General features: G+C 32.8%; 59 protein-coding genes, 1 pseudogene and 1 riboswitch (2 of these 61 cut by a window edge). Of the genes and pseudogenes, 37 read left to right on the forward strand and 23 right to left on the reverse strand.

Going from position 1 to position 57671, the window contains the following annotated elements:
• Nucleotides 1–950, forward strand: partial view of a sensor histidine kinase gene (locus tag ACQ654_RS16985; RefSeq protein WP_430411545.1) — the 3' portion only. Its footprint begins 94 nt before the window's first position; 950 of the gene's 1044 nt are visible here — the last part of the coding sequence; the start codon falls outside the window, past its left edge; it ends in the stop codon at nt 948–950.
• Here the strand turns inward: ACQ654_RS16985 and ACQ654_RS16990 are convergent.
• Nucleotides 924–1985, reverse strand: coding sequence for a glycosyltransferase (locus ACQ654_RS16990; RefSeq protein ID WP_430411546.1), 1062 nt, complete (start codon nt 1983–1985; stop codon nt 924–926). The genes ACQ654_RS16985 and ACQ654_RS16990 overlap by 27 nt on opposite strands.
• Nucleotides 1986–2056: 71 nt before the next feature.
• Here ACQ654_RS16990 and trmB point away from each other — a divergent pair, with 71 nt between their 5' ends.
• The 3 genes from trmB to ACQ654_RS17005 are packed head-to-tail and all read left to right on the forward strand — an operon-like array spanning nt 2057 to nt 3705.
• On the forward strand, nt 2057–2731 hold the full coding sequence (trmB, locus tag ACQ654_RS16995) for a tRNA (guanosine(46)-N7)-methyltransferase TrmB (protein WP_430411547.1): 675 nt from the start codon (nt 2057–2059) through the stop codon (nt 2729–2731).
• A complete protein-coding gene (locus tag ACQ654_RS17000) occupies nt 2731–3360 on the forward strand; it encodes a lysine transporter LysE (protein WP_430411548.1) in 630 nt (209 codons plus the stop codon). Before trmB ends, ACQ654_RS17000 begins: the two co-directional genes overlap by 1 nt.
• 12 nt (nt 3361–3372) lie before the next feature.
• Nucleotides 3373–3705 carry an MGMT family protein gene (locus ACQ654_RS17005; RefSeq protein WP_430411549.1) on the forward strand — a complete coding sequence of 111 codons (333 nt, stop codon included), beginning with the start codon at nt 3373–3375 and terminating at the stop codon, nt 3703–3705.
• Between the two features lie 80 nt (nt 3706–3785).
• Here the strand turns inward: ACQ654_RS17005 and ACQ654_RS17010 are convergent, their stop codons facing one another.
• From ACQ654_RS17010 to ACQ654_RS17020, 3 genes are all read right to left on the reverse strand, one after another.
• Complete coding sequence (locus ACQ654_RS17010; RefSeq protein ID WP_430411550.1) at nt 3786–4064, reverse strand: hypothetical protein; 279 nt, start codon at nt 4062–4064, stop codon at nt 3786–3788.
• 187 nt (nt 4065–4251) lie between these two features.
• Nucleotides 4252–4521: a hypothetical protein gene (locus ACQ654_RS17015; protein WP_430411551.1), complete on the reverse strand. Its 270-nt coding sequence runs from the start codon at nt 4519–4521 to the stop codon at nt 4252–4254.
• A 92-nt stretch (nt 4522–4613) separates the two neighbouring features.
• Nucleotides 4614–6365, reverse strand: a complete 1752-nt coding sequence (locus ACQ654_RS17020; protein WP_430411552.1) for a tetratricopeptide repeat protein — start codon at nt 6363–6365, stop codon at nt 4614–4616.
• 344 nt (nt 6366–6709) lie between these two features.
• On the opposite strand from ACQ654_RS17020, the gene ACQ654_RS17025 reads away from it, so the two are divergent.
• From ACQ654_RS17025 to ACQ654_RS17040, 4 genes are all read left to right on the forward strand, one after another.
• On the forward strand, nt 6710–7837 hold the full coding sequence (locus ACQ654_RS17025; RefSeq protein ID WP_430411553.1) for a P-loop NTPase: 1128 nt from the start codon (nt 6710–6712) through the stop codon (nt 7835–7837).
• 19 nt (nt 7838–7856) lie between these two features.
• Nucleotides 7857–8099 (forward strand): NifU family protein, encoded by a 243-nt coding sequence (locus tag ACQ654_RS17030; RefSeq protein ID WP_430411554.1) that lies wholly within the window; start codon nt 7857–7859, stop codon nt 8097–8099.
• Between the two features lie 67 nt (nt 8100–8166).
• A complete protein-coding gene (locus ACQ654_RS17035; protein WP_430411555.1) occupies nt 8167–9222 on the forward strand; it encodes an NAD(P)/FAD-dependent oxidoreductase in 1056 nt (351 codons plus the stop codon).
• Nucleotides 9223–9505: 283 nt separating this feature from the next.
• Complete coding sequence (locus ACQ654_RS17040; protein WP_430411556.1) at nt 9506–9841, forward strand: ferredoxin; 336 nt, start codon at nt 9506–9508, stop codon at nt 9839–9841.
• Nucleotides 9842–9861: 20 nt separating this feature from the next.
• Here the strand turns inward: ACQ654_RS17040 and ACQ654_RS17045 are convergent, their stop codons facing one another.
• Together ACQ654_RS17045 and ACQ654_RS17050 are read right to left on the reverse strand one after the other, a co-directional pair.
• Complete coding sequence (locus ACQ654_RS17045; protein WP_430411557.1) at nt 9862–10608, reverse strand: hypothetical protein; 747 nt, start codon at nt 10606–10608, stop codon at nt 9862–9864.
• Between the two features lie 56 nt (nt 10609–10664).
• A complete protein-coding gene (locus ACQ654_RS17050; RefSeq protein WP_430411558.1) occupies nt 10665–10889 on the reverse strand; it encodes a helix-turn-helix domain-containing protein in 225 nt (74 codons plus the stop codon).
• 60 nt (nt 10890–10949) lie between these two features.
• Here ACQ654_RS17050 and ACQ654_RS17055 point away from each other — a divergent pair, with 60 nt between their 5' ends.
• Nucleotides 10950–11138 (forward strand): SymE family type I addiction module toxin, encoded by a 189-nt coding sequence (locus ACQ654_RS17055; RefSeq protein ID WP_430411559.1) that lies wholly within the window; start codon nt 10950–10952, stop codon nt 11136–11138.
• A gap of 644 nt (nt 11139–11782) precedes the next feature.
• Here ACQ654_RS17055 and ACQ654_RS17060 read toward each other — a convergent pair.
• Complete coding sequence (locus tag ACQ654_RS17060; protein WP_430411560.1) at nt 11783–12190, reverse strand: hypothetical protein; 408 nt, start codon at nt 12188–12190, stop codon at nt 11783–11785.
• A gap of 205 nt (nt 12191–12395) precedes the next feature.
• A complete protein-coding gene (locus ACQ654_RS17065; protein ID WP_430411561.1) occupies nt 12396–13298 on the reverse strand; it encodes a metallophosphoesterase in 903 nt (300 codons plus the stop codon).
• A 201-nt stretch (nt 13299–13499) separates the two neighbouring features.
• Here ACQ654_RS17065 and ACQ654_RS17070 point away from each other — a divergent pair, with 201 nt between their 5' ends.
• Nucleotides 13500–15875: a GAF domain-containing protein gene (locus ACQ654_RS17070; protein WP_430411562.1), complete on the forward strand. Its 2376-nt coding sequence runs from the start codon at nt 13500–13502 to the stop codon at nt 15873–15875.
• 76 nt (nt 15876–15951) lie between these two features.
• Here ACQ654_RS17070 and ACQ654_RS17075 read toward each other — a convergent pair whose 3' ends face one another.
• Nucleotides 15952–17166, reverse strand: coding sequence for a Pycsar system effector family protein (locus ACQ654_RS17075; protein ID WP_430411563.1), 1215 nt, complete (start codon nt 17164–17166; stop codon nt 15952–15954).
• Between the two features lie 159 nt (nt 17167–17325).
• Between ACQ654_RS17075 and ACQ654_RS17080 the strand changes: the two genes are divergently transcribed.
• The 7 genes from ACQ654_RS17080 to ACQ654_RS17110 all read left to right on the forward strand — a co-directional run bounded on the left by ACQ654_RS17080 (nt 17326) and on the right by ACQ654_RS17110 (nt 25740).
• Nucleotides 17326–17583, forward strand: coding sequence for a glutaredoxin family protein (locus tag ACQ654_RS17080; RefSeq protein WP_430411564.1), 258 nt, complete (start codon nt 17326–17328; stop codon nt 17581–17583).
• Entirely contained in the window at nt 17580–17834 is a 255-nt protein-coding gene (locus tag ACQ654_RS17085) for a peptide methionine sulfoxide reductase (RefSeq protein WP_430411565.1), read from the forward strand. The genes ACQ654_RS17080 and ACQ654_RS17085 overlap by 4 nt, the downstream gene beginning before the upstream one ends.
• Before the next feature lie 48 nt (nt 17835–17882).
• Nucleotides 17883–21572: a metallophosphoesterase gene (locus ACQ654_RS17090; RefSeq protein ID WP_430411566.1), complete on the forward strand. Its 3690-nt coding sequence runs from the start codon at nt 17883–17885 to the stop codon at nt 21570–21572.
• A gap of 12 nt (nt 21573–21584) precedes the next feature.
• Nucleotides 21585–22301, forward strand: coding sequence for a DUF6090 family protein (locus ACQ654_RS17095; protein ID WP_430411567.1), 717 nt, complete (start codon nt 21585–21587; stop codon nt 22299–22301).
• Nucleotides 22302–22464: 163 nt separating this feature from the next.
• Nucleotides 22465–23865: an alpha/beta hydrolase family protein gene (locus ACQ654_RS17100; RefSeq protein WP_430411568.1), complete on the forward strand. Its 1401-nt coding sequence runs from the start codon at nt 22465–22467 to the stop codon at nt 23863–23865.
• A gap of 88 nt (nt 23866–23953) precedes the next feature.
• Complete coding sequence (locus ACQ654_RS17105) at nt 23954–25015, forward strand: sensor histidine kinase (RefSeq protein WP_430411569.1); 1062 nt, start codon at nt 23954–23956, stop codon at nt 25013–25015.
• Nucleotides 25016–25017: 2 nt separating this feature from the next.
• Nucleotides 25018–25740: a LytR/AlgR family response regulator transcription factor gene (locus ACQ654_RS17110; RefSeq protein ID WP_430411570.1), complete on the forward strand. Its 723-nt coding sequence runs from the start codon at nt 25018–25020 to the stop codon at nt 25738–25740.
• Here ACQ654_RS17110 and rluF read toward each other — a convergent pair.
• The 3 genes from rluF to ACQ654_RS17125 all read right to left on the reverse strand — a co-directional run bounded on the left by rluF (nt 25737) and on the right by ACQ654_RS17125 (nt 28112).
• Nucleotides 25737–26471: a 23S rRNA pseudouridine(2604) synthase RluF gene (gene rluF / locus ACQ654_RS17115; protein ID WP_430411571.1), complete on the reverse strand. Its 735-nt coding sequence runs from the start codon at nt 26469–26471 to the stop codon at nt 25737–25739. The two genes, ACQ654_RS17110 and rluF, sit on opposite strands and share 4 nt — an antisense overlap.
• A gap of 67 nt (nt 26472–26538) precedes the next feature.
• Nucleotides 26539–27171: a GH25 family lysozyme gene (locus ACQ654_RS17120; RefSeq protein ID WP_430411572.1), complete on the reverse strand. Its 633-nt coding sequence runs from the start codon at nt 27169–27171 to the stop codon at nt 26539–26541.
• Between the two features lie 83 nt (nt 27172–27254).
• On the reverse strand, nt 27255–28112 hold the full coding sequence (locus ACQ654_RS17125; protein ID WP_430411573.1) for a hypothetical protein: 858 nt from the start codon (nt 28110–28112) through the stop codon (nt 27255–27257).
• A 168-nt stretch (nt 28113–28280) separates the two neighbouring features.
• Here ACQ654_RS17125 and ACQ654_RS17130 point away from each other — a divergent pair, with 168 nt between their 5' ends.
• The 6 genes from ACQ654_RS17130 (at nt 28281) to ACQ654_RS17155 (ending at nt 34846) form a co-directional block, all read left to right on the forward strand.
• The gene (locus ACQ654_RS17130; RefSeq protein WP_430411574.1) at nt 28281–29489 is read left to right on the forward strand and encodes an NAD(P)/FAD-dependent oxidoreductase; all 1209 of its coding nucleotides are present in this window, start codon (nt 28281–28283) and stop codon (nt 29487–29489) included.
• A gap of 276 nt (nt 29490–29765) precedes the next feature.
• Complete coding sequence (locus tag ACQ654_RS17135; protein WP_430411575.1) at nt 29766–30848, forward strand: diphosphomevalonate/mevalonate 3,5-bisphosphate decarboxylase family protein; 1083 nt, start codon at nt 29766–29768, stop codon at nt 30846–30848.
• Nucleotides 30849–30884: 36 nt separating this feature from the next.
• Nucleotides 30885–31814 carry a mevalonate kinase family protein gene (locus tag ACQ654_RS17140; RefSeq protein WP_430411576.1) on the forward strand — a complete coding sequence of 310 codons (930 nt, stop codon included), beginning with the start codon at nt 30885–30887 and terminating at the stop codon, nt 31812–31814.
• A gap of 13 nt (nt 31815–31827) precedes the next feature.
• A complete protein-coding gene (locus ACQ654_RS17145) occupies nt 31828–32742 on the forward strand; it encodes a geranylgeranylglycerol-phosphate geranylgeranyltransferase (protein ID WP_430411577.1) in 915 nt (304 codons plus the stop codon).
• A gap of 91 nt (nt 32743–32833) precedes the next feature.
• Nucleotides 32834–33790, forward strand: a complete 957-nt coding sequence (locus ACQ654_RS17150) for a carbon-nitrogen hydrolase family protein (protein ID WP_430411578.1) — start codon at nt 32834–32836, stop codon at nt 33788–33790.
• A 120-nt stretch (nt 33791–33910) separates the two neighbouring features.
• A complete protein-coding gene (locus ACQ654_RS17155; protein WP_430411579.1) occupies nt 33911–34846 on the forward strand; it encodes a pseudouridine synthase in 936 nt (311 codons plus the stop codon).
• 38 nt (nt 34847–34884) lie between these two features.
• On the opposite strand, the gene ACQ654_RS17160 is transcribed toward ACQ654_RS17155, so the two are convergent.
• The gene (locus ACQ654_RS17160) at nt 34885–35649 is read right to left on the reverse strand and encodes a hypothetical protein (protein WP_430411580.1); all 765 of its coding nucleotides are present in this window, start codon (nt 35647–35649) and stop codon (nt 34885–34887) included.
• 387 nt (nt 35650–36036) lie between these two features.
• Here ACQ654_RS17160 and ACQ654_RS17165 point away from each other — a divergent pair, with 387 nt between their 5' ends.
• The 4 genes from ACQ654_RS17165 to ACQ654_RS17180 are packed head-to-tail and all read left to right on the forward strand — an operon-like array spanning nt 36037 to nt 38909.
• A complete protein-coding gene (locus ACQ654_RS17165) occupies nt 36037–36216 on the forward strand; it encodes a hypothetical protein (RefSeq protein ID WP_430411581.1) in 180 nt (59 codons plus the stop codon).
• A gap of 37 nt (nt 36217–36253) precedes the next feature.
• Complete coding sequence (locus ACQ654_RS17170) at nt 36254–36508, forward strand: hypothetical protein (RefSeq protein WP_430411582.1); 255 nt, start codon at nt 36254–36256, stop codon at nt 36506–36508.
• 37 nt (nt 36509–36545) lie between these two features.
• Nucleotides 36546–38237 carry an ATP-binding protein gene (locus ACQ654_RS17175; RefSeq protein ID WP_430411583.1) on the forward strand — a complete coding sequence of 564 codons (1692 nt, stop codon included), beginning with the start codon at nt 36546–36548 and terminating at the stop codon, nt 38235–38237.
• A 6-nt stretch (nt 38238–38243) separates the two neighbouring features.
• Nucleotides 38244–38909 (forward strand): response regulator, encoded by a 666-nt coding sequence (locus tag ACQ654_RS17180; RefSeq protein ID WP_430411584.1) that lies wholly within the window; start codon nt 38244–38246, stop codon nt 38907–38909.
• A gap of 72 nt (nt 38910–38981) precedes the next feature.
• Here the strand turns inward: ACQ654_RS17180 and ACQ654_RS17185 are convergent, their stop codons facing one another.
• The 7 genes from ACQ654_RS17185 to ACQ654_RS17215 all read right to left on the reverse strand — a co-directional run bounded on the left by ACQ654_RS17185 (nt 38982) and on the right by ACQ654_RS17215 (nt 47409).
• Nucleotides 38982–39704, reverse strand: coding sequence for a hypothetical protein (locus ACQ654_RS17185; RefSeq protein ID WP_430411585.1), 723 nt, complete (start codon nt 39702–39704; stop codon nt 38982–38984).
• An 89-nt stretch (nt 39705–39793) separates the two neighbouring features.
• Nucleotides 39794–41197: a mannosyltransferase gene (locus ACQ654_RS17190; RefSeq protein ID WP_430411586.1), complete on the reverse strand. Its 1404-nt coding sequence runs from the start codon at nt 41195–41197 to the stop codon at nt 39794–39796.
• A complete protein-coding gene (locus tag ACQ654_RS17195; RefSeq protein WP_430411587.1) occupies nt 41194–42699 on the reverse strand; it encodes a cellulose synthase family protein in 1506 nt (501 codons plus the stop codon). The genes ACQ654_RS17190 and ACQ654_RS17195 overlap by 4 nt, the downstream gene beginning before the upstream one ends.
• Entirely contained in the window at nt 42700–43437 is a 738-nt protein-coding gene (locus tag ACQ654_RS17200) for a glycosyltransferase family 2 protein (protein WP_430411588.1), read from the reverse strand.
• Between the two features lie 100 nt (nt 43438–43537).
• Nucleotides 43538–44014, reverse strand: coding sequence for a toxin-antitoxin system YwqK family antitoxin (locus tag ACQ654_RS17205; protein ID WP_430411589.1), 477 nt, complete (start codon nt 44012–44014; stop codon nt 43538–43540).
• Nucleotides 44015–44181: 167 nt separating this feature from the next.
• Nucleotides 44182–46038: a 4Fe-4S binding protein gene (locus ACQ654_RS17210; RefSeq protein ID WP_430411590.1), complete on the reverse strand. Its 1857-nt coding sequence runs from the start codon at nt 46036–46038 to the stop codon at nt 44182–44184.
• A 24-nt stretch (nt 46039–46062) separates the two neighbouring features.
• Nucleotides 46063–47409, reverse strand: coding sequence for an NAD(P)/FAD-dependent oxidoreductase (locus tag ACQ654_RS17215; protein ID WP_430411591.1), 1347 nt, complete (start codon nt 47407–47409; stop codon nt 46063–46065).
• Nucleotides 47410–47688: 279 nt separating this feature from the next.
• On the opposite strand from ACQ654_RS17215, the gene ACQ654_RS17220 reads away from it, so the two are divergent.
• The 5 genes from ACQ654_RS17220 to ACQ654_RS17240 all read left to right on the forward strand — a co-directional run bounded on the left by ACQ654_RS17220 (nt 47689) and on the right by ACQ654_RS17240 (nt 52636).
• Nucleotides 47689–48405, forward strand: coding sequence for a DUF547 domain-containing protein (locus ACQ654_RS17220; RefSeq protein ID WP_430411592.1), 717 nt, complete (start codon nt 47689–47691; stop codon nt 48403–48405).
• Nucleotides 48406–48552: 147 nt separating this feature from the next.
• Complete coding sequence (locus ACQ654_RS17225) at nt 48553–49476, forward strand: hypothetical protein (protein WP_430411593.1); 924 nt, start codon at nt 48553–48555, stop codon at nt 49474–49476.
• Nucleotides 49477–49511: 35 nt separating this feature from the next.
• The gene (locus ACQ654_RS17230) at nt 49512–50516 is read left to right on the forward strand and encodes a glycoside hydrolase family 113 (protein WP_430411594.1); all 1005 of its coding nucleotides are present in this window, start codon (nt 49512–49514) and stop codon (nt 50514–50516) included.
• 12 nt (nt 50517–50528) lie between these two features.
• Nucleotides 50529–51284: a hypothetical protein gene (locus ACQ654_RS17235; RefSeq protein ID WP_430411595.1), complete on the forward strand. Its 756-nt coding sequence runs from the start codon at nt 50529–50531 to the stop codon at nt 51282–51284.
• 89 nt (nt 51285–51373) lie between these two features.
• On the forward strand, nt 51374–52636 hold the full coding sequence (locus ACQ654_RS17240) for an outer membrane protein assembly factor (protein ID WP_430411596.1): 1263 nt from the start codon (nt 51374–51376) through the stop codon (nt 52634–52636).
• 13 nt (nt 52637–52649) lie between these two features.
• Here ACQ654_RS17240 and ACQ654_RS17245 read toward each other — a convergent pair whose 3' ends face one another.
• Nucleotides 52650–53648 (reverse strand): NAD-dependent epimerase/dehydratase family protein, encoded by a 999-nt coding sequence (locus ACQ654_RS17245; protein WP_430411597.1) that lies wholly within the window; start codon nt 53646–53648, stop codon nt 52650–52652.
• 315 nt (nt 53649–53963) lie between these two features.
• Between ACQ654_RS17245 and ACQ654_RS17250 the strand changes: the two genes are divergently transcribed.
• Nucleotides 53964–54407, forward strand: a complete 444-nt coding sequence (locus tag ACQ654_RS17250; RefSeq protein ID WP_430411598.1) for a RidA family protein — start codon at nt 53964–53966, stop codon at nt 54405–54407.
• 81 nt (nt 54408–54488) lie between these two features.
• Here ACQ654_RS17250 and ACQ654_RS17255 read toward each other — a convergent pair whose 3' ends face one another.
• Entirely contained in the window at nt 54489–54701 is a 213-nt protein-coding gene (locus tag ACQ654_RS17255; protein ID WP_430411599.1) for a class I lanthipeptide, read from the reverse strand.
• Nucleotides 54702–54953: 252 nt separating this feature from the next.
• Here ACQ654_RS17255 and ACQ654_RS17260 point away from each other — a divergent pair, with 252 nt between their 5' ends.
• The 3 genes from ACQ654_RS17260 to ACQ654_RS17270 are packed head-to-tail and all read left to right on the forward strand — an operon-like array spanning nt 54954 to nt 56931.
• Complete coding sequence (locus ACQ654_RS17260; RefSeq protein WP_430411600.1) at nt 54954–55805, forward strand: TraB/GumN family protein; 852 nt, start codon at nt 54954–54956, stop codon at nt 55803–55805.
• A 12-nt stretch (nt 55806–55817) separates the two neighbouring features.
• Nucleotides 55818–56321, forward strand: a complete 504-nt coding sequence (locus tag ACQ654_RS17265; RefSeq protein ID WP_430411601.1) for an RNA polymerase sigma factor — start codon at nt 55818–55820, stop codon at nt 56319–56321.
• The gene (locus ACQ654_RS17270; protein ID WP_430411602.1) at nt 56311–56931 is read left to right on the forward strand and encodes a hypothetical protein; all 621 of its coding nucleotides are present in this window, start codon (nt 56311–56313) and stop codon (nt 56929–56931) included. The genes ACQ654_RS17265 and ACQ654_RS17270 overlap by 11 nt, the downstream gene beginning before the upstream one ends.
• Nucleotides 56932–57010: 79 nt before the next feature.
• Here ACQ654_RS17270 and ACQ654_RS17275 read toward each other — a convergent pair.
• Nucleotides 57011–57226: pseudogene (locus ACQ654_RS17275) on the reverse strand (subclass B1 metallo-beta-lactamase); the annotation flags it as partial.
• A 220-nt stretch (nt 57227–57446) separates the two neighbouring features.
• Nucleotides 57447–57540: riboswitch (TPP riboswitch) on the forward strand.
• Between the two features lie 73 nt (nt 57541–57613).
• Here ACQ654_RS17275 and tenA point away from each other — a divergent pair.
• A protein-coding gene (gene tenA / locus ACQ654_RS17280) for a thiaminase II (RefSeq protein ID WP_430411603.1) crosses the window boundary here: on the forward strand, nt 57614–57671 show its beginning. The gene runs 602 nt beyond the window's last position; the window shows 58 of its 660 coding nt (coding positions 1–58); it begins with the start codon at nt 57614–57616; its stop codon lies off the right edge, out of view.

Genomic DNA, 57671 nt, shown 5'->3' on the forward strand with positions numbered 1-57671 from the left:
ACTTTTTCGGTATCACAAATTTTGTGATACCTATGCTGTTCATGGCAATCTGTTTTATATTTTGCTTCTTCATCATACAATTTAGAGTAGAACGATTTATCTACAGACGTGTAAAACGAATTTATGATGATGTAACACTGTTAGATGTAAGCGACTTTCAAAATCATCCAATAACTACGGATATGGCAACGCTGACTAAAGAAATTGAAAAGTTTGCTACCAATAAGAAATTGGAAATTGAAACCTTAAAAATCAGAGAAAATTACAGAAAAGAGTTTATCGGAAACGTTTCTCACGAATTAAAAACTCCACTATTTACCGTGCAAGGTTATATTTTAACCTTGTTAGATGGCGCAATGAATGATAAAAATATTCGTAAAAAATACCTAAACAGAGCAGGAAAAGGTGTTGAACGATTAATCTATATTGTGAAAGATTTAGATATGATTACAAAGCTTGAAGCTGGAGATTTAAACCTTCTAATAGAAGACTTTGATATTATTGAATTGGTACAAAGTGTATTTGATTTGTTAGAAATGAAAGCCGCTAAGAAGAAAATTACGTTGGCTTTTGATATGAATTATAGCAATCCAATAGTAGTTTCAGCAGATAAAGAACGGATTCAGCAAGTATTAACAAACCTCATTGTAAACTCCATTAAGTACGGACGTGAAAATGGTACGACAGAAATAAGTGTTGAAAATTTGATCAGAAACAAAGTCATTATACGTGTTACAGATAATGGTGAAGGAATTGAACAAGAAAACATTCCACGATTATTTGAACGTTTTTACCGGGTAGAAAAAAGCCGTGGACGTCAAGAAGGTGGCTCAGGTTTAGGACTTTCCATTGTAAAACATATTATTGAAGCACACAACGAAAAAATATATGTAGAAAGCGAATCTGATGTTGGTTCAGAGTTCTCATTTACCTTGGAAAAGACGGAATAAATCTTCGTAATCTTCTGTGTAATTAAAACTGCTCAAGCCTTTAAAATCTTCAACACGTGCTAATTGATCAATAGAAAAATTATCTTGTGTCGCTGTCGGAACCAACTGTTGTTTTTCCAAGCGTTTGGCAAGATATTCTTGTTCAAACTGTCCTGGTGTTGGAATAAAAAAGGCTTTCTTTTCTAGCTTTGCCAAGTCCATTACGGTTGTATAACCTGATCGGCTTAACACCATTGCACTTTCGTTAAATGCTTTTTCGAGTTGTTCGCTTTGCATAAAATTATACACTTCACAATTCAAAAACTGAAAATGCTCTTGTTTGGCTTCAATCTTCCCGCGAATAAAAATAACTTTTCCAGTAAAGTGTTTCACTTCTTCAAACAGCTTTTCTTCCAACATGGTTCGTTGTGGTTCTGGACCGGATAAAATGACCATCAAATCATAAACGATTGGCAATTCTTGCGAATGCAAACGACTTAACGGACCAATATATTTTAATGATAAAGAATCGTTCTTAAGATGTCCTAATTTCCCTGAAAGATTAGGTTTTTTGGCAACATCAGGAACCCAACATTGCGTAAACTTCTTTATAATAATTTGATGAATTTTACTGCTAAACCATGTTGTTTTTCCACTCAACACATTTAGTTGATGTGTAATAAAAACCGAAGGCACTTTTTTACTATACACACCCAAACGATTGTCTGAGATAATTCCGCAAAAATCACGTTCTTTTACAAGTTTCTTTATAATTTTTTTCTCTTTAGAAATGGCTTTCAGCATTTTGGGAGAATCTTTCAGCATTTTCAATTTGAAGTTTTTCCCTTTCTTAGCATATTCTATTTGATAATCAGGAAGTGTGATGCTTTCTAAATTTGGAAATTCTTTCTGTAATAACTGCAATGCTATACCATCAGAAGCTAGTACAGGTATAAAATTACAATCAAGTAAGGCACGTATAATAGGAATGCAACGTGTAGCATGACCCAAACCCCAATTTAGTGGTGCTACAAGAATAGTTTTGGAATTCTTCATAAAATCAAAGATAAGAATATTAGAAGGTCTGCAAGATTTCCTTAGTTTTGTCAAAATATTAAGAAATTATTGTGGGAAGTAAAAACAAACTCAAACGCTTTCGAGAAAACGATACATTTTCGAATGTAATTCAGCCTACGCGTGAAGAAATTGTAGCCAATGAATTTCCATTTAAAGGAAAATGGAATACGGATTTTTTTAAAAATGACGCGCCAATTGTATTAGAATTAGGTTGTGGAAAAGGAGAATATAGTGTTGCATTAGCAAAAAAGTTTCCAGAAAAAAACTTTATTGGAATTGATATTAAAGGTGCACGATTTTGGCGTGGAGCAAAAACGGCTGTTGAAGATAAAATGAACAATGTAGCTTTTATTAGAACACAAATTGAGCTAGTTGAAGGTTTATTTGCCGAAAATGAAGTTTCCGAAATTTGGATCACATTTCCCGATCCGCAAATAAAATATAAGCGAACGAAGCATAGAATGACAAATGAAGTTTTCTTAGCACGCTACAAAAAAATATTAAATGCAGCAGGAACTGTACACTTAAAAACGGACAGTGAATTTATGCACGGATATACACTTGGACTCTTGCATGGTGCAGGACACGAGGTTTTATATGCAAACCATGATGTGTATAAAAATGAAGGAAGTCCGGCGGAAGTAACTGAAATTCAAACATTTTATGAGTCACAATATTTGGAAGTAAATAAACCTATTACTTATATTCACTTCAAAATTAAGTAATGACCGATTTCATTATTCTCTTTTTTATCACTTTTTCGGCCGCACTTTTGGGTGTTGTGCCGCCTGGGTTGATTAATATTACTGCGGCAAAAATAAGCACGCAAAAAGGGAAAATAAATGGTGTCATCTTTTCTGTTGGCGCTTCGCTAATTGTACTTATTCAAGCATTTATAGCTGTGTTAATTTCAAAATATCTCTATAAGAATAGAGAAGTTATTGATACATTATTAAAAGTTGCTTTAGTCATTTTTATCCTATTAGGTATCTACTTTTTTATCATCGCAAAGAAGAAAAAAGAAAAAAGAATCCGAATGGTCAAAGTAAGTAAGAAAAGCAGTTTTTTTAAAGGAATTTTTCTGGCAACGCTAAATGTCTTACCCATACCATACTTTGCAGGATTAAATGCTTTGTGGAATGTGTCTGGGTTAATGGAATTTACCGTTTCGTACATCATTATATTTGTTTTAGCGGCAGGTTTGGGAACATTTGCTATGTTGTATATGTATGTTTTTTACTTTGACAAATCGCAATCAAGTTCAGGGAAATTCTCAAAACATTCTGATTATATCTTAAGTGTATTAATGCTCGTTTTGGTAATTATTACACTCATTCGTATCTTTTTCAAATAATAAAAGCATTCAATGAAACCTGAAAATCAAAACTTTTTTGAACGTGTGTATGAAGTTGCACGTTTAATTCCGTACGGACGTGTTACCAGTTATGGAGCTATTGCCAATTATTTAGGCGCGGCTAGAAGCGCACGAATGGTTGGTTGGGCAATGAATAGTTCGGGCAAGCATGAAGATGTACATGCACATCGTGTAGTAAACAAAAAAGGCTTGTTGACAGGAAAACATCATTTTCAAGGAACAAACCTAATGCAACAATTATTAGAAAGTGAAGGTGTTGAGGTTATTGACAATCAAATTCAAAATCTTGAAAAACACTTTTGGGATCCTGCGAAAGAATTGTAAAAAAAGAAATCCCTCAAAAACTTAGTCAAAAGCTTCCAAGGGACTCTCAAATTTAAAGAATAACAATTACTATCTTTATATTATATATCTGCAATTTCGCATTCTGTTAATACTTGACTGCATACTTGCGTTTCCGGAGGTCCACTAGATTTGAATGTTCCTCCACCATCTCCACCTTGATAGGTGTTTGATGTGGAATTACAATCTATATCATTATCAAATGAAATTGTCTGCGTACAAGTGTCTCCTGCGCTATTACAACCTTGACTTGCGCCCAAACATCCACTTGAACCACCGTTAAGCAATTGCAAGTTTCTAAGTGATACAATACGGACTTTGTTTAAGTTTAACTTTTTCATACTATTTCTGTTTTAGTTAAGGGAAATATTTTTTAACAATCCTACAGGTTTTGCGAAGCTAGTATAACAAACACAAATTTATAGGTATGTGATTTTCTTGAAAATTCATCAAAAGAAATCTCCCAATATTCAATGTGTGAATCCTTGGGAGATTCTCCAATTTAAAGAATAATAATAATTATTATTATTACATGTCTGCAAGTTCACATTCTGTGAGAACAGCACTACAAGTTTGTGTTGGTGGAAGTGTACCTGATCTGAATGATCCTCCACCATCTCCACCTTGATACGTATTGGAAGTTGAGCCACATGCATTCACATCATATGAAGTTGGATCTGGTATTGTATCCGTTTGTATACAACTAATATCTGTCTCAGCTCCACCTTTGAGTATTTGTAAGTTTCTTAATGATACAACACGTACTTTGTTTAGGTCTAATTTTCTCTTCTTTTTCATACTATTTCTGTTTTAGTTAAGGGAATTATTCTGGAACAAACATATACTCTTTACAGGGCTTGCGCAAGGAAAGTAAGTCTATATTCATGAATTTACGCCGCATTTTGGGCTTGTTCGGTCAATTTTTTAATAAAGTAAGACGGATAGATTCCGTTGATCTTTTTAAATGATTTTGAGAAGGCTTCTGAGGACTTATAACCTACATCTTTTGCAATAGATTTTATGGTATACGAACGAAATCTACTGTCTTCTTTTAAACGTTCTGTGGCATAATCAATTCGTAATTCTGAAAGATATTCTGGAAATTTTTTCTGCCTATAATCGTTAATAATAATAGATGCATACGAAGCATTAGTCCCCATTTTTTTAGCAAGCCATGCAATGGTGCAATTTTGATCTAAAAATACTTGTTGCTGTTCTAACTTTTCTAGTTTTTGCAATAATTCTTGTGCTTTTTCTTCTGGAATTAATTTTTTACGATCAATCTTTTTAGGTTTCGATACAGGTTTTAGTTTTTTAACACTTGTAGATTTGTTCAGTAACGCTTCAAATCGTTTCTGATTTTGATATGATTTATATCTAAAATATCCGAAAAGAAACAAAATAAGTAAAATCAATATGATGATAATTATTTTTGTACTACTCAGCATTTCTTTCTGATCATTGGACTCCTGAGTTAAATCTTTAATCTGTGATTCAAGCAAATCAATATCATACAACTCATAAATAGTACTGATAACATCTAACTTTCGATCGTCATTTTTTTCGTTCAACGCTACAAATTTTTCATAATTCTCTTTTGCTTTTTCGTAATTTCCTAAAGCGTCATACGATTTTGCCAAAATAGGATAAGAATTTTGTAGTTCAATAGAATTACTTTTTCCGAGTGTTATGACTGAATCTACCTTTTTTAATTCAAAAATGGCTTTATCATAGGCTTTCATGCCATAATGTACTTGTCCTTTGATATAATGTAAATGAGGAATTAAGTCATTTAAATTTAAACTGTCAGCCGCTTTTGCTGTGGTTTCTAAATATTGAAACGCCTTGTCATACTCTTTTAGTTTTGTGTAAATATTTGCATAGCCTGATAGTAAATACGTATGCTGATTTGGAAAGTCTTTTTCGGTAAGATCATACACTTTATCATAAATATGCATTGCCGTATCATACTTTTTAAAAGCAATATAGTTTGTTCCTAAAGCAAGCAGTGAATTAATTCTTCCTGCTAACGCTCTCTCTGGTTTCTCTTTCTCCAATGAATCGCAAAGCTTTAAACTTAAATTTAAAACCTTTAGTGCATCTTTCTTATCGCCTGTATCTAACTTAATTAGCCCAATATTATTTAATATAAAAGCCTCTCTGTCATAATCTTGCAGTTCTCGTGCAATTTTTAACTCTTTAATAGCATATTTCAAAGAGTTTTCATAATCGCCCATAAAGAAATATGCTCGTGCAATACTTCTATAAAAAAAACATAAAATTTGCCCTTTATAACCTCTAGCCTGTGCTAAATTTAACCCTTTGGTTGCGTACGCTAGCGAAGTTTCATATGCTCCGTTAGAAAGGGCAATGAGACTGTAGTAATGATATGTTCTAATAATATCTAAATGTGAGTTTGTATCCTGTGCTTTTTCTAAAAGAGCATTGGTATACACAATAGCATCATCATAAGTTTCTGTGTCAAAAAGATGCGCTTTAATGATGCGGTTTAATTGCAAACTAGTTTTAACATGTAAAGAGTCGGGCGTGCTTGAGAAATCTTCTAAAGCAACTTGTGCAAAAGAAACTGTTGAAACCAACAAAAGTAAAAGTGTTAGGGGAAATCGTAAAAGTTTTTTCATATGCATACTAAAATAACGATTGGAAATATACTATATTTTAACAGTATGAAAAATCAAATACAGGCAAAAATAATAGCAATATTAATTTTTCATCAAAACATATGCCTTTCTATTTGTTTTAATTCAAAATTTTAACATTTTTTTAATTTAAAACATATTCACCAACCTCAAAATATAATGAAACCTATAGTTTTCGATAAATTGCCATATCATCTTCAAAATTGATCATAACAAGATTATATTGTACAATCAATCATTTCAATACAACAGCTTCTAATTCTAAACATTTCGCAGTATCTTTGTAATTTAGAATCAATTTATATTATTGATAAAAATAACATTCCGTGAAAATAGAAAAAAAAGATATACAAATTGCATTAAGTACTATCACTGTTCCTGGTGAAGGCGCTAATATGGTTGCCAGTGGAGCCGTACGAAATATTATGACATTTGCAGATGAAATTGTAGTGGATATTGTCATCACAAACCCAGCGTTACAAGCCAAGAAAAAAGTAGAATCAGAAATCATTTCTGTACTACGTGAAAAAGTATATGCCGATGCCAAAGTGAAAGTAAACACGAAGGTAGAAGCACCTGAAAAACCGCAAATAAAAGGAAAGCAATTGCCAAATATCAAAAATATTGTAGCAATAGCTTCAGGTAAAGGTGGTGTAGGAAAATCTACGGTAACAGCAAATATTGCAGTTACTTTAGCAAATATGGGCTTCAAAGTAGGTGTGCTAGATGCTGATATTTACGGACCATCAATGCCAATAATGTTTGATGTTGAAGGAGAAAAACCACTAGCTGTAAAAGTTGACAATGTTTCAAAAATGAAACCTGTGGAAAGTTATGGTGTAAAAATTCTTTCTATCGGATTCTTCACAAAACCAAATCAAGCAGTCGTTTGGCGTGGACCAATGGCGAGCAAAGCTTTAAATCAAATGATTTTTGATGCCGCTTGGGACGAATTAGATTTCTTACTATTAGATCTTCCTCCAGGAACAGGAGACATTCACTTAAGCATCATGCAATCATTACCGTTAACAGGAGCTGTTGTGGTAAGTACACCACAAAATGTTGCCTTAGCTGATGCTAAAAAAGGGGTGGCAATGTTTCAACAAGAAAGTATAAACGTTCCTGTATTGGGAATTATAGAAAATATGGCGTACTTTACTCCTGAAGAGTTGCCAGATAACAAATACTACATCTTTGGAAAAGAAGGTGCTAAAAACTTAGCCGCAGATATAGATGTGCCATTTTTAGGAGAAATTCCATTAGTGCAAAGTATTCGTGAAGCTGGTGATGTTGGACGACCTGCAGCAATGCAAACAGCTACAGTAACAGAAGCCGCTTTTGAAGAGTTAACTCGAAATGTAGTGCAAGAAGTGGTAAATAGAAACGAAAGTTTACCTGCTACGGAAGTTATTAAAATTACAACAATGGCTGGATGTTCAGCTGTTAAAAAATAAACACGTAAACAAGATACAGATGACAAGTGAAGAAATAAAAGACAGCGTAGAAAAGGCACTTGACGAAATTCGCCCTTTTCTTCAAAGTGATGGTGGCGATATCAGACTCGTTGGTATTGAAAATGATAATACGTTGGTAAAAGTTCAGTTAGAAGGAGCTTGCGTCGGATGTAGTGTAAACCAAATGACACTAAAATCAGGTGTTGAAATGACAATCAAAAAACATGTGCCGCAAATTGAAAAAGTAATCAGTGTAGAATAACTGACACATGTCATAAAAAGACACACGCGAACACATTATTTTTGTATCAGATTATAGTAAAGAAAAAATGATTAAAACCGATATACTCATCATTGGTGCAGGTCCAACAGGACTTTTTACCGTTTTTGAAGCAGGATTATTAAAATTAAAATGTCACTTAATAGACGCATTGCCGCAACCAGGTGGACAATGTTCAGAAATATATCCCAAAAAACCAATTTATGATATTCCAGGATATCCAGAAGTATTAGCAGGTGATTTGGTAGACAATTTAATGAAGCAAATTGAGCCGTTTGAACCTACATTTACGCTAGGGGAACGCGCTGAAACTATTGAGAAATTAGACGATGGAACATTCATCGTAACTACAAATAAAGGAACAAAACATCATGCACCAATTGTTGCCATTGCTGGCGGATTGGGAAGTTTTGAGCCAAGAAAACCACCAATTCAAAACTTAACAAACTACGAAGATAAAGGTGTTGAATACATCATTCGTGATCCAGAAATTTATCGTGATAAAAAAGTGGTGATTGCTGGTGGTGGCGATTCTGCGCTCGATTGGAGTATCTTTTTAACAGATGTTGCTTCGGAAGTAACCTTAGTTCACAGACGAACGGAATTCCGTGGTGCGCTAGATTCTGTTGAAAAAGTACAGGAATTGAAGAATATTGGGAAAATCAACCTCATTACACCTGCGGAAATTACAGGAATTCATGGAGAAAATTATGTAACTGGTGTTGAGGTTACCAAAAAAGGAGAAGATTCGTTTACCTTAGAAACCGATCATTTCATTCCACTATTCGGATTGGCACCAAAATTAGGTCCTATTGCAGATTGGGGATTAGAAATTGAAAAGAATGCTATAAAAGTTGATAATACGTTAGACTATCAAACCAACATTCCAGGAATTTATGCCATTGGTGATGTAAACACCTATCCAGGAAAGTTAAAATTGATTCTTTGCGGATTTCACGAAGCTACGTTAATGTGTCAAAGTGCATATCAACGGATATTTCCAGACAAAAAATATGTCATGAAATACACAACTGTAAGCGGAATTGATGGTTTTGACGGAACTCGAAAAGAAGCGCCAAAAGCAGTTGTAAAAGCGATAAACTAAGGTTTTTGTAAAAGAAAATAGTTTCTCGGTAACTCGTTCTTTTTCTGAAGTATAGAAAAGGTTTTGCGTTAATAATTTTCGAAACCTTGGAGAAAATTTAGTAAAAGTTTTTCGGTTTTAGTTTTCGGCTGAGAAAACTAAAAATACCTGCCAGAAAAAGCGCATTTTCTTTTGTTTCTGTTTTCTTTGTGCGAGCAAAGAAAATGAAAATTAGGAATAATAAATTTACTGTGAAATCAAAATACAGTTGATTAAACTAAATTAATATTAAAGTAATAATTCCATGTCACAACAAGACATCACACTAAAAATAACAGACAGAGAAGGCGTTTTACACGAAGTAGTTGCGCCAACGGATATGGCAATGAACCTTATGGAAATTGTACGCTCGTACGAATTAGCGCCAGAAGGAACTATTGGTATTTGTGGCGGAATGGCAATGTGTGCTTCGTGTCAATGTTATGTACATTCTGAGCATGAATTACCCGAAATGAGCGTTGATGAAGACATGATGCTTGCAGAAGCGTTTCACGTGGAAGATAACAGCAGACTTGGTTGTCAAATTCAAATGACGCCAGAACTAGATGGTTTGGAGGTTGAGTTGGCGCCGGAGAGTTGAATGAATTGTAAGTGAAATGATTATAATAACTTCAAACTTAAAAATACAATTAAATATAGTATTGTTAAAAATTTCATGATGTTCACAATGTAATTTAGAAGAGTTTTTACTTTTTTCTTGTTATGTTTTGAATAATTATAAATTACAAGTAAAATTATAAATAATACTACTAAAAATGTTATTGAGTATGCAAAATAATATATAAAATGATGGAAAAGATAATCTTTGTATCTACCATCATCATATTTAACTTTTGAAACGTCTAATATTTTTCCAAGAATAGTAAAATTAGCATTACTACTACCTGTGTATATTATCTGAAAATTGAAACTAAAGTTAGGATCAAAATAATCCCAATTTACCTTTAAAGTATTAATGCCTTTAGGAGTTAATGAAAAATTTGCTATACTAGAATCTTTTTGTTTTATGATTTTATAATCTAGAATTCTATTTTCACTACCAATCTGTAATTCTAAGTCTTTTCTAACATCACCTTTGTATACAGGAATATCTCCACTATTCCATAGCTTTCCAGTTAATAGATATACATTTTCAGTAAGTAAAATAGAATCTTTTTCAAATAATTTAATTTTTGGGGAAGAATTTTCACTATCATAAATTATTGATGAGGTTTGATCAATTTGATATGATAAACTTTTTATTTTTTGACTTTTGAAAAAAAGAAAAACTGATAATATGAGAGAAGCAACAGTAAGAGTTAATGTTAGAATATTAAATGGTCTTCTAATTTCTTCTGTAAACTTCATAAAGTATAAGATTATAATTTTTATTTATAGTAATTTCTTAAAATCAAAGCTAAGATTTATAGATTTTCTAAAAGAAAACTCAAGTCAACTTCAAGGCCATCAGCAATTTTCTGTAAAGTTAATAAGCGCGGATTTGTTTTTCCATTTTCAATTGTATACAATTGCGTTCTGCTAATTCCAAAATGAAAGGCAAAAGACTTTTGGTCGAAACCTTTTAATTCTCTCAAGGTTTTGATGCGTTCTCCTAAATTTTTGAGGTATTTTTCTTCTTTTGTGTTCACTATAGCGAATTTCGATAAAAATTTTATATCTTGTGTTCGGAATAACGAACATATTTTAAAATGAAAAAGACTAGAAAACTCAAAATACATTCTAAATTTAGAGAAAGAGAATATGATAGAATCATCATTCCCGAAATTCGATTGGCAGGAAAATGGCTTGAAAGCTTAGGGTTTATAGGAGGAAATGAAGTTATTATTCATCAACAAAAAAATAAATTAGTCATTACAATCTATAAAGAAAAAGTATAGTTTCGTCATGCTGAACTGGATTCAGCATCACACAAAAAGCTAAAAAAAGGATAATGAGGCACTGAATCAATACTGAATCAAGTGCAACACATGGTTTAGTGTGACGTAGATTTCTCGATAGTTCAGCTGCGTTTATCGAAGAACAACAAATCACAGATTCGCAACTCGAAAAGACGTTTTTGGATTCCAAACCGACTAAATACTACATAAAACCCTTCAAAAAATAGTTTATTTGGGTTGTTTATAGGATAAAAGCGGTTCGTTACTATATCTATGAGGTTGTTTAGGGGCTGTTACCCCTCAACGAACCTCTTTGAAGCGGTTCGTTGTAGAAAATAGTCGGTTAAAAATGGCTTATAATAGGTTCCTCAACCGCATCGAACTATTAAACAACCGCATAAAAACTTTACAGAACCGCAAAGAGATAGTATTTAACCCAAAAAAGATATATAGTATACCGCAAACAATGCTTGTACAACCCAACCTATATAGTAATCAATACAAAAGAATGATTATGATAGTGGTTTTGATACATTTTAAATGTAAAACTCAAAATGTAAAATGTAAAAGTATTTTCAAATAAACGAGTAAACGAATGCACAAAAAGACAAACAAGTAAAGCGACCTAAATCCTAATAATCTTTCTACTCTCTTACATATCCAGAAGCAAAACAATCATTACAATCACCAATTAAAATAAGTGTATTGTCATCAAATTCAACAATATTTCTAAATCCTGTATCGGCAATAATCATTTCACGTGTTCCGCTATAAATAACAGACTCTCTCGTTTCAATAGTATACGTGTCAGTAAAAGTTTCCTCGCCATTTTTATAAAACGTAATTGTACTATCTGTAATCTCAAGTCGTTGTGTATCTCCAGTAGAATCAGGTGTATATGTCCAACCACCAATTCCTCCAGATGAGGAAATCCAATTCCAGTTTCCAATAACTCTGGCATTCGTTGGTAAATCGCTAGCTGCAATATCATCATCATTTGAACAGTTTACAAATGTAATCCCGATAAGGAACAATAAAATATAATTTTTCATAGTGTTGGTTTTAATTAATAATACACAAAAGTTATTGGTATAACTTTAAAATTTGTTTAACGTGACATTTTTAAGATGCATGATGTATGTAAAAGTTGCGTAGCGAAAATGTTAAAATTGTCTATTTCGTTCATATACTCTTTAGAAATGCAAAAGTAATTTTGAAAAATGAATTAACATTTTGACTCCGCTCAGCGTGACGCACCTATAAAGAACTCTTATAATCCGTCAGCTTTCTCGGACCTTCCAATACTTCCCGATCAATCTTTAAAAAGCCTTCGTCGGTTGAAGCAGTATACCATTTTATCAAAGAAATCTCGTTATTTTCAATCTCTATTCCTGTAATACTTCGTGGATGCACGCAACTTCCATCGTTGAAAAAAGAAATCTCATCAGCAGGATTTGGAAATCGTGGACGATGTGTATGTCCAGTTACGGTAATTAAATTGTTATTGTCGGTAATCCAACGTTTAATTTTTCGTTCTACTTTCCGCAAATTTGTATAATTCTTTGCGGGACTTGTAGGATCATGAATGCCCATAATTTGCAATGGTTTCCACAGAATACGCACCATAAAACGACTCCATTTCCAAAAAATATAATTCCACCAATCTGCTTGGTGTCCGTGTGTAAGGAAAATTTCTTGCTTCGTTTCTGTGTGTTGCAACACAATTCCTTCATGATATTTCAAATCGGTAAACAGCGGTTTATCAGTTCCTGTTTTTGGGTCAAAATACGTGGATAAATGCTTCTTTACATACTTTTCATTGCGATAGACCATGTCATGATTTCCCCAAATTAAATGCAATCGGTTGGCTTCATGAAATGCTTTCATAATCATGTACACATTTTTATGTGTTGAGAAAATAGACTGAAAATTCAAATTTTCCCACAATTCATCACCATCACCAAGTTCACAATACGTAAAATCATCTTTGTAATACTGTTTCAACGCATGAAAGTAAATGTTTCTATTATTTGCAAAATCATCCGCAAAGCTATTATCACCACGATGACAATCACTAAATAACACAATTTTAGAATTGTGATCAAACGGAATGCGAAGTGCATTTTTATACGCTCTTGTTAAGCGATTTTGTGAAGACATGAATTAGTTTTAAACTAAGGTAACTATAAAATATAAAACTTAAAATATTAAATGCAAAAGTAGCTTCAAACAGCAAATCAACAAAAATCAAATAGCTATGTAACATACCTCAATTTCAAACGTCTAATTGCAAACAATATATTTTAAAAAATCACCCAGAACACAGGATTTCGTATCTTTGTAGACTAAATAATTTCGATTATGGATCAAAAAAAAGAAAATCACGGTTTAAAATTGCCTTTGCAACTTGTCATTAGTTTTGACCAAGTGATATCATTCTATGATAAATACATAGAAGATAAAAATCATCCATATCATAAATCTGCTCTAGAAATTACAGAATACTTAGACAATTATCCTGAGTTACGAGAAGGATTTACAGATCTTTCAAAACTTGAAGTGTACCAAGAGCAAATCGATTTGGTTTTAGAAGGTTTGTTTCCTGAAATTCTTTCCGATAACGAAATCAAAGTTGCTACAGTTCCATTTTCATTTCAATCGTTTAAGTATTCAAATCGACTCAAATCGATTCTAAAAAATGCTGGAGACGATTATAGTTTTACAGCTCGAAATTTAGAAGAAAAAGAATTGTATTTGCATGCTTGTGTAATGATTTTGAATGTGTGTTACGGATATACAATCGATTTAAAACGTCCATTCTATTTTGATGTTCCAGATAAAAATTTGGGAATTACAAAACATTACAGAGTTGCCTTTAATGGCGATTTTTGCCAAGTGATTCCAACCGAAAATGCACCAAAAATTACTGAAGAAGATGTACATTTATTGTTGGATAATTACGATAATATAGAAGTTTGGAAACAGAAATTTCCATTAGAAAGTTACATATTCAAAGGATTCGGTATAATGAATTTGTTCGATGTTACTTTTGATGAAACATTATCATCTATACGTGAAAACTTATTGCGAAGTGATGATGATTTGGTAGCTTCATTGCGTGAAAATTTAAGCGAATTTTTTAACATCAAAGATTTAAAACTTGGGTTTTCTGTCTATGGAAATATTGAAAAAGACACATATCGAAGTCTTATAAAACGCTCAGAAAGTTTACTCTTTAAAAGTGAAGAAGAAGTAGCGTGTTCTGAGTTTTTCTGTAAAGGAGTTGTAACTCAAATATTTGAAAAACATGAAGAAGTTGCAATTTCTGATATGGAACGTTATGGAGAACTTTCTGGAAAAAACGGATTTTACAAACGACTCAAAGCGCAAGGAATTCAGAGTATTATTTTAATTCCGATTGTAGCTTCAAAAGGAAGAGATTTGGCAGTTTTAGAAATTGCTTCACCACGAGCGTATGAACTCAATTCGGTAAATCAACAAAAATTAAGAGACATTATACCTGTATTTGAAGCTGCAGTTTCTCGTGCTTCAGAAGATTTTCAAAATATTTTAGAAGCTACAATTCAAGAACAATACACATCTATTCATCCTTCTGTAAAATGGCGATTTTACGATGCTGCTGAAAAATATCAACACAAAGTATCGAAGCAAGTAAAAGATCCGATGATTGAAGATATTGTATTTGACGACATATATCCACTATTTGGACAAAGTGATATTAAAGGTTCTTCATTAGCACGTAATGAAGCGATAAAGGAAGATTTAATAACGCAATTGCAATTAGCAATAAAAGTGTTGGAAGCCGCATTGGAACAACATAACTTGCCTATTTATGAAGAATTAATTTTTAGAGTTGAAACGTATTTAAATGATACACAAGAAGGATTAAAAGCTGGTGACGAACTAGGAATTTTACAATTCTTGAAGAAAGATATTTATCCAGTTTTCAACCATTTAAAAGCGACTGATTCGAAACTTGCCGTATTAATTTCGGAATATATAAACAGTTTAGACGATAACTTGAAAGTTGTCTACGACAAGCGAAAAGCATATGAAGACAGCGTAAATATTCTCAATAAAAGACTCGCTAATTATTTAGACAAAAAACAAGAAGATGCACAAGCAATGTTTCCGCACTATTTTGAACGTTACAAAACGGATGGCGTTGAGTACAATATGTATATTGGGCAATCGTTGGTGAAAAATAAATCTTTTCATAAACTGTATTTATACAATTTACGTTTGTGGCAATTGCAAAATATGTACGAAATGGAGCAAGTTGCGTATAACGCCAGAAAAGAAATGGAGCACGATTTGGAAGTTGCTTCCTTGATTTTAGTACATAGCAGTCCGTTAGCGATTAAATTCCGAATGGATGAAAAACAATTTGATGTAGATGGCGCATACAACATTCGATACGAAATCATTAAAAAACGTATTGACAAAGCAAACATAAAAGGAACGACAAACCGATTGACAATTCCTGGAAAAATTGCCATCGTATATTCGCAAGACAAAGATGCGCGTGAATATATAAAGTATATCAAATACATGCAATCTAAAAATTACTTTGGAAAGCTTGAAAAGCTAGAATTGGAAGATTTACAAGGCGTTTCTGGTTTGCGAGCGTTGCGTGTAGAAGTTTTATATCAGGATAATTTCAACGAAAAATCATCCATGACAATTGATGAATTGATGCATGGAATGAACGCATAAAAAATACATTTTACAATCAAAAAAGCCTTCTAAAGTTTAGTTTAGAAGGCTTTTTCAGTAAAATACAATTAAGGAATTATATTATATCAACAAGTATTTGTGGTCGTAATACAAATGCAATACCAAATGCTATAACGGACACAATAATTCCGATCATGAATACCATATAAGTTAATCGTAAAATTTTATATTTTCTATCCAATACTTTTCCTAAAAAGTATAAATCTTTCGTTAGTGACGAATACAAATAATCTTTATCTTTCATTACTTCACCAATTGCCCATTCAAAATCGGGCAAACTCATTCTATGAAAGTTTCCAAAAAATAACAAGTTTACGTTTTTGTTCTCAACGTCTTTTTTATCAAATTTTCCTTCAGTGACATTTGGTCGAGTTGCCAAAATAGACAAAACCATAGAAATTACGGTAAATATGGTAAATATAACTGTAGGAACAATTAAATGCGCATTATCTGCTTGATCTAACTTAGAAACCAATGTGGATAATACCAATGAAATAATAATGGCATTTACCGATAATAATATATTGGCTTTAGTATCAGCAATATTACTAAGTTCAATATGATTTTTTAGTGTCACACGAAACATGGTTTCAATTCCACGCTCAGGAATATCAGTTTTTGTTTTCTTATATTTTAATTCTGCTTTTTTCTGTTTCAGTTTTGTAACTTCTCTTGAAACTTTATTCTTTGATTTTAGGAGTTTGGCAAGATTCTTTCCTTTGCGTTTTTGCCAATTTTTTGCAGCATACGATGTGTGAAATTGGTGTCGTTCAGATAAAAAATGAATATTTTCTTTAAGCCAAGTCGATTCTGAAATCGATACATCTTGTGTAAGCTCAATTTCTTTGCGAAGTAATTCTGTGAGTTCGTTAAAATTCTTGCTTCCAATATGTCCACAATCAGCATCACAAATAACTTGTTCCAGTAAATTTTCAGGTTTACTGTTCACCTTTGTTGCCAAAATCAAGTTGCTTATTACTGTAATATCATTTTCTGAAACTGCGTGTTTTTTAAGAAAATCCGTTGCAATACGCACACTTCTTTCTTCATGATTTGCAACTCCATCAACATAACCAGCGTCATGAAACCAAGCGGCAATAATTAACTGTTGAGCTTCAGGTTCTTTAATGTCAAGTCCCTCAATAAGTTCTTTTGTTTTGCTTACAACTGACTTTGTGTGTGTTAAGTTATGATATACAAACGATTTATCTACATTTTTATTAAGATAGTCAACCACATACTTTTCAACTTCAACAATAATGGTATCCATAAAAATTTCTTTTAATTTGAGTAAAAATACTAAACTTTAAGTAATGTTTCGTAAAGAAGTTGAAAACGTAGGAGTTTGTTGTATATTTTAGTAAACCATTCACAAGGTTTTGTTACACAAATAAATGTTAGTTTAGTATAAAGAGAAAACGATTACAGTATGAAAAATATTCCTGAAATAAAACTCTATGGAACAGCTAGTTGTCACAAAACAATACACTACAAAGAGTTGTTAGCTGCAACAGAATTTCCGTATCAATATTTAGATGTAAATGAAAATAAAACACATGCAGAAGAATTACGAAAATTATATCAAAATAGGAAGTTAAACTTTCCAACAATCACTATTGGAACTAAAAAACTCAGAAATCCGAAAGATGAAGAATTGAAAAAATGGTTACAAAAACTACTAAAATGAATGTACTAAAAAAGATTCAACAATTACCTCTTGGCTATTCAGAAGTACACTATGAAAAAGCAAAATATGGAGTTACCAAAAGTGAATTCAATCAAGGGAAAAGTTATAAAATATATGCAGCAGAACTTGGCGGAAATAACTTCGTAAGTGTAAACTACTACATCACTAAACAAGCCGAAATATTAAACCCTTGTGAAATGCCCAAACACAAAGTCATACACTTTCTAGAAAACTACATTTTATTGAGGTAATAATTTAAAAAACGAATCAGTATCTTTAAGCCATCAAAAATATAACAAATGATAAAATCATTACGATCAGCAGGTATATTAATTTTTATACTATGTTTCAGTGCATGTGCTACTTTTGAAGCACAATATACTAGCGACTTAGAAGAATATACATTTCCAACAGACAAAGAAATAAAACATTCGTTCTATCTCATTGGTGATGCGGGAAACTCTTTAATGGGCGAAACAGCAATTGCGTTACAAATGCTTGAAAAACAACTCCAAAAAGCTGACAAAAACAGTACAGCTATCTTCTTAGGAGACAACATTTATCCTGCAGGATTACCAGAAAAATCTAGCAGAAAAAGAGCGTTTGCAGCACATCAACTAGATGCACAAACAGGAATTGTAAAAGGTTTTAAAGGAAAAACAATTTTTATTCCTGGAAATCATGATTGGTATAACGATGGTTTAAAAGGACTAAAACGTCAAGAAAAATATGTAGAAAACATACTTGGAAAAAACACGTTCTTGCCTGAAAATGGTTGTCCGATAGAAAAAATTGAAGTTTCAGATGACATTGATTTAATTTTAATTGATACACAATGGTACATTACAAACTGGAATAATCATCCGACGATGAATGACGAATGTCAAATAAAAACACGAGAAAAATTCTTAGAAGAATACAGTAGCCTGATCAAAAAAGCACGCGGAAAAACAACCATTGTAGCACTGCATCATCCAATGTATACAAATGGTCCGCATGATGGGCATTACATATTTAAAACACATATGTCGCCAATTCCTGTATTAGGAACGTTGAAAAACTTAATTCGCTCTACAAGTGGGACAGCTAATGTTGACTTATCTAATAAAAGATATAACGAACTCCAAAGACGTATCGTTACACTTTCACAAGAAAATGATAAAGTTATCTTCGTTTCCGGACATGAGCACAGTTTACAATACATTGTAGAAGACAATTTACGTCAAATTGTAAGTGGTTCAGGGGCAAAAATGTCAGGAACGCGCAATGTTGGTGGCGGCTTATTCTCTTATGGAACTTATGGTTTTGTGCGTTTAGATGTATTCAAAGACGGCTCATCTCACGCACGTTTCTACTCCGCAGTAGACAATAAAATGGTTTTTGAAACACAAGTTGTACGAGCGCCAGCACCAGAAGTTGATGTGGTATATCCAGAAACGTTTCCAGAAATGGTCTCTGCTTCAGTATACACAAAAGAAGAAACCTCAAAAACTGGAGTGCATGAATTTTTGTGGGGAGAACGCTTCCGAAAACAATATAGCACACAAGTAGAAGCACCAACAGTAGATTTAGATACATTATTAGGCGGATTGAAACCTGTACGAATGGGTGGAGGAAATCAATCAAAATCCTTACGATTAGAAGATAAAAATGGTGCACAATATGTAATGAGAGCATTGCGAAAACAAGCACTTCGTTACTTACAAGCAGTATTATTTAAAGATCAATACATTGAAGGGCAATTTGAAGATACAGCAACACAAGATTTAATACTAGATATCTTCTCAGGAGCACATCCTTATGCACCTTTCGCTGTCGGTACTTTGGCAGATGCCGTTGGAGTTTATCACACAAATCCAGTTTTATATTATGTGCCAAAACAAAAAGCTTTAGGAGAATACAATGATAATTTTGGGGATGAACTCTATATGATAGAAGAACATACTTCGGAAGGACATTCGGACAAAGCAAGTTTTGGTTATCAAGATGATTTAGAAAGTACGGATGACATGCTGAAAAAGCTAGATAAAGATGAAGATGTAATCCTTGATGAAGCTTCATATATCCGTGCTCGTTTATTTGATATGCTTATTGGCGATTGGGACAGACACCAAGATCAATGGCGTTGGATAGAATTTAGAGAAAACGGACAGCGTGTTTTTCGTCCACTACCAAGAGATCGTGACTTAGCCTTCTCAAAAATGTCTGATGGTTTCTTACTTTCAGCTGCTGTAAAAATAATTCCGACAGCACGTTTATTGCGAGAATATAGTGGCGATTTAGAAGATGTAAAAGGAATGAATATGGAGCCATATCCGTTAGATATGTCGCTAATTCTTCAATCAGGAAAAGACGTTTGGGATGCACAAGTAAAAGCCATTCAGGAAGGACTAACAGACGATGTTATAGAAAAAGCATTTTTAAGCTTTCCAAAAGAGGTTCGTGATGAAGATATGGAAGAAATAAAGAAGAATCTTCGCTCCAGACGCGGAAATCTTCAAGCCATTTCAGACCGTTACTACAAACTTATCAATGAACTTGCTATAGTAAAAGGAACAAATAAAGACGACTGGTTCGACATCCAACGTTTGCCAAATGGTAAAACAAAAGTTACCGCATACAGGATAAAAGGAGGAAAACGAACAGACATATTTCACCAACGTACATATAACATTGAAGAAACTGGAGAAATTTGGATTTACGCTTTAGATGATGATGACGTTTTTGATGTCTTTGGAATCAGTGATAAATACATTAAAGTTCGCCTTATTGGTGGACAAAATAACGATACGTACAACATCCGAAACGGTGAAAAAATTACATACTACGACTATAAATCCAAAAAGAGTACAGTTTTAACCGATAAAGGAAATGCGGTTTTTACAGACAATTATGAAACCAATGTGTACAATTATAAAAAGTTTAAAAACGGAAGCACACAAGTATTGCCGATATTTGGATTCAATCCTGATGACGGTTTCAAAATTGGATTCACAGGAACAAAAACAAATTATGGTTTCAAACGAAACCCGTATACATCACGCCACACTATTAGAACAGGATATTATTTCGCAACAAGCGGATTCGATATAGGATATCTAGGCGAATTTAATAATATGGTCGGACGCTGGAATTTACTAATTGGTGTAGACTTTAATAGTCCTAACTATGCAGTAAACTTCTTTGGTTTTGGAAATAATTCACCAAATCCTGAAGCAGATGAAAATGATGGTTTAGATGTAAACTTAGATTACAATCGTGTCAAAATAAGAACATTTAGGTTCACACCTTCTTTAGTTTGGCGAGGTCAATTGGGTGGAAGTTTTCGTGCCGGATTACTCTATGAAAGTAACAAAATAGAACGTACACCAGGACGATTTTTAGAACAAAATTTCCCTGCAAACTCAAATCTATTTGACATGCAAGATTTCTTCGGTGTAAATGCAAAATACAATTACAAAAACGTAGATAATGAAGCATTTCCAACAATGGGAATGGAAGTAAGTCTGGAAACAGGTTACAAAAACAATGTAAGTACTTCAAGAGGATTTGCTTATGTAATTCCTGAATTTTCCATAGATCACCGACTCATTCCTAGCGGACGTTTAGTATTGGCTACAAAACTACGCGGGCACGTGAATTTTGGAGATGAATTTGAATTTTATCAAGGAGCAGTTTTAGGTGGGCGAACTGGATTACGAGGTTTTAGACACGAACGATTTACTGGAAAACGTGCCTTTGTACAATCTACAGACGTTCGTTGGAATCTAAGAAAAGTACGTACCGAATTATTACCGCTAAACATAGGTGTATTTGGTGGATTTGATTATGGTAGAGTTTGGATTGATGGTGATTCGTCAAATAAATGGAATACATCGCTCGGAGGCGGATTTTGGGTAAATGCAGCAGATGTTTTGACAGCAAACTTTTCATTATTTAACTCAGATGATGGAGTACGTTTTGCGTTTGGTTTAGGATTTGGATTTTAATTCATGTCGTTAATGAAACTATTTAAGAATTTTAGACAAAAGCTGTTGAAAGAAAAGAAATTTACCAACTATATAGTATATGCAATTGGAGAAATTATCTTAGTGGTAATTGGAATTCTCATAGCAGTTTCGCTTAATAATTGGAATGAAAATAGAAAGGAAAAACAACAGCTTCTAAATATCTATAGTATCATAGAAGACGATTTGCAAAATGATCTCAAAGAAATAGAAAGACTTCAAAGCTATTATAAAACAGTTGATCCATTATTTTCAAAAATACTCAATGACTCTATAAAACGTTTTGATTACACAATCAATCCACGATTACGATATTTAACTATAGGATTTCCTGAAATTACGTTTAACAAAAGAGGTTACAATCAATTAACAGCTTTCAATACAGACAACTTTCAAGACAGTTTATCAACACAAATCATAGAATTTTACACAGAACGCTTGCGCGAAATTCAGATAGATGATGATTTGCGTGCTTCAGACTTTCGAGAAAATTATTCGCACTATAAAAACAATTACAAATGGTGGGCAGATTTAGTGTTGATGAAAAACAATGAAGAATTTACAGAATATGCCTTAAACGATCCAGATTACAAAAATAGAGTTGCAAGCACCTATTTTTCTACTTACACGGTATTTATGCCCGAATTGGTAAAATTTAAAAAACAAGCAACAGTCATTCTTCAAGAAATTGAAAAATGGAAAGAAGAATAAAAGTATAAATATGAAACCGTTTTTTGAGTATATTCTAAATTAAAACCACTTTTTTACCAAACACCAAACCGCTCGCCATATTCAAATTTCCGTTCGTCATAATTTCGGATGTAGAAGCCTGTAAACACAATACTTTTACATCGTAATCAAAAAACAAACAGACATGCAATCATTTACACTATACAAAATCGTTTTCACAATAGCGTTCTTCTTAGCAACTGTCGTGGCTTCTGCGCAAGACATTTCAGGAACTTGGAAAGGTGCTTTAAATATACAAGGAATGGAATTGCCTTTAGCACTCAACATTTCTCAAGCGGAAGGAACGTACACAGCAACATTAGACAGTCCGCAACAAAACGCTTTTGGAATTCCGATTGACAAAACAACGTTTGAAGCAAACAAGTTAACTATATTGCAAAACCAAATGGGAATGGAATATACGGCAACGTTAACTGACGGAGTTCTCAAAGGAACATTTAAACAATCAGGACAAGTATTTCCGCTAGAGTTAACAAAAGGGGAAAAAGTGACGAAACCTGTAAGACCTCAAGAACCTAAAAAGCCCTATCCATACGCTTCTGAAGAGGTTATTTTTAAAAATGCCAAAGCTGAAAATATCAAGCTAGCAGGAACACTAACCTTGCCAAAAGATGTCAAAAATCCGCCAGTTGTAATTTTAATTACGGGTTCAGGACCACAAAATCGCGATCAGGAATTGCTTGGACACAAAACATTTTTAGTAGTATCCGATCACTTAACACGACAAGGAATTGCCGTATTACGTTACGATGATAGAGGAACTGCAAAATCTGAAGGTAACTTTTCAGTAGCAACTTCGTTTGACTTTGCCACAGATGTAGAAGCGGCAATAGCATATTTACAAACACGAAGTGATGTGGTAGACGTACAAAAAATAGGCTTAGTTGGACACAGTGAAGGCGGACTTATTGCACCAATTGTAGCGGCAAGGAACAAAGACGTAGCATTTTGTGTATTACTTGCAGGTCCTGGAGTTGATGGAAAAGAAGTATTGTTGACGCAAGGTAAAAAAGGAGCAGAGTTAAATGGAACAGATCCAAAAGACATTGAAATCTCCATGCCGATTTCTGCTAAAATTTATAGCATTTGTGCAAACTACAAAGGCGAAAGTTCTAAAAAAGAAATAAAAACTTTATTTGAAGAAATGCGCGATAAAATGACAACACAAAAGTCAAAAGATGAATTAACAGATAACGCAATCAGTCAGCAAGTAGAAATGATTACGTCACCATGGATGAGAGCATTTTTAGGATATGATCCGCAAACATCGTTGCCAAAAGTAACTTGTCCGGTATTGGCTGTAAATGGTGAAAAAGACTTTCAAGTATTACCTGCATTAAATTTAAATGCCATTGAAAAAGGATTGAAGCATAACAAGGATGTAACCATCAAACAATTTGAAAACTTAAATCACTTGTTTCAAACCGCAAAAACAGGCGCTTTTAGTGAATATGCAACCATTGAAGAGACATTTTCTCCAGTAGCATTAGAATACATTTCAGACTGGATTAACGAAAGATTTTAAATCATCAATCAAAAGAAAATGCACTTTTATGACGCACCCAAAAATTCGTCAAAAAGTGCATTTTAAATTTTACAACTATCTTTAACTCATGGCAAGGTCAACCAAAATAAATACATATCTATTCTGGACATTACAAATTGTAGGTTGGGGATTTTTAACGATAGCAAATGTTTGGTCAAAAATGTATTTGGTGCCAGCAGAAAAAGTAAAACCAAACTATTTTTTAGTAGAAGGATTTATTTTTATCACGCTAGGAATCGGACTCACATCATTGCTAAGAAACTACCTAAAACGAATTGATTTCATCGCCAATCAAAACCAAAAAAGCTACATAAAAGTATTTTTAGCGTTCGGAATTGTATCATGGCTTTTTTCGGGTATATTAATTGCAGGTGCACATTATTCATTTTTATACATTCATAACAAACCAAACGATTTTTCTGCATTAGAAATCTTTTCTACAATCATAAACATTGCTGTTTTTATCTTCTTTTGGATTCTATTTTATGTGGGAATAAAATCATTAGAACGGTTACGAAAAAATAAAATTGATCGGTTAAAACTTGAAACTGAACTTAAAGATTCTCAGTTAAATACACTCAAAGGACAGCTCAATCCGCACTTTATGTTTAACAGTTTAAACAACATTCGCGGACTTATGTTAGAAGATGTTGACAAAGCTAGAGATATGCTTACACGACTTTCTGAAATGTTGCGTTACTCGTTAAACATGAACAAAGTAGACGCAATTCCGATTGCGCAAGAACTTGAAATTGTAGACAATTATATTGCATTATCAAAAATACAATTGGAAGATCGTTTGGTATATGAACAAGATATAAAGCAAGACCTTACACAAATAAAAATTCCGCCAATGGTATTACAAATGTTGATAGAAAATGCTATAAAACACGGTGTTTCCAATCAGAAAAATGGTGGAAAAATAACGTTAATTGTTACGGATGATAATAATAAAATCATACTACAAGTAAACAATACAGGAACCTTAAAAACGGAGACCGATTCTACTCGAATTGGATTAAACAACATCAAAAAACGATTGGAATTACTCTATGGAAATGACGCAACATTTACCCTAAAAGAAGTTGAAAACGAAGTGCAAGCCACCATCGAAATACCTGTATCGTAGTTATGGAAAATATTACAGCAATTATTGTAGAAGATTCACGCTTGGCGCGAAATGAATTAAAAGTGCTTCTAAAAAAGCATCCGCAAATTGAATTGGTTGGTGAAGCTGAAAATGTAGATAAAGCCTATGAATTAATCAATGAAACGCAACCGAAAGTATTGTTTTTAGATATTAACATGCCTGAGAAAAATGGTTTCGAACTCCTGGAAATGTTAGACAATGTTCCGCTGACAATTTTTACAACTGCGTATGATGAGTATGCCATCAAATCATTTGAATACAACGCGTTTGATTACTTGCTAAAACCAATCAATCAAGATCGATTTTCCAAAACTATAGAAAAAGTTATTGTCAGTATTGAAAAAGAAAAATCAGAAGAAAAACCTTTCGAATTACATCGTCAAATATTTATAAAAGATGGTGAAAATTGCTGGTTAATAAAGATTTCTGAAATTGCAGTATTTGAAATAGTTGGAAACTATACGCGTGTCTATTTTGAAAATCACAAACCGTTAATATACAAATCGCTCAATCAAATAGAAGCAAAATTGCCTGAAGCGACTTTCTTTAGAGCAAATCGACAACAAATCATCAATCTTACACACATAGAAAAAGTAATTCCTTGGTTCAACGGAAAACTAAAAGCTGTAATGAAAAATTCAGGACAAGAAATTGAAGTTTCTCGCAGACAATCCTATAAATTCAAAGATGTTTTTGGATTTTAATCACGATGTGTTTTAGAAGAAGCATTTGTCAAGTCGTTAATTCCTTGCAACTCTTCTTCGGTTAAATGACGCCATTGTCCAACAGGAATGTCCAACGTAACATTCATAATACGCGTTCGTCTAAGCTTTACTACATTATAATCAAGGTATTCACACATTCTACGAATTTGACGATTCAAACCTTGTGTTAAGATAATCTTGAAGGTGTATTTTGTAAGTTGTTCCACTGTACACTTTCGCGTGAGCGTTCCTAAAATAGGAATTCCGTCGCCCATTTTCTGAATAAAATCAGCCGTAATTGGACGATTGACAGTTACTTCATATTCTTTCTCATGATTGTTACGCGCACGTAAAATTTTATTCACAATATCGCCATCACTCGTCAAAAAGATCAAACCTTCACTCGGTTTGTCTAACCGACCAATTGGAAAAATTCGTGAAGGATAATTTATATAATCAATAATATTATCTTTCTCAACCTTCGCATCTGTTGTGCAGACAATTCCAATAGGTTTATTAAACGCCAAATACACAGGTTTCTCTTTCGGATCCGAAATCAATTTGCCATCCACATGTACTTCATCACCAGGCGCAATTTTAGTTCCCATTGCAGGAACTACGCCGTTAATTGTAACACGTCGTTGTTCAATAAGTTTATCAGCCGCTCTGCGCGAACAGTAACCAGCTTCACTTAAAAATTTGTTGATTCTTGTCAATTGTATATCACTCATTTAAAATCCTTTCAGTTTGCAAATTTAAGGAAAATAAATAGCTCAGACTTTTATATGTAAAGAAGTTCTAATGATTCGCAATAAAATCTTTCAATTGTTGCAAATCTCCATTAAACAAGTCGTAATCATTTGCAGTATCTCCAATTTTATAATTATCAGATTGTTGCCATAAAACCCATTCAGTTCCTGTCCAAGCGCCAGGCATAGTTGGTGCAGATTTTGTAGTATAATTAGCAATCCAAAGTGGATATTTCTTAAATCGTGGATCGTTTAAATATTCGTTTCCAACATTCACATCCGTATAAATCATAGGAACACGACCATATTTTTCCTCTAAAATACCTAGGAAAGTCAATAAATCAGAAACAATTTGATTTTTATCTTGTGTCTTAATACTGGTTTCTTCAAAATCTACAATAGGAGGAAAAGCATCCGAAGGAAAATTATCACCTAAAGCCGTAATAAAATTATTAGATTGAGGTTGCGGAGCATCATTGGTATAATAAAAATGATATGCGCCTTTTACAAATCCTTGCTTTGTAATTGCATTCCAATTTGTAGAAAAATCAGGATCTGTATAGGTAATTCCGCCTGTAGCTTTACAAATTACGAAGTTTAGATCGGTGTTACTTGTATTAATATCGTTGATTTCGTGACCTTGGAATTTAGAAATATCAATTCCTTTTGTTTGTGTTGACATAGTTGTAGGTTTTTTGGTTGTAAATGTTTCTTAATGGGGAAACGAAGGTACAGAAAAATACAATGAGAATAAAAAACGAGGAGCTAATCAAGTGTAAATACGTATAAACTTCGACCTTTTCCATGTGCTTGTTCATCCGTAATGTAAACAGTATTATTGTCTTTAAAGCAAATTCCTTCTTTTTGAGAAGTGTGGTCTAAATCGAATTTGGTCATTTTTCCACTCAAAAAATCATCACCTTTAAAATTGGTAAACTGCCAAACTGTTTCATGTGATAACAGTACAACTTTCTTTCCATCCGGACTAATATCAGCAGAAGTTACCCAACAATTCATTTTGCCACAAGTAGTAAACGTGTTGATAAATTCGGCTTTATGTTTTCCTGCTGTAGCTGGAATTTTATACAAATCAGTTCGACCATAATTTTTCTTGGTACGACTTTTCGTAAACAAATATAAATAGCCATTAAAGTGAAAAAATGATTCTACATCAAAATGTCTATCCTTGTTTTTTGGTGGAAACTTTTTTTGATTGGGAAATGAAAATTCAATCTTGACAGGAGTAATATTTTTCTTATTTGATAAATCGCTAGCAGACAACTTGTAAATTTTTAAATGCTTTCGATTGTTTCTGTTATTTCCAAAATCACCAACATACAAATTACCCTTGTTATCAGTTGTTAAATCTTCCCAATCACTATTCTTTCCTTCAACATAAAGTGTCTTTTCAATCTTCCCTTTGGTATTCACAGCATAGACTCTTGGATGATTTCCTCCATCATTTATCATCCAAAAATTATCCGAACCTGAAATCGTTTCAACACCTGAAACTTCTTTCAAATCACCTGTTAACTTTGCAACTTTATTTAACTGTCCATAATTAACAGTACAATTTGTGAATAAAATAATAATTAGAAAACGTTTCAAAAATCTGAGCATCATATAAATTTGGGTTTTTGTAAAAATACGGCTTTATTGACGGAAGATAAAATTTTACGAGCGTATTAAGAATAGTTTAAGACTTTAAAATTATAAATCTAAAATGCTAAATTATAAATTAAAAAGTATTTCTTTACAACCAATAAATCAACGTACAAACAATAAAAACTCATGCAACCCATAGACATTCTTATCATTGGCGGCGGCGCGGCAGGTTTTTTCACGGCAATCAACATTGCAGAAAAACATCCTGAAAAAACAGTTGTCATTCTCGAAAGAGGAAAAGAATTTTTGACAAAAGTTCGTATTTCCGGTGGTGGACGTTGCAATGTAACGCATGCGTGTTTTGACCCAAAAGAATTGGTAAACTACTATCCAAGAGGTAAAAAAGAATTGCTTGGTCCTTTTCATCAATTCTGCTGTGGCGATACAATGGCGTGGTTTGAAGAACGCGGCGTAGAACTCAAAATTGAGGATGATGGAAGAATATTTCCTACGACAGATTCTTCCCAAACTATTATTGATTGTTTTTTGCGTCAAGCGCGAATGTACAAAGTGGATTTTAGAATAAACCATGCGGTAAAAAAGATTTCAAAAGTGAACAGTTTGTGGCACGTTGAAACGAGCCAGGGAATGTTAGAAGCTACAAATATTGTCTTAACAACTGGAAGCAATCCGAAAATGTGGAAAGAACTGGAAACACTCGGACATTCGATAATTCCTGCAGTTCCATCATTATTTACCTTCAATATCAAAGATGCCAGAATCAAAGATTTACTAGGAATTGCAACACAAGCAAGTGTAAAAGTGGCACATACCAAATTGGAATCTAACGGACCATTACTCATTACACATTGGGGAATGAGCGGACCAGGAATTTTAAAACTTTCAGCTTGGGGCGCACGAACATTAGCAGACAAAAACTATAACTTTCAAATAGAAGTCAATTGGTTAGACGATGTTCCAAAAGAAGATTGTTTGGCAAACATAAAAGACTATAAAATAGAACTCGCTAAAAAAACAGTTCAAAAAAACAATCCATTTGAATTGCCAAAACGATTGTGGCATCGAATCATAAACGCTGCTGGAATCAAAGAAAATACACGTTGGGCAGATTTAAATAAATCACAAACAGAACAATTAGCAAGTCAATTAACGGAAGCAATTTTCAACGTAAAAGGAAAAAGTACATTCAAAGAAGAATTTGTTACGGCTGGCGGAATTGATCTCAAAGAAGTAAACTTCAAAACCTTTGAAAGTCGCAAACAAGAAAATTTATACTTTGCAGGTGAAATTCTAAACATTGATGCCATTACTGGCGGATTCAACTTTCAAAATGCTTGGACAGGCAGTTATATTATTGCGAATAGCATTGAGTAGTGAGAATTCAGGTGTTAGGTTTTTAGTATCACTTCGCTTTCGGATTGTTGGTATGTCATTCCTGCGCAGGCAGGAATCCACATGCTATTGATTCAGTTTAGTTATTTTTGAAAAACTTTTCGTCAAGCTAAACTTGATTCAGCTTCGTATAAGAGCATGTATCAATTTGTGTGAGATTCTGAATCAAGTTCAGAATTATGGCAATCTAAAAATCCAACAAGTCTAAAGTAAGTCTAAAACAATAACCTTATCTTTGCTTAAATTTTAAAATCGTCCATGGAAATAGCAACATTTCTACCGAAAAATTATACCAAAAGTATTGACAACGGAACTGTCACTTGGAAATCGCCAAGTAATATTGCACTCATCAAATATTGGGGGAAAAAGGAAGATCAAATTCCACAAAATCCTTCTATCAGTTTTACATTAGATGCTTGTGCAACTACGACAACATTGACTTACAAAAAACGAGAAAACGCTGCAAGTGACTTCTCTTTTGAGTTATACTTTGAAGGAAAACACAAGGACGATTTTAAGCCGAAAATCAACACATTTTTAAATAGAATAGAAAAATATCTTCCATTTTTAAAGGAATATGATTTCACCATTGAAACCTCAAATTCCTTTCCACACAGTAGCGGAATTGCATCTTCAGCTTCTGGAATGAGCGCGTTAGCATTATGTTTGATGAGTTTAGAAAAAGAACTCAATCCGACAATGACCGACGAAGATTTTAATAAAAAAGCATCGTTTTTAGCACGATTAGGTTCTGGAAGCGCAAGTAGAAGCATAGAAGGCGATTTAATTGTTTGGGGAACACATGAAGATACCATTGGAAGCAACGACTTGTATGCGGTAAAATATCCATACAAAGTACACGACGTTTTTAAAAACTTTCACGATACAATTCTATTGGTTGACAAAGGAGAAAAGCAAGTGAGTAGCACGGTTGGACATAATTTAATGCACAATCATCCATTTGCAGCACAACGTTTTGCGCAAGCACATGAAAACCTAACCAAAATACAATCGGTTTTAGCAGATGGAGATTTGGACGAATTTATTGCCATTGTGGAAAGTGAAGCCTTAACACTTCATGCCATGATGATGACGTCAATGCCGTATTTCATCTTAATGAAACCAAATACGTTGGAAATTATCAATCGCATTTGGAAATTTCGTCAAGAATCAGGAACACATATTTGCTTTACGTTGGATGCAGGCGCAAATGTGCACATATTATATCCTGAAAACGAAAATGAAAAAATATATCCATTCATTCAAAATGAATTGGTAAAATTTTGCCAAAATGGACACCACATTTGTGATAGAATAGGTTTTGGAGCAAAAAAAGCGTAATTTTACATATATAAAAAGCCTCAAATTGAAGTGAACATGAACGGACCACTTTTTTATTCAAAAATTTTACTCTTTGGAGAATACGGAATTATTAAAGATTCTAAAGGACTCTCAATTCCTTATAATTTCTACAAAGGCGCATTGAAAATTGACGAAAACCCTTCGCAAGAAGCAATCGATTCAAACAAAAGCTTGGTGAAATTTGCAGATCATTTGGATGCTTTAGAAGATCGTTTAGTGACGTTTGATACTGCATTGTTAAAAAGTGATTTAGCTAAAGGAATGTATTTCGATTCTTCAATTCCGCAAGGATATGGCGTTGGAAGTTCTGGAGCGTTAGTAGCTTCTATTTATGATAAATATGCATATAATAAAATTACAGTTTTAGAAAACTTAACGAGAGAAAAATTGCTAAAATTGAAAGCTATTTTTGGTGCAATGGAATCATTCTTTCATGGAAAAAGTTCTGGTTTAGATCCGTTAAACAGTTACTTAAGCTTACCAATATTAATCAATTCGAAAGATAATATTGAACCTACAGGAATTCCTTCTCAAAACGAAGCTGGAAACGGCGCGGTATTTTTATTAGATAGCGGAATTATTGGGGAAACTGCTCCAATGGTCAATATTTTTATGGAAAACATGAAGCAAGAAGGTTTTCGTAAAATGCTAAAAAATCAGTTTATCAAACACACAGATTCGTGTGTGGAAGATTTCTTAAAAGGAGATGTGAAATCATTATTTGGAAATTTAAAATCATTGTCTAAAGTGGTTTTCAATAACTTCAAGCCAATGATTCCTAAACAATTTCATTCTCTTTGGAAACAAGGAATTGAAACAAACGATTACTACCTAAAACTTTGTGGCTCTGGTGGTGGTGGATACATTCTTGGATTCACACAAAACATCAACAAAACGAAAGAAACATTAAAAGATTACAAACTGGAAGTAGTCTATAACTTCTAAAGTGTAGACACACATGTTATCTAGAAAACGCAAGCTATTTTACTATAAACTCTTCAGCTTGTTTTCTGTTGTAAGAGGCTATAATATTCTCATTATCGTAATTGCACAATATTTGGCGGCTAAATTTATTTTGGCTCCCAAAAAAGGCTTTATGGAAATAGCTTTTGACGGTCGTTTGTTTGCATTAATCTTTGCTTCGGCAGTTGCCATTGCCGCAGGATATATCATCAATAATTTTTACGACGCAGAAAAAGATTTAATCAACAGACCTAAAAAGTCAATGTTAGATCGGTTGGTAAGTCAACGTACAAAAATAGCAACGTACTTTACACTAAACTTTATTTCGGTTGTAATAGCAAGTTTTGCATCGTTGAATGCGGTAATCTTCTTTTCGGCGTATATTTTCGGAATTTGGTTTTATTCACACAAAATGAAAAAGATTCCATTCTTAGGAAATCTTACATCAGCCATATTGGCAATTACACCTTTCTTTACGGTTTTTATCTATTACAGAAACTTAAGTAGCGTCATTTTTGTGCATGCAGCTTTCCTCTTTTTATTAATTCTCATCCGTGAATTCATCAAAGATTTAGAAAATATCAAAGGCGATTTGGCACAAGATTACAAAACCATTCCAATCATTTATGGTGAAAAAGTATCCAAAGGACTCATCACGTTATCGGTAATCATTGCTATATCAGTCACGATCTTTTTAGTTTCTCAATACGATACAGGATACATGCGTTTTTACTTTTGCGGAAGTATTCTATTACTGATTTTTTCTGTTGTAGTATTGTACAGAGCAACTGCAAGATCGCACTATTTATTACTTCATAACATATTAAAATTCATTATTGTAGCAGGTGTTTTCAGTATTCCATTACTAAATATAGATTCTATTCTGAATAAAATTACAACTGTTTTGTGATAAAAAGTCGCAAATAATTCAAAATTGTTAAAGCGATTTGGAAGTGCGTTTTTCTTCGTGAAAATTGGTAATTTGTAGCAAAAATAAAGCTATGTCATCTTCACATGAATTAAAAGTCGCGTTGGCGCAAATTTCCCCAGTTTGGTTAGATAAATCAAAAACACTTGACAAAATAAAAGAGCAAATTTTCAACGCAAGCAAAGAAAACTGTGAACTCATTGTTTTTGGCGAAGCATTATTGCCAGGCTATCCGTTTTGGGTAGCAAATACAAATGGTGCAGCGTTTGATTCTACTATACAAAAAGAAATTCATAGCCATTATGTACAAAATTCGGTTCAAGTTGAAAAAGGTGATTTAGATGAAATTTGCAACTTAGCAAAGCAACACAATATTGCTATTTATTTAGGCTTAATGGAACGCGCAGTAGACAGAGGCGGACATAGTATTTACTGTTCATTAGGGTACATTAACCAAAATGGAAGTATAGAATCGATGCACAGAAAATTAATGCCAACGTATGAAGAACGCTTAACGTGGGCAAGTGGCGACGGAAATGGTTTAAAAGTACATCCATTAAAAGATTTTACTGTTGGTGGGCTCAATTGTTGGGAAAACTGGATGCCGTTACCAAGAGCTGCGTTATATGGAATGGGTGAAAATTTACACATTGCAGTTTGGCCAGGAAGCGAAGTAAATACTAAAGATATTACTCGATTTATTGCCCGCGAATCACGATCATATGTAATTTCTGTGTCTAGTTTGATGCGAAAAGAAGACATTCCAGACAATGTCCCGCATTTGGAAGAAATCTTAAAAAATGTTCCTGATGAATTGGCAAATGGCGGATCGTGTATTGCACAACCTAATGGCGAATGGTTACTTGAGCCAGTATTACACAAAGAAGGTTTACTGATTGCTACGCTCGATTTTAACAGCGTTTTAGAAGAACGACAAAACTTTGATGCTGTCGGACATTATTCGCGCCCAGATGTAACGCAACTCACCGTAAACAGAGAACGTCAAAGTACGATTAAAATAAAGGATTAGGTTAGGAGTTGATACTGAATAAATTACCTTTTTTAAAACTATAAAACGAATAATTGAATGTAGCTTCGTTTATCATAAATTAAAAAGTATCTTTGCGCAAAATTTATAGCATATAGTACAATGGCAAAAGAACGACACGGAAAGAGTAAAGTGAAGTCTGGCAGTAAAGATAATGGAGGAAAAAAGCCTTTCAATAAGAAGAAATCTTTTGAAGGGAAAAAGCCTTTCGATGGAAAAAAGTCTTCTGATGGAGAGCGATCTTTTGAAGGAAAGAAGCCTTTTGATGGGAAAAAGCCAAATTACAGAAAGAAGTCAACTGCACCAAAAGCAAAATCATCAAGCAATCCAAATGAGATTCGCTTAAACAAATATATTTCAAATTCAGGTATTTGCTCACGTCGTGAAGCAGATATGCACATTTCTATTGGAAGTGTGACGGTAAATGGTAAAGTAATCACGGAAATGGGTTACAAGGTACAACTGAATGACGAAGTTCGTTTTGATGGAAGAATTATCAATCCTGAAAAAATAGAATATGTATTACTAAACAAACCAAAAGGATTTTTGGTTACTACAAAAGACGAGAAAGATCGTAAAACGGTAATGGATTTAGTAGCTACGGCAACAAAATCTAGAATTGTACCTGTAGGTCGTTTGGAACGTCAATCAACAGGATTATTATTGTTTACGAATGATGGTGAATTGGCAAGAAAATTAACCGATCCAAGTCAAAGAGTACGTAAAATATACCATGTTGAACTTGATCGAAATATAAGTCAAGCAGATTTCAATAAAATTAAAGATGGAGTTAATATCCGAGGAAATGTATTTGAAGTTGATGAAATTTCTTGGATTCATGGAGCTTCAAAACGTGAAGTTGGAATCAAAGTAAGTTCTGGAAGCAACGGATTGGTAAAAGCAATTTTTGAGCATTTATCGTATACTGTAGCTCGTTTGGATAGAGTGCTGTTTGCAGGATTGACGAAAAAAGATTTGCCAAGAAGTAATTGGCGACATTTAACAGCTCAGGAAGTTATAAATTTAAAAAACTTATAAAAAAATAAAGCCTCTCAATTTTGGGAGGTTTTTTTGTTTTAATACGATTCACAAATATATTTTCTAATCATATATGGTGTAATTTTCTTCAATGTTTTTCCAGTTTCTGGATGCAAGCCATATGATGTGAAAAAATCTAATTCTCCATTTGCAGATTTTTGATACCATAGATTTTCACTTCCATCGAGTTTAAAAAAAGTATAATTACAATCTGGATTTACTTTTGCAAAATTCTTTATTCGCTCGTGTTTATACAGTTTTAAATTTTCCATTCCATACTTATTCACGTTAAAAGGAACTTCTACACAATGGTTATTATTCCAAATCATCCAGCGTTGCCGATCAATCATGTACAATCCAAAATACAGTAGAAAAATTAGAGAACAGAAAATTAGGGTTACCTTATTTTTATGAATCACAATCTTTAATTTCTCACCAAGAGAAGTTGGTTCACTCTTCACTTTTTTGGAAGTTTTTATAGGATTATCAAGCTTCTGTTCTGTAATAGAAAACTCTTCCTTTTCGACTCTATTTTTAATTACAAATTCTTCATAACTTTCATAGCCCAAATAGCAACAAAGGCAGTTTGCTACAGCGCTTTTTAGCTCTAAACTTTCATCTTCTTTCAGGGCTGAATTATACTTATTTCGCAGACTCTTTTCATGATATTGAAAACGACATTCTTCCAACATATAATCTGAAATTTTTTTAGCCAACGCAGTAATGGACATGTTTACGCCCGTAGCTGCTTTGGCTTCTTCTTTTGCTTTCTTAAAAGCACTTAGTACTAATTGTTTATGCATGACTTGTAGTTTTTAGGATTCTTTTCCAACAAAGCGTCAACTAGAATCATACATGAAAAATGAAGGGAAATAACTTTCCCTAAACTTTCCCGAACTCTTCCTTAAACCTTCCATTAATTCCAACAATTCCTCAGTTAATTTGCTTCAGAAATATTTCTCAAACTGAAGTTTAAATCAACTTGATCTCCTGCATTTAATACTCGGTTTATTCTTGAGATAAGAAGCAATAGGACGGCTCCCGGAAGTAGCTACACTATCTGCAATTGTCTCTACACTTCCTAAAACACAAGAAAACGGCGCCTTTTCTATTTCAACGTGTTGCTGTTGATGAACACACTGAGTATTCCTCGGACAGCAACACTTATGTCCAATTTTAATTCTAACAAAATGAAAAAATTCAGCTTAATAATACTTACGGTTTTCCTCAATGGAGCAATATTTTCTTGTACACCGAACTCAATTGCAGAAGATGAAATACAATATAAACACCAAGCCACTGAAGGTGATGATGGTGAAGTTTTACCAGATGAAGAAGATGATGATGATATTAGCAGTACAGGAAACTAATCGTTTCTTATAATAATATTTTTACTATTTTAGAAGGATGAAACTACTACCAGCGACATCCTTCTTTTTATTTTTTATACTATTGCTTCTAATAGTGTCGTGTGATACTGAACAAAATGATACCCAAACATTAGAAGAAGATCAAGCTCTTGTAGCATTAGATTCAGTTGTCAAAGAAAAAATTAGAATAAAGGAATTAAATAGCGCACTTATACTTCTTCACAAAGAATTAAGGTTAAGTAGAATCAAAGAAAATAAGTTTTTATATAAAAAAATCTCTTTTAAGACTTGAAAGCTTTTATAGAAAAAATAGCACATATGATTCTGCAATGTTTTATGCAGATACATTATATGAAACAGCTAAACTTTATACAGATACACTGTATATGGCTAAAGCAAGATCTAGAAAAGGACTCATTTATAAAAAACAAAGTAAACTTCAATTGTCATATAAAAACTACTTAGAAGCTAAAGAACTGTATTTGAGTATAGATGATAGTTTGAATGTAGGTAAAAAGCTGAATGACATTGCAAATTTAGAAAAAAGCATAGGTAATTTTGGCGCTAGTCAGTTAACTGCTCTAGATGGACTTGTATATGCAGAAAAATCAAATGATGTACCAACACTAAGTGGTTTATATTTCATAATTGCAGTAGCAGCGAAAGAAAAAGGAGATTTAAAAATTGCAGAAAAGAGAATAGACGAAGCTTTAGCATTAGCAAAAACATCAAGTGGAATCGAAAAAATAAAGCCTGAACATGTTGAAACATATAAAAATACGAAGGCCAACATCCTTCAAGAAATAGGAGAGTATGATTTGGCTGTTGTAATATATGAAAACCTGTTGATTGACGCTAATAGTAATATAAGTGAAATAGAAAAAGCCCGTATCCGTGGTAATCTAGCATATACATTATTCCTAAAAAACAATTATAATAAGCGTTCAGACTCTTTGTTAAAAAGTTCGTTATCAATATATAAGGAGTTGAATTATACCGAAGGTTTTTTTTCAATTTATCTTAAATTAGCAAAAATCAATAAAAATAAAGACAGATCAACTTATAAAAAGTATGTTGCTGATGCACTAAAATATGCAAGAGAGTCTGATAACGAAAATTCTCTTCTTGAAGCATTAGAACTAAAAATGTCTGTTGACTTTAGTGATTCTGATTTAAAAGAATATGTAGAAATAGGAAAACGAATTAAGCTCAAAGAACAAGCTTCAGAGAGTTTGATTGCGAATGCAAAATATGATTATAAAAAAGAAGAGAACCAGAAAATAAAAGCGCAGAATCAAGTAATAATTTCCGAGAATGATAAAATTTTAGCTGAGAAAAAAACTGCTCAATCTAGAAATTTATTACTTATTGTCTTATTGATATTCATAGTTACGATCGTTATTATTTATTTCATCTACCAAAAAATAAAACGTCGTCATAAAATTGAAAAAGTAAAAACGGTTCATACTACAGAAGCACGAATTTCTTCTAAAGTACATGACGAACTTGCCAATGATGTCTACAAACTGATGACACAACTAGAAACTTCTGAACCTAATAAAGAAATGGTATTGGATAAATTGGACTCTATCTACAATAATGCACGTGATATTTCAAAGCAAATTCAAAATGTTGATACAGGAAAAGGATTTCCTGATGAACTCAATAATTTGCTTCGTAGTTACCAATCGGATGATGTAAATGTTTTATTAAAACGCTACGAAGTAGAAATTTGGAAAGATATTTCTTCACACATAAAAACAACTATTTACCGAGTATTACAAGAATTGTTAACCAATATGAAAAAACACAGTGATGCAGCATTGGTAGTCGTTTCCATAGAAAAAGCCAATAAAAAATTATTCATCCAATATATCGATAATGGGAAAGGGTTTTCTGAGGAAATTTCAAAGAATGGACTCCAAAATGCGGAAAACCGTATTCATGCAATCCAAGGATCGCTTACTTTTGATACAGAACTTCATAAGGGTTGTAAGTTCACTATTAATGTTCCAGTATGATAGCCTATGTTTCAAAAAGTATTAATTTCCGAAGATATGGATGACATCAACGCAGGTGTCCTTACTGCACTTTCCGAGTTGGAAATTGCAACAATAGATCAAGCTCAGTATTGTGATGATGCTGATTTGAAAGCTAAAAAAGCGCGCAAAGATAATGCGCCTTATGAATTGTTAATTACAGATTTATCATTTAAAAAAGACCACAGAGAAGAAAAGTTAAAATCTGGTGAAGAATTGGTTGCCAAATTAAAAAGTGATCAGCCAGATATAAAAGTAATTGTCTATTCTGTAGAAGATAAATTGCAACAAGTACGCAGGCTTTTTAATAAATACAAAATTGATGCATATGTATGTAAGGGTCGAAAAAGCTTGAAAGAATTAGTGAAAGCCATCAAAACAGTTGCAAATGGTAAAACACACCTTTCACCAGAAGTGAAAATGGCACTTAGCAACAAAAAAGATATGGAAATTGATGATTATGACATTGGTTTGCTAAAATTGCTTTCCAAAGGATTAAATCAGGATGAAATTTCTGAAGATTTAAAAGGACGCAGTATCTCTCCTAATAGCTTAAGTTCTATTGAAAAACGCGTGAGTAAACTCAAAATCTATTTCAAAGCAAACAATGCGGTACACTTAATAGCAAATGCAAAAGATTTAGGATTGATTTAAAAAAAATAAAATATAAAAAAATCCACTACTTACTATCATAGTGGATTTTATTTTTGATGTTTTTTATAGTATCTAAAGAGAATCAATGTAAGTGATCAACTTGGCAAAATCTTCTTGATTTTTTAGTTTTAACTTCTCTGATTTTATATACGATTTTATTTCGTCTGTTTTTTCTGGAAATAACTTAATAACAGCTTTCTTTTTAGGCTGTACTTCAACAGGTTTATTTCCTTCTTTTACAATATAATAACGATCGTATTGTGTAAATTTTGCAGCTCTATTTGCTTGATTTGCAGTTGGAGCCTTTTCATTTGGAGAGAAAACACATTTTTTTCGAAACAACAAAGACACATTTTTATGGTCACTTAATACTAAGAAATATCCTTGCTTTTCATATCCGTCATCATCATTGTACGTATATACTTTTAATGTTTTATTTTCAAATGTAACCTTGGAATTGGTAACTTTCATCAAGGCTTCTGTTTCCTGACCTTCTTCTGGCAATAACTCTATTTCATCTGAATATGTATTTAATCGCATGAGCACTTGTCCATACGATTTATCTCCAATAAAGAATGTTCCTACCTTATATTGTTCATACAAATATGGACTTCCTTTTACGTTGTCCCAATCTATTTCGTACGGATCTTTTTGTTTCGTATTGATAAATTTTAAAAGTGCATCATACACTTGTGAAGTACTTTCAAATTCTCTTGGAGCGCCACTCATTTGCGCAAATAATGAAGCACTATATAAAAATAAAAGTGCGATTGGTAATAAGCGTAATGTTTTCATAGTAAGTTAATGTATTGGTTTTGAACTTAAAAATACTGAAAAAAAACGAGATTTTTTTGCTTCTAAGGAAAGAAAGTACTCAAAAAAAATTAGGTTGAAGCCTTCAAATGCAACCTGTTTTTGTATTGATTGTATAATTCGTAACTTAAAAATCCATACACAACAATGTATTCAAAGGCAACAAAAGCCAAGTTTTCTGCATATCCTTCATTGCTATAAGCAGTATAACTAAAAATAATCATAAACGACCAAACAACGGTAAATCGGTAGTTGGTAAACACACTCAAAATAAGCAATGTTGCCAAATACCAAGGATGCATGGTTGTCGTTGTAAAAAAGTAAAACGAAAGCCCAAAAAGCAATGCAGTTATTGTTTTTTGAAAATCTTTATTATTTCTAAAAAGACTAATTCCTATCACAAAAACTAGAACAACTATTGGGGTAATTTTTCCAATCGTAGCAATCATATTCCAACCGATAATTTTGTAGCCAATCCAACGTGCGATATAATAAATACTTGCGTTGAATTCGAAATTTTGAAACCATAATTCGACAGTTTGTTGATAGTTTTCAATAAATTGTTTTGAAAGAAATGGTAAAAATAAAACAACGATAGTTCCAAGTACGATTCCGTAAAAAGCAACAAGTTTTAAAACGCCTTTCCAAACGGTTTGAAACGTTATTTTACTGATTTCACTTATTTTATGTTTGGTAAACCATTGAAAAAAGATGGGTAAAAAGAGTAACGGAATCAACTTTACAGAAACAGAAAAAGCCAATACTACAGCCGCCCATTTCCAAGCACCTTTTTGTAGCAAATACAAACTCCAAATGAAGAAGAAAATCATCACGCCTTCAAAATGTAAATTTCCTGTAAGTTCAATAATGATAAATGGATTTAGAATGTATAACCAAATATTGTTGATAGGTATACCTAAATTTGAAAGCAGTTTTTTGCCAAAATAGAACGTTCCTATATCGGCTAGAATAATTAAAATTCGTAAAATTACCACTGAACCAACGATGCTTTTTCCTGAAAAGAATCCTGCAATGGCAAAGCACAATTGATTTATTGGCGGGTAATTGGTGTAATGCGACGCACTTAAATTGCCCATTCCGTTAAATAATTCTTGTGCTTCCGCGATTGGTGCCGTGCCAGAAGCCATTAAATCGTTTGGTAAATATAAATACGGATTCCAGCCTTCTATGAGCATTCTTCCATCCCAAATGAAACGGTAAAAATCCTGTGATAAGTTTGGAATGCTTCCCACAAAAACTAATCTCAAAACGATGGCAATTCCCGTAAGGAAAACAAAATTATTCTTTTCCAATCGGATCAATCCGAAAAAACTCAGAAAAGCAATTCCATATAATGAAATCAATAGTGTGACATCAGTTCGTAGTAACGGATACCCAATATAGTAGTATACAAAGATGCTGATGAGCACAAGTGTGATAGAAAATGTATGATATTTTCCGTTAAAATTGATCACACTTTAGATCGGATCGAATTAAAAAACACAAAGGCAAAACCTAAAAACAACATCAAGTGAAACGGAAACAACCCGAAGTCATTTAACGGATATGCGCTATACATTCCAAATAAAAAATAGACCATTAAAATAGCTTCAATGATTGTATTTCCTGAGATTTTCTTTTTGATGTATTTGTTGTTTTTCCAAGAATCTTTCAAGTTTTTAATATTGAATTTTGGTGTGCGTACAAATTCGCTTCGTTTCCCAATATGACCTTCTAAAACGGCAACAGAGTTGTGAACTGAGAATCCCATTGCAACCGAAAAGAAGGTAAAAAACATTTTTATATAATCAACAAAATTCATAAATCCGCCACCTTGTACACGTTTGTAAGGAAACCAAAAACACACAAAAAATATGATAGTACTAATGATAAAGAAACTTGAAATTGTAAAGTAAATTTCTAAATGTCCGTACGTATTTTTAATGTATAACATTGGAATACTTAAGACTCCGACAATAAGCACATTTAAAAACATGGTACTGTTTAGTAAGTGTAAAATTCCGTGGATTTTTGTTTTGAGCGATATGTTTTTTGAAAAGATAACACGCTTTATCATTTTTCGAAAATTCTCAGCGCCACCTTTGTTCCAACGGAATTGTTGCGAACGTGCGGCACTAATAACAACAGGTAATTCGGCAGGCGTTTCTACATCTTCTAAGTATTTGAATTTCCAGTTTTTTAACTGCGCTCGGTAACTTAAGTCTAAATCTTCGGTAAGCGTATCACCTTCCCAGTTTCCAGCGTCAATGATACAGGTTTTGCGCCAAATTCCGGCTGTTCCGTTAAAGTTGATAAAATGCCCTTTAGAGTTTCGTCCAACTTGTTCCAGTGTAAAATGTGCGTCAAGCGCGAATGCCTGAATCTTAGTCAACAATGAATAATCACGGTTAATATGTCCCCAACGTGTTTGTACCACGCCAATTTCTTCATTTTTGAAATATGGAATTGTTTGCTTAAGCCAATCTTTTTTCGGCAAGAAATCTGCATCAAATATGGCAATAAAATCACCTTTTGCGTCAATTAACCCTTCTTTTAAAGCACCAGCTTTGAAGCCAGTTCTATCTTCACGACGAATATGTGTAATATCGAGTCCTTTTGCGTGTAATTTTTTAATTTGTGCGGCTGTAGAAGCGACAGATTCATCTGTAGAATCGTCCAATACTTGAATTTCAAGTTTGTCTTTTGGATAGTCAATCAGTGCAATATTATCTAGCAAGCGTTCCATTACATACAATTCATTGTACACGGGAAGCTGAATAGTTACGTACGGAATTTCAGCCGGATTGTTTAAGTTAAACTTTGGACAGGTATCTGTATGTTTTTTTGCTCGTAAGTAATTGATTAATAAGTTCAATTGCGCCAAGCTGTATAAGAGTATCAATAGCAACGCAATTGCATATATCGCCATTACCAAGAAAGACAATCCTAGTTTAAAAAATTCTGCATCAAACTCCATCTATTTAAAACTATATTTAAAAATCCAACCTAAAATTTTTACGCCAGCAAATATAGTACCTTTTACGGTTCCTGAAACTTTTGAGACGCCAATTCTTCTTTTATATTTTACAGGAACTTCCACATATGATAGTTTCTGTTTCAATGCTTTGAGCTGCATTTCAACTGTCCAGCCATACGTTTTGTCTTCCATATTTAGCTTTAAGAGTTTATCATATTTAATTGCTCTAAAAGGTCCTAAATCGGTAAATTTTGCTCTAAAAAATAGTTTCATTAAGAACGTTGCCAACCAATTTCCAAATACTTGTTGTGGCGTCATAGAACCATCTTCGCGTAATTTTTTCACTCTTGAACCAATGACAAAATCAATGTCATCTTTAATAATTGGAGCAACTATTTTTGTCAATTCTTCAGGGTAATCGGAATAATCGCCATCCAAAAACACCAAAATATCAGGTTTTTCTTCTTGATTGGAAATGTATTCCATTCCTTTTAAACAAGCATATCCATATCCTTTTTTTGGTTCTTTTAAAACCGTTGCGCCAGCAGCTTTTGCATTTACTTCTGTATGATCGGTTGAATTATTGCTAACGACAATAATTTCAGTTACAGTTTTGGGGATTTCCTGAATAACATTTGCAATAGAATCCTCTTCATTGTATGCAGGAATGATGACTTTTATAATCATATATTGTTTTTTAGCTTTTGGCTGTTTGCCTTCGGCTTTTTGTATTGTCATTCCTGCGTAGGCAGGAATCTATAATTTAATTTTTAATTAGCTTTTACTTTATAATGGATTCCGCAACAAGTGTGGAATGACACAAAAGGATTTTTACTTATCATCGTAAATCCCAAACACTATTTTCTTTTTTGAAACTCTTCAAATCGGTCCATTCACCAATTTTTTCACCATTTTTATACTTTTCAGCACGAACGAGTTTTTCATTTTCATATCGTAAACAATAGCCATTTTTTTGATTATTTTTCAGTTGGCATTTATGATTTACTTTTTCGTTTTCATCATAAAAAAGCCACCATTTACTTTTTACACCATTTACATAATGTCCTTCGCGTTGCTTTGTTTTATTTTCACGGTAAAAATACCAATATTTGTTTGGTTTCCCATTTTTGAAACGTCCTTCTTTTTTAACAGCTCCATTTTCATAATAAAACGTCCAATACTTGGTTTTGATATCATTTTTTATCCAACCTTCTTCTTTGAGTTGACCATTATCGTAATAACTTTTATAATACTTTTTTTGTCCGCTTACGCTGAATGTAATACTGAGACATAAGATGAAAAATAGATACTTCATTTTTTTTGCTTTTAGTTCTTGGCTGTTTGCCTTTAGCTTTCTTTATGTTGTATTTTAAATTATAAATGTTAAATGAAATTTCAATAGTTACTTCTGTATTATATTTAATTTTCAAAATTTAGCATTTAAAATTTTTAATAATCTCAATTCTCAATATTAATAACTCACTACTTTTTACTTTCCTCAAGCATTTGAAATAAATCAACATCGTTTCCTAAAATTACTTCGGGAACTTCGTGACGTGTTGCGCCATCATCACTTCCATTTTCTAATTTTAAAACTCCTCTTGGGCAAACGGCACTACAAATTCCACAACCTACACATGACGAACGTACAATGTTTTGTCCTTTTTGTGCGTATGCTCTAACATCGATTCCTTGTTCGCAATATGTTGAGCAGTTTCCACATGAAATACATTGTCCACCATTTGTTGTAATTCTAAACTTAGATTTAAAACGTTGCACAATTCCCATATATGCAGCTAACGGACAGCCAAATCGACACCAAGTTCTATTTCCTAGAATTGGATAGAAACCTGTTCCGATAACTCCAGCGAAAATTGATCCTACTAAGAAACCATACCATTCATTAATTTTATAAGCGTTGATTCCAAACAACGTGCTATCACCAACATTTGCTGGATTGTAAATGATATTATAGGTATTGTAACCGACAATAACAGTCATGATTATTGCAAAAATTAAGATTGAATAAATCATCCATCGTTCTATTTTCCATGCAATTAAACGCTTGTCCGATAATTGACGGTATGGATCTCCTAATGTTTCGGCTAATCCGCCACAACCACAAACCCATGAACAATACCAACGTTTTCCATAGAAATATACTAAAGTTGGTACTACAATAATAGAAAGAATGAATCCCCAAAAGAACATGAACTTTCCTAAATGTCCTGCGTTTAAATAATTCTTTACATTCCAATCGGTTAAGAAATTATAATCTAGCGGCCATGCGTTTTTTAAATCGACACCAGGTAAATCAAATAATGGTAATATTTCTACTAATAAGAATGCGAAGATGATTTGGAAAAATAAGACACTTGCGGTTCTTACTATTTGATATTGATTGTGACGATATTTGATAAACATGCGAATTCCCATCACAATCATGGATACACAATATAAGATTCCGTATAAAAACCATTGTGAAGCCGAACCATTTTTGATAAATGCACTTTTTAGTGGATCAACAATATTTGTCCAATTGGCAATAATGTACGGGTGAAAATAGAGTAGCACATAAAAAGTAACTAAAAATCCAAACACAGCAATACCAACCCAACCACGATTGGTTGCATTGTGTAAATAAATTCCATTGTTTTTGATGCCAGGAATTGGTTTTAAGAATAATCCTGTAATTATAAACATAAGCGAACCTATAATTCCTAATCCAAAAGTTAAGAATAAAAAGAGCCCTTTGTTGTTGGCAATGATTCCTGAGGCTGCACGTTCGGTAATATCAAAACGTGAATATTTGTTATCGTACAGTAAAAATTCTCCAGCCTGACTACGATTGATTTCAGTTATTTTATTCGTCAAATCATTTTTAAAAGCATCAACAGTATCATAGGTTTTATCAGGACTAAACATCCAGCTAGTTGCGTCGGTTAGCAATTTAACTTTCGCTTTGGGTAAATTTTGCTGTAAAACATCTTTTGTATACGTAACATTTCCACCTTGAGTGGAAGCTACGATAATGTTATTTGTTTCTGTAGTAGATATTCCAGTTTCTTCTGCAACTGCTTCAGCAACACGTTGATTGTGTTTGTCAAACAATGTTTTAACATCGTTCATAAAAGAAAATTGACTGTTATATGTTTTGTCTAAAACACCATTTTCTTTAGCAACAGCTGTAAAAGTTTTGGCAACTCTTGCTTTTTTTCCACTGAATGTTTGTTGAATAGATGTTTCAGTTAAGGTATAATTCCCCATAAATATCGTTGCAATAAATAACAATACTGAGGCAATAAATATATAGAGTCCTGCAATTCGAATGAATTTCATAATATGATTTTTAAAATGTGGTGATTAGTAACTGAAAATTCGTTTCCAACTTTTCTTTTTGAGTTGAATATTGGTATTGTTTTCTTGATTAAACTGTGCTACAATTTCTTTTTCGTGAAGTTTGTAAAATTCAGGATCAAAATTTGCGTCTGCTAAATGGGTTAAAACATATTCTACCGAGCGTTCTTCATTGAGCCATGTATCAAAACTGTGATGACGCATGCGAATTCCAAAGGTATTGATTCCTAAAAATTTGTTAGATTCTTTATGGTATGCAATTGTAATGCAAATATGTGCTTTTGGGTGTTTCCAGTGAAAGTGTTTTTCATAATCAGGTTGTCCTTGTTCACTAAAAACCCAACCATATGTTTGGTATTCAATATCTAAAAACTTAGCCGAATTGAACCAATGTCCAGGATTGTATTCTTTCGAATTCCCGCAAATGGTTTGCGCCAACGTTTCGCCCATCATACGACCTGTATACCAAACTGCTTCAATAGGTCTGCGTTGTCCAATAGGTTCGTGTTGTTCGGCACAATCGCCAATAGCATATACATCTTTAACGTTCGTTTCTAATTGTCTATTTACTTTGACACCGCGACCAATTTCAATATTTGAATCTTTCAAGAAATCAACATTTGGAGAAACTCCAGCGGTTAATCCGACAACTGTACATGGAATTTCTTCACCAGTTTCTTTTATAATGATCGATTTTACGTTTCCGTTTTCATCTGCTTTAATTTCTTGTAAATTCACGCCTAGGCGTAAATCAATATGATGTTCTTTTATATGTTTGTTAATCATTTCTGATTCGCCAGCAGGCAATACACCATTCCAAAAACTATCTTCTCTAACCAAAAAAGTCACTGGAATATCTCTACTTTGAAGCATTTCTGCGAGTTCAATTCCAATCAATCCGCCACCAACAATAACCGCACGTTTACACACGTTGTTGTTAGGTGCATATGTTTCCAGCTTTTCTAAATCTTGCTTGTGGTACATTCCCATAACACCATTTAAATCTTGTCCTGGCCAACCAAACTTGTTGGGTTTTGAACCTGTTGCAATGATGAGTTTGTCATAATACATGGTTTCTCCATTGGCAAAAACGAGTTCTTTAGAAGCATCTTTTACTTCTTTTACATATCCTTTTTTAAGTTCGATACGATTCTTTTCCCAAAACCAATTTTCGTATGGTTGTGTATGTTCAAACTTCATATGCCCCATGTACACGTACATTAACGCTGTACGCGAGAAAAAATAATCCGTTTCAGCAGATACGATAGTAATTTTTTTGTCGGAAAGTTTTCGGATATGTCTGGCGGCTGTAACTCCAGAGATTCCATTACCTATAATTACAATATGTTCCATAAGAATGTGATTGGTTTTTAATGATTCTTGTCCGTGCAAGAATTGGTTTGTGTCGAAAGTTATGTCGATAGTAAAGTTAAGAACTTATATTCGGACATAGAATTTAGAATAATTATAAATTAAAATTTCTTTGTAAGGATTTAAATAAAATGGCAACCTGTTTCGCGCTTGAAAATCAATTATATATACGATGGCAACTTTTTTTTGAAAGTTTGTAAGTTCCTATGTTTTTTAGTGACTTAAGCATCAATACAAATTGAAATTGACTTAAAAATTATTATGAAACATATAACAATCACCCTTATTACTGTATTTATCACCGCTTTTGGTGTTGCGCAAAATACAAATACTTTCTTTAAAGCTTCAGATACTTTTTTTAAAGCATACGTAAAAGATGGAAAGGTTAATTACAAAGCTATTAAAAAAAATACAGCAGAATTAGATGAAATTTTAGCTTCTACCAATAGTATCACAGTTGCTAAAAGTGATGCAAATACGTATCAAGCATATTGGATAAATATTTACAATTTATCTGTAATTAAAGGAATTGTAAACAACTATCCTGTAAAATCTCCTTTAGATATTAACGGTTTCTTCGATAAAACAAAACATACTGTAGGCGGAAAAAAAATTACATTGAATGATATAGAACACAAGTTGTTACGCGGACAGTTTAACGATGCGCGTTTTCACTTTGTATTGGTCTGTGCAGGTTTAGGTTGTCCTCCAATTATTCCAGAAGCATATATGCCAAACACACTTGATAAACAATTAGATAGACAAACACGAATTGCTTTAAATAATGATGAATTCATCAAAGTAAATGCAAAGAAAAAACGTGTGGAACTTTCTGAAATAATGAAATGGTATAAAGAAGATTTTACTCAAAGCGGAAACGAAATCGACTTTATTAATAAGTATAGAGAAGAAAAAATAGCGGCAAAATCTAAAATTAGTTACTATCCGTATAACTGGAAATTGAATCAAACGAAATAGCATCTCCACTCTACTCGATGTGACACTATTATAAATATTGAATTATTTCAAATTATCATTTTGAGTAATTTTCGCTAGAAAATTGTATAAAGAAATACTTTGAAAAACAAATCAACAAAAACTAAATACAATACTAAATTAACTAAAATGAAAAAGAACAATCTAATTTTAACCATGCTTACTTTATTATTTGTAAGCTACTCTTTTGCACAAGACCAAGATGATGAAACAGCGGATGAAAAGAGCAATATTCAAGAATATACACCTTCAAAATTGTTAAAAAAAGGACAATGGGATATTAAATTCTTCAATAGTATTTATACACAAACCGAACGTACAGACGAAAATAGTACTTCAGTTACCATTCCGAGAGAAACATTTTTTACAAATACAACAGAAATTTACACAGGAATTAGTGATAATAGACGAATTAACATTGGATTTATCTTCCAAGTACGATCAAATACATTTGGTGGCGCAGGTGCTTTAGATGTGTTAAGTTTTAGAGACGATGCAACCTCAAGAAGTGGATTAACAACCATTGCACCTTCTATTCGTGTGCAACCTTTCAAAAACATTTCAAACTTTTCATTTACGAGTTCTGTGTATTTGCCAATATTTAAAGACAAAGCAAATGCTCCATATTTAGACAAAAGAAGTGTGTTTTGGGAAACAAAATTCTTTTACGATAAAACATTCGGACAAGACAAATGGCAAGTATTTACACAAGCTGATTTCGGATTTAATTTTGGAGAAAAAAGCGAAGATGCTGATCCAAACTCTTCAAATGTAGGTGAGCGTTTTGCAAACAACAGTTTATTTTTACCATTAGGTGTATTTTTAAGCTACTTTCCATCAGCGGAATCAACAGTGTATGTAAATACGAAACAAGCATTTTTAATCGATTTAGGAAATAACTTTTCGCAAAACTCAACATCTGTTGGAGTTGGTAGTAAATACCAATTAAATGATGTGTTAAACGTGGAAGCTTCCTTTGATAAATTTGTAAGAGGAAATAATTTTCAAGGATTGGGACAAACTTTTAGCATAGGTTTAAGAGCAATTTTTTAATTAAAATAGTACATTAGGAGTCTAAAAAATCATTCATGAAACTTAGACTCCTTTTGATATTTTTTGGCTTATTGCAATTTTCATGTACAAGTCAAACTCAAAAAATGAATGGCGTCAGCTTTGTAGCGGCTCGTAACGCAATTGATCAAACACATGTAGATCCTGTTGTAAACGTCAACGCAAATTATGCCGCAATAATGCCTTTTGGTTTTCTCAAAAAATTAACGGCAACTGAAATTATTCACAATACAGATCGTCAGTGGTTTGGCGAAACTAGAAAAGGAGTAAAGCAATATGCGGAACTTTTGCAAAAGAACAAGATCAAAATCATGATCAAGCCGCAAATTTGGATTTGGAATGGTGAGTTTACAGGATTCATTGCAATGGAAAATGAAGAAGATTGGAAACAGTTTGAAGCATCTTATGAAAGTTTCATCTTAGAATATGCAAGTTTGGCGCAAGAAATCAACGCAGAAGTATTGTGTATCGGAACCGAATTGCACAAATTTGTAGCGGCGCGTCCAGAATTCTGGAGTGAACTCATCACGAAAGTGAAAGCTGTTTACAAAGGAAAATTAACGTATGCAGAAAATTGGGATTCTTTTGACAAAGTACCGTTTTGGAAACAATTAGATTTTATTGGAGTAGATGCGTATTTTCCATTGAGTGAAGAAAAAATGCCATCTGTGGAAAGCTTACAAAAAGGTTGGCAACCACACAAGGAAAAGATTGCAGCATTGACGAAAAAGGTAGATCGGAAAGTAATTTTTACTGAATACGGCTATCGAAGTATGGATTACACAGGAAAAGAACCGTGGGATTCAAGCAGAAAAAATAAAACACTCAACCTAAAAGCGCAAGAAGTTGCTTTGCAAGCAATGTATAACGAGTTTTGGAAAGAAGAATGGTTTGCAGGCGGTTTTATCTGGAAATGGTTTCATCACTATGAAAGATCTGGTGGTTTAGAAAATAATCAATTTACACCTCAAAACAAACCTGCCGAAATTATAGTTAGAGAAAATTACAAACGATATCAATAACAAAAAATACTTATGAATACGGTAAAAACAATTGCATATACACTATTGTTTTTTGCAATTGTAGCATGCAATTCAGACGATTCAGCAACAGAAATTAATATCATAAACACTGCTAATTTATCAGAAGTTATTGCAAACCGAACTATAGAAACTGGTGCTGTTATAGCGTGTGCGGCAAGTGATGCTGGCAATTCAGAAGTTGTAAATGTATATTATTACCTAGAAGCTGGCGCAACAAATGTTCAGTTTTTTGAAACAAATACTGTAGATGTTAATAAAGATGATTATTCCAATTATAGACGTTTAGACATTAACGAAACGCCACTTTTTGAAGGATTCATTCAACAATTTACACGACCTTTTGCAATTGAACAATGGGTAATTGTTGCATATGAGTTGGATGGAGAAGTAAAAATTTCAAATCCAATTCGAATCAAAAATATTACAAAACCTACCGTTTGGACAACAGAAGTTGATATTACACAAGAAACTTCTAAAATGCCAAAATTTACTTGGGAACACAATACAAATGGTGACAACGCTATCTATTTTCAAATACTTTCTACTATTGATAACGGATTGCTTTCCGGAACGTACACCTTTGAAAATCAATTTCAATACTACAATACTTCCAATGTAGTTTTAAACATAACTCCTGAAAACCCTCTTGAATTGACTATTGGAAACTCGTACAAATTTACATTAATGGATGTTAGTGAAGATAATTGGGTAAATACAGTAATTCAAGATATCTTTATAGTTCAATAGCTATGAAATGAGCTATAAAATTACTAGGTGTAACCAATTTGATTATTGACGAATTCCATCTGACAAATCTGATAAAATCGTATGAACAGATGAAAAAAATAATTTTACTTTTTACATTTTTCTTAATTGCTTTCTACGGAATAGCGCAAGATAAGATTGTCTATGATGTAAAATTTCAAGGACAGAAAAAGAATAAAGTTGGCTTTTTAAAAAAGTACGTTAGTGTTCGAAATGGAGATGTGTTAGATTCACTTCAACTTGAACAAGATGTAGTATTGCTAAAACGACTGGCTGGAGTTTCGCATGCGTATTACCAAGTATTTATTTCGCATGATAACTTATACAATGTATATTTTAACATCGAAGAAAACTTCACGCTGATTCCAAATTTAAATGTGTGGACAACTACAAACGAGCAAGTTGCATACAAAGTTGGATTGTATGATTATAATTTTTTAGGGAGAAATATCGCTTTTGGCGGATTTTATCAAAATAACGGATTTGACTCGTACGGAATCAATTTACGTGCGCCCAATTTATTCACTCGAAATTTCGGAATTGCGTTAAATCATCAAAATTGGACAAGTGAAGAACCGTTATACTTTGATGCAGGTTCGGCAAATTACAAATACAGCAACACATCGTTTGAAGCCTTATTATTATATCAACTGAACTTTAAACATCGTTTGCAATTTGGAGCAAATGTATTTACGGAAGAATATAGTTATCTCAATGGACTCACATCTGAAGCCATTCCGCAAAATTTAGCGTTAGACAAACTCATGTTTAAATTTGTTTACGAATATGATAACCTAAACTATTACTATCAATACATTGAAGGAATTAAAAACACAGTGTATTTACAGTATGTAACTACTGAAAATGATTTTCAAGATAACTTCCTAATTGGTTGGAGTGATTTTATGTATTTTAAACGTGTTGGCGAAAAAGGAAACTGGGCAAACCGTTTCCGATTTGGTGTTGCGTCTAACAATGCGAGTCCGTTTGCGCCTTTTTCGGTAGACAATAACTTAAACATTCGTGGAGTCGGAAACATCATTGATCGTGGAACCGCAAGTATGGTATTGAACACCGAATACCGGTATACATTGTATGAAAAAGGATGGTTTATTTTGCAAGGAAATGGATTTGTAGACGCTGGAACTTGGCGGAATCCAGGTGGCGATTTTAGTGATTTTGCCGATAGTGAAAACTTCAGAATTTACCCAGGAATTGGTTTGCGTTTTATTCACAAACGAATCTTTAATGCTATATTTCGAATTGATTATGGTTATGGAATTACTAAAGATTCTAGTAACGGAATTGTCTTCGGAATTGGTCAGTATTTTTAAACGCAATTTTTTATCATTCCTGCGAAGACAGGAATCTAACCGTATCAATAAGTTCTTGTTTTCGTTGTTCCGTAATTCCATATATAGGTTTTTTCCAACCGAGCGAATCGTAATATGAAATGGTGTCTTTTATACTTTTTTCATAATTTGTAAGCTCAAAATTAAAATCCTTTTTTAGCTGTTGATTGTCATACGAAAAATAATCACCATCTAACCATAACGGCATATCTGCCCATTGTCTAACATTATTTTTATACAGAAAATCTGGTGAAGCGTTTACTTTTTCGACGGTTTCATGAAGCCATTTTTCGGCATATTCAACAATTTCTTTGATAGAAGTTTTTACGGCTGTAGTAACATTGTAAATGCCAGAAATATTAGATTCTACTGTATTTATAATAGCGTGTACAAGATCAACGACATAAGTTATTGAAAACAACTTTTCGCCAAAATCAGGAAGCAATACTGTCTTCGTATGCTTTACTTGATATAACCAGTAGTAAAATCGATCTGTATGATCATACGGACCATACACAAGCGAAGGACGAAAAATAGTATACGCTTGATTGGAATTAATTAAAATATGCTCACATTCGGCTTTACGATTTCCATACGATGTATTTGTACGATCAACGCGTTGTTCTTTTGTACAACTAAGAATTTTACCAGATTCAGTTCTCATTGGAGTTTGGTCATTTTCATCATCATACACAGAACACGTAGAAATAAGAATGTATTTTTTCAATTTGCCTTTTATACAATCCAATACATTTGAGAGTGAATCAGGATAGTAACAAGAAACATCAATGATATAGTCCCAATTTTCATGTTCAATTTTACGAATGTCGTTCGTTTCTCTATCGCCTTTTATTTTCTTTACAGTAGGAAACAAATCGGCTTGTGTCTTTTGTCTGTTGAATAATGTAATATCAAACTTATTTAATTTCAGCAATTGCGCTACAAGTGTGCGTCCTATAAATTGTGTTCCGCCAAGAATGAGAATTTTTTTCATTAAAAGACCTTATGTTTTAAAAATTAATAATAGAGTGAAAGTAAGAAGAAAAAGCGAACCGAAGTCCGCGTTTGAAAGATTAAATTTCACCATCTGTAGTCCCAATAAAACCACCAATAATTAATTGAGGGTTTTCAATTTGATACTGTTCTAATTGTTCTAATGTGATCATAATAAAAAATTTTAAAATTAATAATGCAATTAAATTAGTACAAGAGAAATACAAATAATAATAATGTACCCGACAATTCATGGAATTATAAGAAGATAAATAACTTCATTCCTTAAATTTGTTAAAACTTAAATACTATCATTATGAAACCAATCAACTATTTATACATCGTACTTTTACTAAGTTTTTTCGGTTGTCAATCAGGAAAAAAAGACATCACTTTTCATCCTTCACATTTATCTGAACGACAAAATACGCCATTTAGTGCGGCAGTTGAAACCGAAAATTTATTATTCCTATCAGGTCAAATAGGGAAAGATCATGTAAAAGGAATGTTAGTTTCTGGCGGAATTGAAGCAGAAACCAAACAAGCATTAGAAAACATAAAAGCAGTTTTAGCGCAACACAATTCATCGTTAGATCGTGTGGTAAAATGCACCGTAATTTTAGCAGATATCAACGATTTTAAAGCGTTTAATAGTGTGTATGTACAATACTTTCCAAATAAACCTGCCCGAACTACGTTTGCGGCTGGCGGATTGGCAATAGGCGCAAAAATTGAAATTGATGTAATCGCTGCGAAGTAAGCAGTATTTCATATAAAGTAAAACAGCATGATGAATTAAATTCGTCATGCTGTTTTTTATTTTTAAAATTAAAAATTACACCTAGCAAGTTCGTGCCCAAGAACCGCAATTGTCACAATTAGAATAACTAATTGTCATTGGTCTTGGATCTGGAGATGGTAACGGAATGTCTGGAATAGTAAGTACCGTTGATTGTAATGTAGTTGGTAAACCACCTTTTAATTGACTTGTGTGTAAATCAGAAATTGTTGATTTCTTTAATTGTAAACCTGAATTGATTCTTTGTTTTTTCATTACTTTTCTATTTTAAGTTTCGTTGCAAAGAAACATGTTGCCGAGTTTTTGGGGAATAGTTAAAATGCTGTTTTATGAAAATATAAACACCCTTTTGTTTGGGGAATTATCCCTTTTAAAGACAATCATGAAAAATAATTTCATCTTTTTTTGTAACATATTTTCAAAGTCGATACTTACGGAGCAAATGAATTATAAATGTCATTAAGATTCTTATCAGCTGAAAAATCTTTTGAAACTAAAAACTAAAACATGAAAAACGTATATATCTTTATTGCTTTTATTATTTGTGGATTTTCTGTAAATGCACAAGGCACAAAACTTGAAAACTCAGTATTGTGGAAAATTGAACATAAAGATTTGGCAAAACCATCTTACCTTTTAGGAACGATTCATATTTTATGTGAAGATGATTTTTCCATTCCTGAGAAAGTAACGAAAGCTTTTAACGAAACTGAAAATTTAGTATTGGAAGTTGATTTATCAGACACAACAGCGTTGATGGAAGCGCAAAAAAAGATGACATCTTCTGGAAAATTGAGTGAAGAATTATCTAAAAAACAACAAATGTATTTAGACAATTTGCTAAAGAAAGAAATGAATATGTCATTAAAAATGATTGATAATTATTCATTGATGACTGTCTATTCTTTATTAATTCAACAGGGTTTACCTTGTACTACGAAAAAAATGTACGAATTCGAATTGATCAATCTAGCGAAAGCGAACAACAAAAAAGTTCAAGGATTAGAAACATTAAACGGTCAACTTGATTTTTTTGCGAAAGCCTATCCAACAGATTTTTTATGGAAACAAATAGAATTGTATGAAGAGTATAAAATTGCGTTTCAAAATATGGTAGTACATTACAAAAATGAAGATATTAGTACGCTATTTGAAGACATGAAAGACGATCGTTTCTTTAATAAAAATGCCGAACATTGGATGCTAAAGGTTCGTAATACGAATTGGGTCAAATTAATGCCTCATATGATGAAAAAACAATCGAACTTATTTGCTGTAGGAACGGCACATTTGGTAGGGGAAAATGGTGTAATTGAATTGTTGCGTAAACAAGGTTACAAAGTAACACCTGTATATTAAAACACACATTCGTTGGAACTAACCGAACAAGAATTTCTAAAAGCGATTGCAACCCACAAAGGGATTATCCACAAGGTCTCTCGTATCTATTTTGAAGATGCGATTGACCGAGAGGATTTAGTGCAAGAAATTATTTTACAGCTTTGGAAATCGTTGAAATCATTCAATGGGAAAAGTCAGTTTTCTAGTTGGATGTATCGTGTGGCATTAAATACGGCAATTGTATTTTTTAAGAAAGAAAAACGAAAGCCAGATAATTATAGCATACCCGAACATGTGCAATTGACGCAAGAAGAGTATTCTGATGAAAAAGAACAACAACTGGCAATTTTTTACAAAGCTGTTCATCAACTTAATAAAATAGAAAAAGCACTCATATTTCAGTTTATTGAAGGTTTTTCGGGAGAAGAAATTGCTAAAAACTTAGGGATGTCTTCTGTAAATGTTCGCGTAAAACTAAACAGAACAAAGAAAAAATTACAAGAAATTATAAAAGAACAACGTCATGGATTTTGATAAAATAAAAGAATTAATGGATGACGAAAATCAAAATGATTTTCAGTTGCCAACCAGTTTAGAAAACTTAAAAGGAAGTCAAATGCCTATTGCAAAAATTCGTAAAACAATGAAAGGTGAAATAGCCATACAATTGGTTGGAATTGTATTATTTTTTGCTGTTCCATTTTTTGTAAATATGTATGAATTGCCACGTGCCGTGTACTTTATATTTATGTTTATTACAAGTTTGATGACACTTGGGTATTTGGCGAAAATGGGTTGGTTTTTACGCAGAACTTCAAATGTGGGACAACAAACAAAAGAAACTATTTTAAATTTTATTCACGATATAAAATTAACAATGGAAGTATACAAAACAGGAATTATTGCAGGTTCGTTATTATTGCCAGTTTCTGTAACAGCCATTTTTATGGGATCGGAGCAATACGGGAAAGATCGTTTTTCAGAATGGTTTTTGTTGCAAATGCCAACAACAACATTGATATTAGTGATATTAGGATATTTACTGTCGGTAGTATTTATATATTATGTTACCGTAAAATGGGCAGATAAATTGTATGGTGTGCATGTGCGAAAATTGGAAGAAATTTTAACGCAAATGAAATAGTAGCCTTTAGACGCGCTTTACCTTTAATATCGCTTCGCTCAATTCAAGAATTTAAAAATTCAATGATTCAAGGTTGTTGATACTGTTTCTTGATTTTCCGAACAGTTTCAGACCATATGTCCGTGTTTGCATCTCCTAAATATCCCTTACTTGCTCCAACTTTTTTAATCAAACATCTACCAAATATGACATTATCTTCGGAGAAATATCCTATAATATTGTCTTTGGCATGACCTTCTCCAAAATATTCTGCATAGACTTTTTTATTTCCAATACCTAATTCGAGATTGCCATCAATTTTTTTAATTGGTTTCGTAAATTTTTGACCATTCTTTTTTCTAATTACTGCCAACGGTTTGTGTGTAAAAAATAGTGACTGTTAAGCACTAATTTTTCGGTTAAATAGAAATCCTGAATTTATAAAATTTATTTTCGTTTTAGTACCTAAGCTACTATTTTTTATACGTTGTTGTACACAGAATTTCTATTCAATCTACCTATTAATTACTATATTTGCCAAGCTTTAGGGGTATTCTATATAAGAATTGAGAGAGTCCCTTTGAACCTGATATGGTTAACACTATCGTAGGGAAAAGTCTAATAATTAAATAAGTGAGAACTTTTCACTTTCCTTAATCAGGCTTGTCTATCTATATTTTTATTAAATTAAACTATAAACAATATGACTTGGTCAGATAAATCTTGGAAAACAATTGAACCTATTTTTAACTCAATTTTAA

It is taken from the genome of Kordia sp. (genome assembly GCF_965283645.1).
In the GTDB taxonomy this organism is placed as follows: domain Bacteria; phylum Bacteroidota; class Bacteroidia; order Flavobacteriales; family Flavobacteriaceae; genus Kordia.

Excerpts from the sequence above, each read along its gene's own strand:
- ACQ654_RS16990 (WP_430411546.1), bottom strand. The coding sequence starts at position 1,985 with ATGAAGAATTCCAAAACTATTCTTGTAGCACCACTAAATTGGGGTTTG.
- ACQ654_RS17000 (WP_430411548.1), top strand. The coding sequence starts at position 2,731 with ATGACCGATTTCATTATTCTCTTTTTTATCACTTTTTCGGCCGCACTT.
- ACQ654_RS17005 (WP_430411549.1), top strand. The coding sequence starts at position 3,373 with ATGAAACCTGAAAATCAAAACTTTTTTGAACGTGTGTATGAAGTTGCA.
- ACQ654_RS17010 (WP_430411550.1), bottom strand. The coding sequence starts at position 4,064 with ATGAAAAAGTTAAACTTAAACAAAGTCCGTATTGTATCACTTAGAAAC.
- ACQ654_RS17015 (WP_430411551.1), bottom strand. The coding sequence starts at position 4,521 with ATGAAAAAGAAGAGAAAATTAGACCTAAACAAAGTACGTGTTGTATCA.
- ACQ654_RS17020 (WP_430411552.1), bottom strand. The coding sequence starts at position 6,365 with ATGAAAAAACTTTTACGATTTCCCCTAACACTTTTACTTTTGTTGGTT.
- ACQ654_RS17030 (WP_430411554.1), top strand. The coding sequence starts at position 7,857 with ATGACAAGTGAAGAAATAAAAGACAGCGTAGAAAAGGCACTTGACGAA.
- ACQ654_RS17035 (WP_430411555.1), top strand. The coding sequence starts at position 8,167 with ATGATTAAAACCGATATACTCATCATTGGTGCAGGTCCAACAGGACTT.
- ACQ654_RS17040 (WP_430411556.1), top strand. The coding sequence starts at position 9,506 with ATGTCACAACAAGACATCACACTAAAAATAACAGACAGAGAAGGCGTT.
- ACQ654_RS17045 (WP_430411557.1), bottom strand. The coding sequence starts at position 10,608 with ATGAAGTTTACAGAAGAAATTAGAAGACCATTTAATATTCTAACATTA.
- ACQ654_RS17055 (WP_430411559.1), top strand. The coding sequence starts at position 10,950 with ATGAAAAAGACTAGAAAACTCAAAATACATTCTAAATTTAGAGAAAGA.
- ACQ654_RS17060 (WP_430411560.1), bottom strand. The coding sequence starts at position 12,190 with ATGAAAAATTATATTTTATTGTTCCTTATCGGGATTACATTTGTAAAC.
- ACQ654_RS17065 (WP_430411561.1), bottom strand. The coding sequence starts at position 13,298 with ATGTCTTCACAAAATCGCTTAACAAGAGCGTATAAAAATGCACTTCGC.
- ACQ654_RS17070 (WP_430411562.1), top strand. The coding sequence starts at position 13,500 with ATGGATCAAAAAAAAGAAAATCACGGTTTAAAATTGCCTTTGCAACTT.
- ACQ654_RS17075 (WP_430411563.1), bottom strand. The coding sequence starts at position 17,166 with ATGGATACCATTATTGTTGAAGTTGAAAAGTATGTGGTTGACTATCTT.
- ACQ654_RS17080 (WP_430411564.1), top strand. The coding sequence starts at position 17,326 with ATGAAAAATATTCCTGAAATAAAACTCTATGGAACAGCTAGTTGTCAC.
- ACQ654_RS17085 (WP_430411565.1), top strand. The coding sequence starts at position 17,580 with ATGAATGTACTAAAAAAGATTCAACAATTACCTCTTGGCTATTCAGAA.
- ACQ654_RS17090 (WP_430411566.1), top strand. The coding sequence starts at position 17,883 with ATGATAAAATCATTACGATCAGCAGGTATATTAATTTTTATACTATGT.
- ACQ654_RS17095 (WP_430411567.1), top strand. The coding sequence starts at position 21,585 with ATGAAACTATTTAAGAATTTTAGACAAAAGCTGTTGAAAGAAAAGAAA.
- ACQ654_RS17100 (WP_430411568.1), top strand. The coding sequence starts at position 22,465 with ATGCAATCATTTACACTATACAAAATCGTTTTCACAATAGCGTTCTTC.
- ACQ654_RS17105 (WP_430411569.1), top strand. The coding sequence starts at position 23,954 with ATGGCAAGGTCAACCAAAATAAATACATATCTATTCTGGACATTACAA.
- ACQ654_RS17110 (WP_430411570.1), top strand. The coding sequence starts at position 25,018 with ATGGAAAATATTACAGCAATTATTGTAGAAGATTCACGCTTGGCGCGA.
- rluF (WP_430411571.1), bottom strand. The coding sequence starts at position 26,471 with ATGAGTGATATACAATTGACAAGAATCAACAAATTTTTAAGTGAAGCT.
- ACQ654_RS17120 (WP_430411572.1), bottom strand. The coding sequence starts at position 27,171 with ATGTCAACACAAACAAAAGGAATTGATATTTCTAAATTCCAAGGTCAC.
- ACQ654_RS17125 (WP_430411573.1), bottom strand. The coding sequence starts at position 28,112 with ATGATGCTCAGATTTTTGAAACGTTTTCTAATTATTATTTTATTCACA.
- ACQ654_RS17130 (WP_430411574.1), top strand. The coding sequence starts at position 28,281 with ATGCAACCCATAGACATTCTTATCATTGGCGGCGGCGCGGCAGGTTTT.
- ACQ654_RS17135 (WP_430411575.1), top strand. The coding sequence starts at position 29,766 with ATGGAAATAGCAACATTTCTACCGAAAAATTATACCAAAAGTATTGAC.
- ACQ654_RS17140 (WP_430411576.1), top strand. The coding sequence starts at position 30,885 with ATGAACGGACCACTTTTTTATTCAAAAATTTTACTCTTTGGAGAATAC.
- ACQ654_RS17145 (WP_430411577.1), top strand. The coding sequence starts at position 31,828 with ATGTTATCTAGAAAACGCAAGCTATTTTACTATAAACTCTTCAGCTTG.
- ACQ654_RS17150 (WP_430411578.1), top strand. The coding sequence starts at position 32,834 with ATGTCATCTTCACATGAATTAAAAGTCGCGTTGGCGCAAATTTCCCCA.
- ACQ654_RS17155 (WP_430411579.1), top strand. The coding sequence starts at position 33,911 with ATGGCAAAAGAACGACACGGAAAGAGTAAAGTGAAGTCTGGCAGTAAA.
- ACQ654_RS17160 (WP_430411580.1), bottom strand. The coding sequence starts at position 35,649 with ATGCATAAACAATTAGTACTAAGTGCTTTTAAGAAAGCAAAAGAAGAA.
- ACQ654_RS17165 (WP_430411581.1), top strand. The coding sequence starts at position 36,037 with ATGAAAAAATTCAGCTTAATAATACTTACGGTTTTCCTCAATGGAGCA.
- ACQ654_RS17170 (WP_430411582.1), top strand. The coding sequence starts at position 36,254 with ATGAAACTACTACCAGCGACATCCTTCTTTTTATTTTTTATACTATTG.
- ACQ654_RS17175 (WP_430411583.1), top strand. The coding sequence starts at position 36,546 with ATGTTTTATGCAGATACATTATATGAAACAGCTAAACTTTATACAGAT.
- ACQ654_RS17180 (WP_430411584.1), top strand. The coding sequence starts at position 38,244 with ATGTTTCAAAAAGTATTAATTTCCGAAGATATGGATGACATCAACGCA.
- ACQ654_RS17185 (WP_430411585.1), bottom strand. The coding sequence starts at position 39,704 with ATGAAAACATTACGCTTATTACCAATCGCACTTTTATTTTTATATAGT.
- ACQ654_RS17195 (WP_430411587.1), bottom strand. The coding sequence starts at position 42,699 with ATGGAGTTTGATGCAGAATTTTTTAAACTAGGATTGTCTTTCTTGGTA.
- ACQ654_RS17200 (WP_430411588.1), bottom strand. The coding sequence starts at position 43,437 with ATGACAATACAAAAAGCCGAAGGCAAACAGCCAAAAGCTAAAAAACAA.
- ACQ654_RS17205 (WP_430411589.1), bottom strand. The coding sequence starts at position 44,014 with ATGAAGTATCTATTTTTCATCTTATGTCTCAGTATTACATTCAGCGTA.
- ACQ654_RS17210 (WP_430411590.1), bottom strand. The coding sequence starts at position 46,038 with ATGAAATTCATTCGAATTGCAGGACTCTATATATTTATTGCCTCAGTA.
- ACQ654_RS17215 (WP_430411591.1), bottom strand. The coding sequence starts at position 47,409 with ATGGAACATATTGTAATTATAGGTAATGGAATCTCTGGAGTTACAGCC.
- ACQ654_RS17220 (WP_430411592.1), top strand. The coding sequence starts at position 47,689 with ATGAAACATATAACAATCACCCTTATTACTGTATTTATCACCGCTTTT.
- ACQ654_RS17225 (WP_430411593.1), top strand. The coding sequence starts at position 48,553 with ATGAAAAAGAACAATCTAATTTTAACCATGCTTACTTTATTATTTGTA.
- ACQ654_RS17230 (WP_430411594.1), top strand. The coding sequence starts at position 49,512 with ATGAAACTTAGACTCCTTTTGATATTTTTTGGCTTATTGCAATTTTCA.
- ACQ654_RS17235 (WP_430411595.1), top strand. The coding sequence starts at position 50,529 with ATGAATACGGTAAAAACAATTGCATATACACTATTGTTTTTTGCAATT.
- ACQ654_RS17240 (WP_430411596.1), top strand. The coding sequence starts at position 51,374 with ATGAAAAAAATAATTTTACTTTTTACATTTTTCTTAATTGCTTTCTAC.
- ACQ654_RS17245 (WP_430411597.1), bottom strand. The coding sequence starts at position 53,648 with ATGAAAAAAATTCTCATTCTTGGCGGAACACAATTTATAGGACGCACA.
- ACQ654_RS17250 (WP_430411598.1), top strand. The coding sequence starts at position 53,964 with ATGAAACCAATCAACTATTTATACATCGTACTTTTACTAAGTTTTTTC.
- ACQ654_RS17255 (WP_430411599.1), bottom strand. The coding sequence starts at position 54,701 with ATGAAAAAACAAAGAATCAATTCAGGTTTACAATTAAAGAAATCAACA.
- ACQ654_RS17260 (WP_430411600.1), top strand. The coding sequence starts at position 54,954 with ATGAAAAACGTATATATCTTTATTGCTTTTATTATTTGTGGATTTTCT.
- ACQ654_RS17270 (WP_430411602.1), top strand. The coding sequence starts at position 56,311 with ATGGATTTTGATAAAATAAAAGAATTAATGGATGACGAAAATCAAAAT.